52 protein-coding genes and 1 tRNA gene (1 of these 53 only partly in view) are annotated in these 55,480 nt (G+C 67.7%); 31 read left to right on the forward strand and 22 right to left on the reverse strand.

Features of this window, described 5'->3' with window-relative positions; translation table 11 throughout:
• From csaB to KBZ13_RS06005, 5 genes are all read left to right on the forward strand, one after another.
• A protein-coding gene (gene csaB, locus KBZ13_RS05985) for a polysaccharide pyruvyl transferase CsaB (protein ID WP_255007394.1) crosses the window boundary here: on the forward strand, positions 1–72 show its 3' end. 975 nt of this gene lie to the left of the window's left edge; the window shows 72 of its 1,047 coding nt (coding positions 976–1,047); the start codon falls outside the window, past its left edge; its stop codon occupies positions 70–72.
• A gap of 82 nt (positions 73–154) precedes the next feature.
• Complete coding sequence (locus KBZ13_RS05990) at positions 155–1,117, forward strand: fatty acid desaturase (RefSeq protein ID WP_255007395.1); 963 nt, start codon at positions 155–157, stop codon at positions 1,115–1,117.
• The gene (locus KBZ13_RS05995; RefSeq protein ID WP_255007396.1) at positions 1,114–2,133 is read left to right on the forward strand and encodes an alpha/beta fold hydrolase; all 1,020 of its coding nucleotides are present in this window, start codon (positions 1,114–1,116) and stop codon (positions 2,131–2,133) included. Before KBZ13_RS05990 ends, KBZ13_RS05995 begins: the two co-directional genes overlap by 4 nt.
• A gap of 39 nt (positions 2,134–2,172) precedes the next feature.
• Positions 2,173–3,471 carry a type III glutamate--ammonia ligase gene (gene glnT, locus KBZ13_RS06000; RefSeq protein WP_255007397.1) on the forward strand — a complete coding sequence of 433 codons (1,299 nt, stop codon included), beginning with the start codon at positions 2,173–2,175 and terminating at the stop codon, positions 3,469–3,471.
• The gene (locus KBZ13_RS06005) at positions 3,468–4,682 is read left to right on the forward strand and encodes a glycosyltransferase (protein WP_255007401.1); all 1,215 of its coding nucleotides are present in this window, start codon (positions 3,468–3,470) and stop codon (positions 4,680–4,682) included. The genes glnT and KBZ13_RS06005 overlap by 4 nt, the downstream gene beginning before the upstream one ends.
• A 12-nt stretch (positions 4,683–4,694) precedes the next feature.
• On the opposite strand, the gene KBZ13_RS06010 is transcribed toward KBZ13_RS06005, so the two are convergent.
• The 8 genes from KBZ13_RS06010 to KBZ13_RS06045 all read right to left on the reverse strand — a co-directional run bounded on the left by KBZ13_RS06010 (position 4,695) and on the right by KBZ13_RS06045 (position 11,435).
• A complete protein-coding gene (locus KBZ13_RS06010) occupies positions 4,695–5,621 on the reverse strand; it encodes a metallophosphoesterase (protein WP_255007402.1) in 927 nt (308 codons plus the stop codon).
• Positions 5,622–5,674: 53 nt separating this feature from the next.
• On the reverse strand, positions 5,675–6,235 hold the full coding sequence (locus KBZ13_RS06015) for a peroxiredoxin (protein WP_255007403.1): 561 nt from the start codon (positions 6,233–6,235) through the stop codon (positions 5,675–5,677).
• 42 nt (positions 6,236–6,277) lie between these two features.
• A complete protein-coding gene (gene rpmB, locus KBZ13_RS06020; protein ID WP_254939771.1) occupies positions 6,278–6,514 on the reverse strand; it encodes a 50S ribosomal protein L28 in 237 nt (78 codons plus the stop codon).
• A 100-nt stretch (positions 6,515–6,614) separates the two neighbouring features.
• Positions 6,615–8,600, reverse strand: coding sequence for a molecular chaperone HtpG (htpG, locus tag KBZ13_RS06025; RefSeq protein WP_255007404.1), 1,986 nt, complete (start codon positions 8,598–8,600; stop codon positions 6,615–6,617).
• A 123-nt stretch (positions 8,601–8,723) separates the two neighbouring features.
• Positions 8,724–8,948: an indolepyruvate ferredoxin oxidoreductase subunit alpha gene (locus tag KBZ13_RS06030; RefSeq protein ID WP_255007405.1), complete on the reverse strand. Its 225-nt coding sequence runs from the start codon at positions 8,946–8,948 to the stop codon at positions 8,724–8,726.
• Between the two features lie 25 nt (positions 8,949–8,973).
• A complete protein-coding gene (locus KBZ13_RS06035) occupies positions 8,974–10,146 on the reverse strand; it encodes an ATP phosphoribosyltransferase regulatory subunit (RefSeq protein WP_255007407.1) in 1,173 nt (390 codons plus the stop codon).
• Between the two features lie 33 nt (positions 10,147–10,179).
• Complete coding sequence (locus tag KBZ13_RS06040; RefSeq protein WP_255007409.1) at positions 10,180–11,055, reverse strand: inositol monophosphatase family protein; 876 nt, start codon at positions 11,053–11,055, stop codon at positions 10,180–10,182.
• Complete coding sequence (locus KBZ13_RS06045; protein WP_255007411.1) at positions 11,052–11,435, reverse strand: 2Fe-2S iron-sulfur cluster-binding protein; 384 nt, start codon at positions 11,433–11,435, stop codon at positions 11,052–11,054. The genes KBZ13_RS06040 and KBZ13_RS06045 overlap by 4 nt, the downstream gene beginning before the upstream one ends.
• 77 nt (positions 11,436–11,512) lie before the next feature.
• Here KBZ13_RS06045 and KBZ13_RS06050 point away from each other — a divergent pair.
• Positions 11,513–11,599: transfer RNA gene (locus KBZ13_RS06050), tRNA-Ser, on the forward strand.
• 292 nt (positions 11,600–11,891) lie between these two features.
• Here KBZ13_RS06050 and pstB read toward each other — a convergent pair.
• Genes pstB through pstC form a run of 3 tightly spaced genes read right to left on the reverse strand, consistent with a single transcriptional unit; the run spans position 11,892 to position 14,622 of the window.
• Positions 11,892–12,710 carry a phosphate ABC transporter ATP-binding protein PstB gene (pstB, locus tag KBZ13_RS06055; protein WP_255007412.1) on the reverse strand — a complete coding sequence of 273 codons (819 nt, stop codon included), beginning with the start codon at positions 12,708–12,710 and terminating at the stop codon, positions 11,892–11,894.
• A gap of 47 nt (positions 12,711–12,757) precedes the next feature.
• A complete protein-coding gene (gene pstA / locus KBZ13_RS06060; RefSeq protein WP_255007415.1) occupies positions 12,758–13,660 on the reverse strand; it encodes a phosphate ABC transporter permease PstA in 903 nt (300 codons plus the stop codon).
• An 8-nt stretch (positions 13,661–13,668) separates the two neighbouring features.
• On the reverse strand, positions 13,669–14,622 hold the full coding sequence (gene pstC, locus KBZ13_RS06065) for a phosphate ABC transporter permease subunit PstC (protein WP_255007417.1): 954 nt from the start codon (positions 14,620–14,622) through the stop codon (positions 13,669–13,671).
• A 141-nt stretch (positions 14,623–14,763) separates the two neighbouring features.
• Here pstC and dnaK point away from each other — a divergent pair, with 141 nt between their 5' ends.
• Genes dnaK through murQ form a run of 4 tightly spaced genes read left to right on the forward strand, consistent with a single transcriptional unit; the run spans position 14,764 to position 19,172 of the window.
• Positions 14,764–16,854 (forward strand): molecular chaperone DnaK, encoded by a 2,091-nt coding sequence (gene dnaK, locus KBZ13_RS06070; RefSeq protein WP_255007419.1) that lies wholly within the window; start codon positions 14,764–14,766, stop codon positions 16,852–16,854.
• 5 nt (positions 16,855–16,859) lie between these two features.
• On the forward strand, positions 16,860–17,792 hold the full coding sequence (locus KBZ13_RS06075) for a DnaJ domain-containing protein (protein ID WP_255007421.1): 933 nt from the start codon (positions 16,860–16,862) through the stop codon (positions 17,790–17,792).
• A 31-nt stretch (positions 17,793–17,823) separates the two neighbouring features.
• Complete coding sequence (locus tag KBZ13_RS06080) at positions 17,824–18,246, forward strand: DUF3110 domain-containing protein (protein WP_255007423.1); 423 nt, start codon at positions 17,824–17,826, stop codon at positions 18,244–18,246.
• A complete protein-coding gene (murQ, locus tag KBZ13_RS06085) occupies positions 18,243–19,172 on the forward strand; it encodes an N-acetylmuramic acid 6-phosphate etherase (protein ID WP_255007425.1) in 930 nt (309 codons plus the stop codon). Before KBZ13_RS06080 ends, murQ begins: the two co-directional genes overlap by 4 nt.
• Here the strand turns inward: murQ and mtnP are convergent.
• Positions 19,156–20,076 carry an S-methyl-5'-thioadenosine phosphorylase gene (gene mtnP, locus KBZ13_RS06090; protein ID WP_255007427.1) on the reverse strand — a complete coding sequence of 307 codons (921 nt, stop codon included), beginning with the start codon at positions 20,074–20,076 and terminating at the stop codon, positions 19,156–19,158. The genes murQ and mtnP overlap by 17 nt on opposite strands.
• Positions 20,077–20,145: 69 nt before the next feature.
• Here mtnP and KBZ13_RS06095 point away from each other — a divergent pair, with 69 nt between their 5' ends.
• A complete protein-coding gene (locus tag KBZ13_RS06095) occupies positions 20,146–20,586 on the forward strand; it encodes a peptidylprolyl isomerase (RefSeq protein ID WP_255007429.1) in 441 nt (146 codons plus the stop codon).
• A 53-nt stretch (positions 20,587–20,639) separates the two neighbouring features.
• Here the strand turns inward: KBZ13_RS06095 and ribBA are convergent, their stop codons facing one another.
• Positions 20,640–22,283 carry a bifunctional 3,4-dihydroxy-2-butanone-4-phosphate synthase/GTP cyclohydrolase II gene (ribBA, locus tag KBZ13_RS06100; protein WP_255007736.1) on the reverse strand — a complete coding sequence of 548 codons (1,644 nt, stop codon included), beginning with the start codon at positions 22,281–22,283 and terminating at the stop codon, positions 20,640–20,642.
• Between the two features lie 95 nt (positions 22,284–22,378).
• On the opposite strand from ribBA, the gene argC reads away from it, so the two are divergent.
• Entirely contained in the window at positions 22,379–23,473 is a 1,095-nt protein-coding gene (gene argC / locus KBZ13_RS06105; protein ID WP_255007431.1) for an N-acetyl-gamma-glutamyl-phosphate reductase, read from the forward strand.
• Here the strand turns inward: argC and purN are convergent.
• The gene (purN, locus tag KBZ13_RS06110; RefSeq protein WP_255007433.1) at positions 23,464–24,141 is read right to left on the reverse strand and encodes a phosphoribosylglycinamide formyltransferase; all 678 of its coding nucleotides are present in this window, start codon (positions 24,139–24,141) and stop codon (positions 23,464–23,466) included. The two genes, argC and purN, sit on opposite strands and share 10 nt — an antisense overlap.
• A gap of 7 nt (positions 24,142–24,148) precedes the next feature.
• Here purN and KBZ13_RS06115 point away from each other — a divergent pair, with 7 nt between their 5' ends.
• From KBZ13_RS06115 to KBZ13_RS06125, 3 genes are read left to right on the forward strand one after another with little or no spacing between them, the layout of a single operon-like run.
• Positions 24,149–24,493, forward strand: coding sequence for a DUF1257 domain-containing protein (locus tag KBZ13_RS06115; RefSeq protein WP_255007435.1), 345 nt, complete (start codon positions 24,149–24,151; stop codon positions 24,491–24,493).
• 26 nt (positions 24,494–24,519) lie between these two features.
• Positions 24,520–26,250 (forward strand): M61 family metallopeptidase, encoded by a 1,731-nt coding sequence (locus KBZ13_RS06120; RefSeq protein WP_255007436.1) that lies wholly within the window; start codon positions 24,520–24,522, stop codon positions 26,248–26,250.
• Positions 26,244–27,146, forward strand: a complete 903-nt coding sequence (locus KBZ13_RS06125) for an N-acetylmuramoyl-L-alanine amidase (protein WP_255007438.1) — start codon at positions 26,244–26,246, stop codon at positions 27,144–27,146. The genes KBZ13_RS06120 and KBZ13_RS06125 overlap by 7 nt, the downstream gene beginning before the upstream one ends.
• 7 nt (positions 27,147–27,153) lie before the next feature.
• On the opposite strand, the gene KBZ13_RS06130 is transcribed toward KBZ13_RS06125, so the two are convergent.
• The gene (locus KBZ13_RS06130) at positions 27,154–27,993 is read right to left on the reverse strand and encodes a helicase DnaB (protein ID WP_255007439.1); all 840 of its coding nucleotides are present in this window, start codon (positions 27,991–27,993) and stop codon (positions 27,154–27,156) included.
• Between the two features lie 219 nt (positions 27,994–28,212).
• On the opposite strand from KBZ13_RS06130, the gene KBZ13_RS06135 reads away from it, so the two are divergent.
• Both KBZ13_RS06135 and KBZ13_RS06140 read left to right on the forward strand, forming a co-directional pair.
• The gene (locus tag KBZ13_RS06135; protein ID WP_255007737.1) at positions 28,213–29,814 is read left to right on the forward strand and encodes a glucose-6-phosphate isomerase; all 1,602 of its coding nucleotides are present in this window, start codon (positions 28,213–28,215) and stop codon (positions 29,812–29,814) included.
• Positions 29,815–29,820: 6 nt separating this feature from the next.
• A complete protein-coding gene (locus tag KBZ13_RS06140) occupies positions 29,821–30,939 on the forward strand; it encodes an S-(hydroxymethyl)glutathione dehydrogenase/class III alcohol dehydrogenase (RefSeq protein ID WP_261358861.1) in 1,119 nt (372 codons plus the stop codon).
• Positions 30,940–30,961: 22 nt separating this feature from the next.
• Here the strand turns inward: KBZ13_RS06140 and leuS are convergent, their stop codons facing one another.
• Together leuS and KBZ13_RS06150 are read right to left on the reverse strand one after the other, a co-directional pair.
• Positions 30,962–33,580 (reverse strand): leucine--tRNA ligase, encoded by a 2,619-nt coding sequence (leuS, locus tag KBZ13_RS06145; RefSeq protein WP_255007442.1) that lies wholly within the window; start codon positions 33,578–33,580, stop codon positions 30,962–30,964.
• An 85-nt stretch (positions 33,581–33,665) separates the two neighbouring features.
• Positions 33,666–33,881, reverse strand: a complete 216-nt coding sequence (locus KBZ13_RS06150; protein WP_255007444.1) for an Hfq-related RNA-binding protein — start codon at positions 33,879–33,881, stop codon at positions 33,666–33,668.
• 58 nt (positions 33,882–33,939) lie between these two features.
• Here KBZ13_RS06150 and dapF point away from each other — a divergent pair, with 58 nt between their 5' ends.
• From dapF to dacB, 5 genes are all read left to right on the forward strand, one after another.
• Positions 33,940–35,130: a diaminopimelate epimerase gene (gene dapF, locus KBZ13_RS06155; protein ID WP_255007446.1), complete on the forward strand. Its 1,191-nt coding sequence runs from the start codon at positions 33,940–33,942 to the stop codon at positions 35,128–35,130.
• Positions 35,127–36,299, forward strand: coding sequence for a cysteine desulfurase family protein (locus KBZ13_RS06160; RefSeq protein WP_255007448.1), 1,173 nt, complete (start codon positions 35,127–35,129; stop codon positions 36,297–36,299). The genes dapF and KBZ13_RS06160 overlap by 4 nt, the downstream gene beginning before the upstream one ends.
• Positions 36,300–36,351: 52 nt before the next feature.
• Positions 36,352–37,068: a DUF1995 family protein gene (locus tag KBZ13_RS06165; protein WP_255007450.1), complete on the forward strand. Its 717-nt coding sequence runs from the start codon at positions 36,352–36,354 to the stop codon at positions 37,066–37,068.
• A 69-nt stretch (positions 37,069–37,137) separates the two neighbouring features.
• Complete coding sequence (locus KBZ13_RS06170) at positions 37,138–37,659, forward strand: DUF4330 domain-containing protein (protein WP_255007452.1); 522 nt, start codon at positions 37,138–37,140, stop codon at positions 37,657–37,659.
• 2 nt (positions 37,660–37,661) lie between these two features.
• Positions 37,662–38,945 carry a D-alanyl-D-alanine carboxypeptidase/D-alanyl-D-alanine-endopeptidase gene (gene dacB / locus KBZ13_RS06175; protein ID WP_409995617.1) on the forward strand — a complete coding sequence of 428 codons (1,284 nt, stop codon included), beginning with the start codon at positions 37,662–37,664 and terminating at the stop codon, positions 38,943–38,945.
• Here dacB and KBZ13_RS06180 read toward each other — a convergent pair.
• Positions 38,920–39,864, reverse strand: coding sequence for a hypothetical protein (locus KBZ13_RS06180; protein WP_255007453.1), 945 nt, complete (start codon positions 39,862–39,864; stop codon positions 38,920–38,922). The two genes, dacB and KBZ13_RS06180, sit on opposite strands and share 26 nt — an antisense overlap.
• Position 39,865: 1 nt before the next feature.
• Positions 39,866–40,357 carry a pantetheine-phosphate adenylyltransferase gene (coaD, locus tag KBZ13_RS06185; RefSeq protein ID WP_255007455.1) on the reverse strand — a complete coding sequence of 164 codons (492 nt, stop codon included), beginning with the start codon at positions 40,355–40,357 and terminating at the stop codon, positions 39,866–39,868.
• An 80-nt stretch (positions 40,358–40,437) separates the two neighbouring features.
• On the opposite strand from coaD, the gene KBZ13_RS06190 reads away from it, so the two are divergent.
• Positions 40,438–40,920, forward strand: a complete 483-nt coding sequence (locus KBZ13_RS06190; RefSeq protein WP_255007457.1) for a flavin reductase family protein — start codon at positions 40,438–40,440, stop codon at positions 40,918–40,920.
• Entirely contained in the window at positions 40,917–42,872 is a 1,956-nt protein-coding gene (uvrC, locus tag KBZ13_RS06195; RefSeq protein WP_409995618.1) for an excinuclease ABC subunit UvrC, read from the forward strand. Before KBZ13_RS06190 ends, uvrC begins: the two co-directional genes overlap by 4 nt.
• A gap of 9 nt (positions 42,873–42,881) precedes the next feature.
• On the opposite strand, the gene gorA is transcribed toward uvrC, so the two are convergent.
• On the reverse strand, positions 42,882–44,234 hold the full coding sequence (gene gorA, locus KBZ13_RS06200) for a glutathione-disulfide reductase (protein WP_255007743.1): 1,353 nt from the start codon (positions 44,232–44,234) through the stop codon (positions 42,882–42,884).
• Positions 44,235–44,350: 116 nt separating this feature from the next.
• Here gorA and KBZ13_RS06205 point away from each other — a divergent pair, with 116 nt between their 5' ends.
• Genes KBZ13_RS06205 through KBZ13_RS06220 form a run of 4 tightly spaced genes read left to right on the forward strand, consistent with a single transcriptional unit; the run spans position 44,351 to position 46,427 of the window.
• Complete coding sequence (locus KBZ13_RS06205) at positions 44,351–44,596, forward strand: DUF2811 domain-containing protein (protein WP_255007461.1); 246 nt, start codon at positions 44,351–44,353, stop codon at positions 44,594–44,596.
• Positions 44,597–44,598: 2 nt separating this feature from the next.
• Positions 44,599–45,186 (forward strand): protoporphyrinogen oxidase HemJ, encoded by a 588-nt coding sequence (hemJ, locus tag KBZ13_RS06210; RefSeq protein ID WP_255007462.1) that lies wholly within the window; start codon positions 44,599–44,601, stop codon positions 45,184–45,186.
• A 19-nt stretch (positions 45,187–45,205) separates the two neighbouring features.
• Entirely contained in the window at positions 45,206–45,877 is a 672-nt protein-coding gene (locus KBZ13_RS06215) for a PHP domain-containing protein (protein ID WP_255007464.1), read from the forward strand.
• 28 nt (positions 45,878–45,905) lie between these two features.
• The gene (locus KBZ13_RS06220) at positions 45,906–46,427 is read left to right on the forward strand and encodes a hypothetical protein (RefSeq protein WP_255007466.1); all 522 of its coding nucleotides are present in this window, start codon (positions 45,906–45,908) and stop codon (positions 46,425–46,427) included.
• A 30-nt stretch (positions 46,428–46,457) separates the two neighbouring features.
• Here KBZ13_RS06220 and cobN read toward each other — a convergent pair whose 3' ends face one another.
• The gene (gene cobN, locus KBZ13_RS06225; protein WP_255007468.1) at positions 46,458–50,105 is read right to left on the reverse strand and encodes a cobaltochelatase subunit CobN; all 3,648 of its coding nucleotides are present in this window, start codon (positions 50,103–50,105) and stop codon (positions 46,458–46,460) included.
• A gap of 77 nt (positions 50,106–50,182) precedes the next feature.
• Here cobN and KBZ13_RS06230 point away from each other — a divergent pair, with 77 nt between their 5' ends.
• The 3 genes from KBZ13_RS06230 (at position 50,183) to KBZ13_RS06240 (ending at position 55,148) form a co-directional block, all read left to right on the forward strand.
• Positions 50,183–51,100, forward strand: a complete 918-nt coding sequence (locus KBZ13_RS06230; protein WP_255007469.1) for a branched-chain amino acid transaminase — start codon at positions 50,183–50,185, stop codon at positions 51,098–51,100.
• Positions 51,101–51,141: 41 nt separating this feature from the next.
• Positions 51,142–54,771: a methionine synthase gene (gene metH, locus KBZ13_RS06235; protein ID WP_409995624.1), complete on the forward strand. Its 3,630-nt coding sequence runs from the start codon at positions 51,142–51,144 to the stop codon at positions 54,769–54,771.
• A gap of 104 nt (positions 54,772–54,875) precedes the next feature.
• The gene (locus tag KBZ13_RS06240) at positions 54,876–55,148 is read left to right on the forward strand and encodes a DUF4090 family protein (protein ID WP_255007473.1); all 273 of its coding nucleotides are present in this window, start codon (positions 54,876–54,878) and stop codon (positions 55,146–55,148) included.
• A gap of 34 nt (positions 55,149–55,182) precedes the next feature.
• Here the strand turns inward: KBZ13_RS06240 and KBZ13_RS06245 are convergent, their stop codons facing one another.
• Positions 55,183–55,410 (reverse strand): hypothetical protein, encoded by a 228-nt coding sequence (locus KBZ13_RS06245; RefSeq protein ID WP_255007474.1) that lies wholly within the window; start codon positions 55,408–55,410, stop codon positions 55,183–55,185.
• Positions 55,411–55,480 lie beyond the last annotated feature (70 nt).

Below are 55,480 nucleotides of genomic sequence, written 5' to 3' on the forward strand. Positions count from 1 at the left end.
GAGACCCTGCGCCAGGCCACTGCCGTGCACCAGCAGTTGCTCCTCGAGGGCCTGCCCCCATCGGCGCCCTGAGCCCCGCCCAGAGCCCAACCCATGGGCGCCATTGGTGATGATGCTTACCAAAGGCCCCCCGGCGCTCTGGTGAACTGTCCTCATGACGCGCACCGTTTCCGTACCTGAACCCCTGACCCCGGCCGGCTCCCTGCTGAACAAGGAGCAGCTGGCCCAACTCAACGTGGGCAGCAATGGCGCCGCCGCCGTGCGGGCCGCCAGCCATCTGGCCTTCATCGTTGTGGCGGGCCTGCTCTGGGGCCAGGTCGGCCTCCCCCTGCCCCTGCGTTTGATCGCTCTTGTGGCCCTGGGGGTGGGCCTGGCCACCTGCTTCGCGCCGATGCACGAATGCGGCCACCGCACCGCCTTCGCCGATCGTCGCCTCAACGACGGCGCCGCCTGGCTGGCGGGGCTGCTGAGCTTCTACAACGCCACCTTCTACCGCCGCTACCACCAGTGGCACCACCGCTACACCCACCTCCCTGGGCTCGACCCGGAGCTGGAGGATCCTGCGCCCACCAGCCTCTGGGGCTACGTGCTCGAGATCAGCGGCTGGAACTGGTGGACCGGCAAGCTCCGCAGCCACGGTCGCCAGTTGCTGGGGGCCGATCTCTCGGCCATGCCGTACCTGAGCCCTGAGGTGATCCCCCAGGTGCGCCGCTCGGTGCGCTGGCAGTTTGCCGTCTATGGCGCCCTGGCCCTGCTCTCGCTGCCGGGAGGCAATGGTTTTCTGCTCTGGTACTGGCTGCTGCCGCTGCTGGTGGGTCAGCCGTTCCTGCGGTTCCTGTTGCTGGCCGAGCACGGGGGCTGCAGCTTCGATCGCGACGGCACCACCAACACCCGCACCACACTCACCCTGGCGCCCGTGCGCTGGCTGATGTGGAACATGCCCTTCCATGCCGAGCACCACCTCTATCCCTCGCTGCCGTTCCACGCCCTGCCGGCGGCCCACGTACTCATCGGTCCCCACCTGAAACACCTGGACCGGGGCTATCTGGCGGTGCACCGCTGGTTACTCGGCCGTTTGCCCAGCCTCGGCTTGCCTGGATCGGGCGTCCAGGCGTGAGTGTCAGCTCCGGCAGCTTTGCCCTCGGTGACGTTGAGCTCCAGTGCGGCCGCACGATCCCGCAGGCCCAGCTGAGCTACTGCAGCTTCGGCACCCTGAACGGAGAACGCAGCAACGCCGTGCTGTATCCCACCTCCTACGGCGCCCATCCCGGTGACATCGATTGGGTGGTGGGGCCGGTGCTGAATCCGGATCGTCACTTCATTGTGATCGTCAACATGCTGGGCAACGGGCTGTCCAGCAGCCCAAGCGATGGGGTCATGGGCCTGGCGGAAACCGGATGGGTGGTCTCCCACCGCGACAATGTGAGCGCCCAACGGCGCCTGCTGAGGGAGCAGTTCGGGATTGAGCGGCTGGCGATGATCTACGGCTGGTCCATGGGGGCCCAGCAGGGCTACCAATGGGCGGTGGACCATCCCGAGGCGGTGGAGAGGCTCTGCTGCCTCTGCGGCACGGCCCGCACCTCCCCCCACAACCAGCTGTTCCTGCTCAGCCTGCGCCAGGCCCTCACCGCCGATCCCCACTGGACGGGTGAGGGCTTCGATGGCGAACCGCTCCAGGGGCTATGCACCTTTGCCCTGATCTATGCCAGCTGGGCCGCCAGCCAGCGTTTCTACGGCGAAGGCCATCACCTGGCGGAAGGTCCGATCAGCCTGGGCGACTACGTCGAGACCCGCTGGCTGCCCGCCTACCGGCGCCATGACCCCCGCAACCTGATCGCCATGCTCGACACCTGGCTCGCCCATGACGTGGCCGCTGGAGCGCCCCACCAGGGCGATCTGGCCGCCGCCCTGGGCTCAATCCGTGCCCGCACCGCCGTGGTGGCCGGCCGTCACGACCTCTATTTCACGGTGGATGACATGGCCACCGAGGCGGCCCTGATCCCCGGCGCCCAGTTCGAGGTGATCGAGTCGGTGCTGGGCCACCGGGCCGGCAACCCCCGCGACAGCCCGCCTGAGCAGGCCCAGCTGCGGGCGGCCGTGGAGCGGCTGTGGGCTCTGCCCTCACCGCTCTGAGCTTTTTCCCCTTTCCTTCATCTCCGCCGCTTTTCCGTCATGAGCCTTCAGGCCTACGCCCACACCAACGGCATCGCCCACTTCCTGGTGTCGTTCACCGATTTGTTCGGGGTGCAGCGGGCCAAGTTGGTGCCCGCCAGCGCCATGGCGGCGATGGAGCGCGGTGGGGCCGGTTTTGCGGGCTTCGCCGCCTGGCTGGATCTCTCCCCCGCCGATGGCGATGTGCTCGCCATCCCGGATCCCAGCAGCCTGATGCCCCTGCCCTGGCAGCCGGATGTGGCCTGGGTGGCGGGTGATCTGGCGCTCGATGGGGTGGCGATGGAGCAATCGCCGCGCCAGGTGCTCAAGCGACAGCTGGAGCGGGCCGAACGGCTGGGCTTCAGCCTCCGCAGTGGCGTGGAGGCTGAGTTCTTTCTGCTCGATTCCAGCGGCGAGGCCCTCCTCGATGCGGGCGATCGCCAGAGCAAGCCCTGCTACGACCAGCTGGCGCTGATGCGTCAGCTGCCTTTGGTGGCCGAATTACTGGGGTCGATGGAGACCCTCGGATGGGGGCCCTATCAGGCCGACCACGAGGATGCCAACGGCCAGTTCGAGCTGAACTGGACCTTCGACCACGGCCTGGTCACGGCCGATCGCCACGCCTTCTTCAAGGTGATGGTGAAGACCCTGGCGGAGCGCCATGGGGGCCGGGCGACGTTCATGCCCAAGCCCTTCGGTGGCCTCACCGGCAACGGCTGCCACTGCCACATCTCCCTTTGGGATGCCCAGGGCCGCAACCTGTTCCATGACCCGGCCGGTGAACTGGGGCTCTCGGCCCTGGCCTACCACTTCCTGGCGGGCCTGATGGATCATTCCCCCGCCCTCAGCTGTCTCACCAACCCCACGGTCAACAGTTACCGCCGCCTGGCGGCGCCCCCCACCAGCTCCGGCGCCACCTGGTCGCCGGGGGGCATCAGCTACAGCGGCAACAACCGCACCCACATGGTGCGCATCCCCGATGACCAGCGCCTGGAGCTGCGCCTGCCCGATGGGGCCGCCAACCCCTACCTGCTGCAGGCGGTGATCCTGGCGGCAGGCCTCGATGGCATCGAGCGCCAGCTGGATCCAGGCCCCCGCTCCGACAACGACAGCTACGCCGACCCCGGCGCCGGCCCCGTGCAGCGCCCCCTGCCCGGCAACCTCGGAGAAGCCCTGGCGGCCTTCGCCGCCGACGGCCGCCTGCGCCAGAGCCTCGGTGAACCCTTCTGCCGGGCCTACGAGCGTCTGCGGGGGCGCCAGTGGCAGCAGTTCAACAGTGAGGTCAGCTCCTTGGAGCGGGAGCACACCCTCGATTGTTGATTCAAATTCTTGAGCCTCTCGGTTGGTCGGCTGCCCTGGGGCTGGCCCTGCTTCTGCTTCTGCTGGAAATTCGCTTTGGCAACGCCCCACGCCTCCAGGCCCTGCCGGCCGAGGGCACCACTGAGCCGGCTGTGCAATGCGGAACCTTCCTGCGCGTCGTTGTACCGGTGTTCAACGAACGGGACAATGTCGTTGATTGCCTCGAAGCCATTCTTGCCAACCGGGATCCCGGTCTGCCCTGGGAGTTGGTGGTGATGGACGACGGTTCCAGCGATGGCACCGTTGATCTGGCCTCCGAAGCGATCCGCCTGCGTACGGAGCCTCTTCCCCTGGTGCGGATCCTTGAGGCTGGACCCCGTCCCCCAGGGGAGCGCTGGTGTGGCAAGAACTGGCCCGCCAGCAGGGCGGCGGCGTTGCCTTGGCCCCCCGGAGATCCCTCCGGCCAGTGGTTGCTGTTCCTGGACGCCGATGTGCGCCTGGATCCCGAGGCCCTGGCGGCTGCTCTCTTTGAGGCTTCAGGTTCAGCCGGAGCCCTGGGGGAGAGGTCGGGCGCCGATCTGCTCACCCTGGCACCTCGGCTCGTCTGTGGCTGCCTGGCCGAGTGGCTGGTGCAGCCGATTGTGGCCAGCCTGCTCGGTCTGGCATTTTCGTTGGAAGAGAGCAACGATCCCTCCGAGACCACCGCCTTCGCGGCTGGCCCCTTCATGCTGTTTCGTCGCAGGGCCTATGAGGCGATCGGTGGCCATGGCGCCGTGGCCGCAGAGGTGGTTGAAGACCTGGCCCTGGCCAGGGCGATCAAGACCAGCGGCCACCGGCTGCGCTATCTGATCGGTACCGAGCTGGTGGCGGTGCGGATGTACCGCAACCTGGCGGCCCTCTGGGAGGGCTGGACCAAGAACTGGTACCTGGGCCTTGATCGCAACCCCGCCGCAGCCCTTGGCAGTGCGGGACTGGTGCTGCTGTTGTACACGGTGCCCTGGGCGCTCCTTCCCCTGACCGTGATGGACCCTGCCCTGGCGGCACCCTGTGGCCTCGCGATCGCCCTGCAACTGTCCTTGCGCGTTTGGAGCCGGCTCCGTTTCGGCACACCGATCACCTACTGGTGGCTTGCCGCCCTGGGGGGGCTGCTGATCGCCCTGATTGTGCCGGCCTCGATCTGGAAGACGGTCACGGGTCGGGGCTGGACCTGGCGGGGCCGCTCCCTGGCCTGAACTCGGCGGAGCTCAGCCCACCAGCTGGCCGCTGCGATCGAGCACAGCCCGGTCGATCGAGCTGCCGCTGCTGTCCCAGGCCTGGATCTCGAGCTGGTTCCCACGGGCACTCAGCTCCGCGAAGCTGTGCACGCTGATCGCCCGGGCCGTGTTCCCATTGGGGTTCACATCGCGCAGGTAGGCCCCGCCGCCGCCGACCACCAGGTAGGTGGTGCCGGCGATCGGCTTGGTGCGCTCGTAGTTGTGGTCATGGCCGTTGATGTAGAGCTGCACGCCGTGGCGGCGGAACAGGGGGCCGAGTCGAGCCTGGGCCGCCCCGTCGTTGCCGTAGTAGCCCGAGGAATAGATCGGGTGGTGGCCGACCACCACTTTCCAGGGAGCGGCGCTGGCGGCCAGGGCCTGCTGGAGCCAGGGCAACTGGCGGCCCCAGTCGGCGTTGACATTGGTGTCGAGCATGAAGAACTCCACCGGCCCCCGGCGCAGGTTGTACCAGCGGCCCTTCATCCCGAAGGGCGGATAGGCCACCTGGGGATTGCCGTTGCCGGTGCGGATGTCGTGGTTGCCGAGCACCGCATGGAAGGGCACACCGGCCTCCAAAAGAGATTTGTAGGGGATGGTGAACATGTCCTTGATCTGGGCGATGTCACCGTTCGGGTAAATGTTGTCGCCGCCGAGCACCACCAGATCCACCGGCCGCTGGCGGTGCACCGCCGCCATCCGGGCCCCCACGGCCCGCTGCGCCGAGTTGCCGCCGCCGGTATCAGCCACGGCGAGCCAGCGCAGTTCAGCGGCGCTGGAGCTGGAGTCTGTGGGCGCACCAACCGGGATCGCCAGGGCGTCCTCGCTGCCGGCGCCTCGCCGCAGCAGCAGCCCAGCGGTCAGCCCGCCGCCCAGGAGCAGCCGCAAAAGGTTTCGGCGGCTGATGAGCCTGGGTTCCACGCGATGAGTGCAGGGGCCTCCACGCTATCGGTGTGGACTGGCGGGCGATCCGCTCAGCTATTGGCCTGCAGTTGCTGGAGGGCAGCGAGCACCTCCTGGCTGTGGCCGCTGGGCCGCACCGCCCGCCAGCTGGCCCGCAGCACCCCTTGGGGATCAATCAGAAAGGTGTGGCGCTGGGAGAAGGGGGCGATCCAGCTGCCGTAGGCCGAGCTCAGCGTTCCGCCAGGGTCGGACAGCAGGGGGTAGGCGAGCTTCTCACTGCCGCAGAAGGCGGCATGGGAGTCGGGGTCATCGGCGCTGACGCCCACCACCTCAGCGCCTGCGGCATGGAAGGCCGCCAGATCCCGCTGGAAACCACGGGCTTCGAGCGTGCAACCGGAGGTGAAATCCTTGGGGTAGAAGTAGAGAACCAGCCAGCGGCCGGCGAACTCCCCCAAGCTCCTGTGGGCCTCCACCGCCTCACCGGCCTCGGGCACCACTCCGGCCAGGTCAAAGTCGGGGGCTGGTTGATCCAGCTCCGGCCATAGGCCGCCAAGGGAAAGGGCCTGCGGCGGAAACGCCAGCAGGCCCAGGGTGGTGAGGCCGAGGCTGCCAAGCAGCTGACGACGGTTCATGGCGTTCAGATCAGGCGAGATGCCGATGGCAGCCGGCGCTGCTCAGATCTTGGCGAGGTTGATGCCCAGCTCCTTGGCGTAGGCACCCAGGCCCTTCTTCTGGATGGTGCGCAGGGTGCGGGTGGCAACCCGCAGCTTCACCCAACGGTTGCCCTCGGCCCACCAGAGGCGGCGTTCCTGCAGGTTCACCTGCTGGAGTTTCTTGGTGCGCACGTGGGAATGGCTGACAGCCATGCCGTTGTTGGCGCGCTTGCCGGTGAGCTGACAAACCCGGGACATGACTTCAACCGATACAACTGGACTGGGCAGAAAAACCCGAACTGGGATCTTAACAACTGACCGGCGGGGCCTCTGGGCCCGTCGTTGGGGCCAGGGGCGCTTAGAAGCCCCGTTCCATCAGCCGGCCCATCAGATCGGCGCTGCGTTGCTGGAAGCCCGCCAGTTGGTTGGGCTCCAGGCCCCCCACCGCCAGGCGGGCCAGTTCGTAGATGTGGCGGCCCAGGTCATCGGCCAGCTGCTGGCTGGGGGAGCTGCCGCCGCTGCCCGTGAGCACGGCGCCGCTGGAGAGCTTGAGCAGGCCGGCCACCAGCGGGTGACGGCGATTGACCACCAGCACGTGGTGCTCGGGCAGGCCAGGCAGACGCTGCTCCATCAGGGCGCCGATGTCGTTGAGGCGGCGCATCTGCTCCGGCAGCAGGATCAGGGCCGCCGGGGCCGTCTCGCCCTTGAGGGCCTGCACCTGGATGGTCACCTTGTCGTTGGCCAGGGCCGCTTTGAACAGATCGCGCAGCTTCTCGGAGCCCTCCTTGCCTTCGGCATCGGCCAGCTCGCTGTCCTGCTCCTGGATGCTGCTGTCGAGCTCGGCGTCCACCCGCTGGAACTTGAGCTCGTTGTGGCGGTCTTCCAGCCAGGGGATGAACTGGGCGTCAATCACCGTGTCCGCCAGGAGCACCTCGGCCCCCTGGCCCTTCCAGAGCGCCAGGGCACCGGCCTGGCCCGCCTCATCGGTGCAGTAAAGGATGCGCTGGGCGTTGGCCTCAGGGAGCCGGCTGCGGTAGCCGGCCAGGGTGGTGTAGGCCTTGCCGCGGCCGTCCGGGATCGGATCGATGGGCTGGTCCGCCTGATCGGCCCAGGCATCGCCTGTGCTGTCTGGGGCGCCTTCGGCGTCGCCGCTGGCCTCGGGCTGGGCGGGCTGTTCCTGCAGCGGAGCGGTGGTGCCGAACAGCACAAGATCCGCCACCTGCTCGGCGAATTTGTCGTCTTCCAGGGCGCCGATCTTGATGAACGGGGCCAGGCCCTCCCAGATCTCGGCGTAGCGCCTGGGATCATCGCGGTGCAGCTCCTTGAGCCGGTCACCCACCTTCTTGGCCACGAAACCGCCGATTGAGCGCACCCGGCGGTCGGTCTGCAGGGCGCTGCGGCTCACGTTGAGCGGGATGTCGGGGGAATCGATCACGCCGCGCAGGGGGAGCAGGTAGCGGGGCACCACCTCCTTGATCGAATCGCTGACGAACACCTGATTGCAATACAGACGGATCTCGCCCTTCTCCCAGTCACCGCGCCCGGTGAGTTTGGGGAAAAACAGGATGCCCTGCAGGGTGTAGGGGTAGTCGGTGTTCAGGTGCACCCAGAGCAGTGGGTCCCCCTGGAATGGGTAGAGGTAGCGGTAGAGCTCGATGTAGTCGTTGTCAGTGAGGTCGCGGGGGCTCTGGCGCCACGGAGCCAGGCGCTTGTTGACGGTTTCCCCCTCGAGCTGCACCTCCACGGGCATGAAGTCGCAGTAGGTGGTGATCAAGGCGCGGATCCGGGCCGGCTCGATGTACTCCAGCTCCTCCTCCTGCAGGTGCAGGATCACGTCGGTGCCCGCTGCGCTGCGCTCGCCCGCATCGAGGCTGAAGTTGGGGGAGCCGTCGCAGCTCCAGCGCACGGCCTCGGCGCCTGGTTTGGCGCTCAGGCTCACCAACTCCACCCGGGCGGCCACCATGAAACTGGAGTAGAAGCCCAGGCCGAAGTGGCCGATGATCGCGTCGTCTTCGCGCTTGTACTTCTCGAGGAACTCCTCGGCGCTGGAGAAAGCTACCTGGTTGATGTAACGCTTCACCTCATCGGCGCTCATGCCGATGCCGTTGTCGCTGATGGTGAGCGTCTTCGCCTCGCGATCGATGCTGATGGCGATGCGGCCCTCATCGCCCTCGCTGCAGTCGCCGGCCATGGCGGCCATGCGCCGCTTGCTGATCGCATCCATCCCGTTGCTCACCAGCTCCCGCAGGAACACCTCATGGCCCGAATAGACGGCCTTTTTGATGATCGGGAAGATGTTCTCGGTGTGGATCTGGATCTGACCCTGTTCCTGGAGAACGGCCATGGCTGCAGCGTTTCCGCTCTGTGGTGAGGCGACCTTACGGAGCGGCCGCGCTGGCGCTCAAGGGCGGCCAGGGACGGGTCACCGAACCACCCCCGTGACCACCCGCGGTCGGCCTCGGCCGCCTCAGCCCCGGCGCTGCAGCTGCGGTTGTTCCTCGGGCACGATCGCCCCCTCCACCGGACACACCTGCAAGCAGATGCCGCAGTCGATGCAGGTGTCGAAATCGATCCAGAAAAAGCCCGTCCCCTTGCGGTTGGCGCCACTGCCGGGGTGGATGCAGGCCACCGGGCAGGCGTCCACGCAGTCGGCCACACCCTCGCAGACATCGGTGAGGATCGTGTGGGCCATGAACAGACGGCAAAGGCCGTCGATCCTAGGCAGCCAGCCAGAGCGCTGAACGGGCCCCCCGGGAGGCCGCCAGCCGTTCGGCCTCCGCCTGGCTCGGGCAGGGTTCGCTCAGCAGTTCGGCCGCCGTGCCTTCGCTGTGAAGCTGCTGCAGCCGGTCGAGGGCGGCGCTCAGCAGGTCGGCATCGGCGTAGGCCACCAGCAGCGGGCCGCCGGCGCTGGGCTCAGGGCCATGGCCCGTCAGCAATTCGCGGATGTCCTCGATCTGGAAACTGAAGCCCACCCCCGCGGCCGGGCTGCCCCCGAAACGACTCACCAGGGCGTCGTAGCGGCCACCGCTGGCGATCGCCACCGGCGCTTCGGTGCCGCGGCAGACCAGCTGGAGCACCAGCCCGTCATAGAGATCGAACTGAGGCTGGAAGCTGGGGTCGAGCTGCAGGCACACCCCGAGCCGTTCCGCCATCGGAGCGATGCTGCCGATCACAGCGCCCAGATCCCTGAGCAGCGGACTGGGCCCCAGCAGTTGCTCCAGTTGGTAGAGCACCGCCGTGGGCTCCCCCCGCAGGCGCATGAGCTGCTGCAGGGCCTGGCGGTCGCTCGCCTCGAGCGGCAGGGCCGCCAGGGCGAGGGGATCGAAGCCGGTCAGGGCTTTGCGGGCGGCGGTGCGCTGCTCGGCTGGGACGCGCGCCAGCAGGGTCGTGAGCAGGCCATGGTGGCCCAGCAGCAGCCGGGATTGATGGCGCTCGTCAAGGCCCAGGGCTTCGATGCAGGCCAGCAGCAGCCTCAGCAGTTCGGCATCGGCGGCGGCGGCGGCAACCCCCAGCAGTTCCACGCCGCTCTGCAGCTGTTCCTGCACCCGCTGGCTGCCGGAATCGCCGATGAAGCTGCGGAAGGTGGCGCCGCTGGCCCAGAGGCGCAGGGGCCGGGGCCGGCCCGCCAGCCGAGTGGAGGCGGCACGGGCGATCGAGGCGGTCATCTCCGGACGCAGCCCCAGGGGCTCGTCGCTCACCAGCCGCACCACCTCCCGGCCATCGATGGCGCCGCCCGCCGCGAAGGTTTCGAGCCGCTCGATGCTGGGGGGGGCCACCTCCTGGTACCCCCACAAGCGGTAGACCGCCGCGAGCCGCTCGCGCAGGCGGCGGTTGCCATCCACCTCCCATGGGTTGAGATCCCTGGCTCCGGCGGCAGGTTGCAGGGCCATGGGACAAGGGGGAGGGGGGCTGTGTTGGCGATCCTATGGAGCGTCCAGTTCCGGGGCGCCGAAGCTGGCCCCGTCCAGGGGTCTGATGGCGGAAAGCCCCTCCACCAGGGCTCTATGGAGCCCTGGGGCGCAGGCGATCAGGCGGCCTTCGCCCAGCTCCAGGGGGCTGCCGTCGTAGCGGCTGACGATGCCGCCGGCCTGCTCCACCAGCGCCACTCCGGCGGCGAGGTCCCAGGGGGAGAGGCCGCGCTCCCAGTAGCCATCAAGACGCCCGGCGGCCACGTAGGCCAGATCGAGGGCGGCGGCACCGGCCCGGCGTACGCCGCGGCTGCGGTGGGTGAACCAGCAGAACTCGGCGTAGTTGTTGTCCAGCCGTGTGTGCCGGTCGTAGGCGAAGCCCGTGGCCAGCAGGGACGACCCCAGTTCTTCGCAACCGCTCACCGCCAGGCGGTTGTCGTTGCACCATGCCCCCAGGCCCGGGGCGGCCCAGAAGAACTGCTCCAGGGCCGGGGCCGCCAGGGCCCCCAACAGGGGCTGACCCCTCCAGGTGAGACCTACCGAGGTGGCGAAAAAGGGGAAGCCGTGGGCGAAGTTGGTGGTGCCATCGAGGGGATCAACGCACCACTGTAGATCGCTTTTCAACGCGCTTTGGCCGGTTTCTTCCGCGAGTACCCCCAGTTCAGGGGTCTGGGCGCTCAGTAACTCCAGAACGGCCGTCTCGGCGGCCTCATCGGCTTCGGTGACCAGATCCCCGGCCCGGCCCTTCTCACGGATGCGCTCCAGCCGGCCGAGGTGCTCCCGAAGGGCCAGCGAACCTGCCTGGGCGGCGGCGCGGGCCACCTCCGCCAGGCGCTCGATTTCCAGTGCCGTCAGTCCCGCCGCTGCAGCGGCCTGATCTGAAAGTCTCATTCGTCGTCGAGGGGCAGGCCGGCCCGCACCTTGCCCCGGCCGAAATGGCGCCCGAACTGGAGCTCGTAGACCTCGTCTTCGTCGGTGGTCTCCACCTCCAGGGGGCCCAGGGCCCTGGCCACGCAGAGCAGGCCGTAGCCCCTGTTGCGCAGCGCCTGGGAGATGCCGAGTGACTCCCGCTGGTCGATGCTGCCGCTGAGCACCCGCACCGCGCAGGCGGTGCAGCAGCCGTTACGGCAGCTGAAGGGCAGCGGTTCGCCCTGGGACTCGAAGCTGCGCAGGATGTACTCCCCTTCCGGCACCTCCAGCACAATCGTGCGCCCGGCCTGGCGGTGATGCACGGTGATCGGGAATCGCCGCACGGTCTGGACCTCGAACATGGGCTGGGAAGCGCCGATGGCGCCCGAGTGGTGAGAAGGCCTGCTGCTAGATTGCCTTCTGCCCCATTTAAGCCCCTGGAGAGGTGGCCGAGTGGTCGAAGGCGCAGCACTGGAAATGCTGTATAGGGGCAACTCTATCGAGGGTTCGAATCCCTCCCTCTCCGTTGAAAACCGGCCCAAGGGCCGGTTTTTTTTATGGCGATCACTGTTGGCATCCGGGCCAAGGGTGGAGCCTGTTGAAGGCTGGAACTTGGCCCCATGGGTATCAAGGAGAGCGGCGTCTTGTTGCGCCTTCATGATCACCGCAGCCCGATCATCAAGAGCCGTTGATGAATCGCGACTGTTGTGAGTGGCTTTAAGTTATTGATTGTGCCCTGGCCTCTGTCAGCTTCCCTGGATGGCCGATCAGCGCTCATCTCGCCTGCCTGGCCTGGTCATCGGTAGGACGCGGGGCCGTCAGCCGAAGCGGCCGCTGACGTAGTCCAGGGTGGCTTGCTGGGCGGGGGAGTTGAAGATCGCTTCCGTTTCGGCGAACTCCACCAGATAACCGATCTTGCCGCTGCCGCCTTCCACCGCTTCGGCGTTGAAGAAGGCCGTTTGATCCGACACACGCACGGCCTGCTGCATGTTGTGGGTCACGATCACAATCGTGTAGTTCTTCTTGAGCTCGTGCATCATCTCCTCGATCTTCAAGGTGGAAATCGGATCAAGGGCCGAGCAGGGTTCATCCATCAGAATCACTTCGGGCTCTACGGAAATCGCCCGGGCGATGCAGAGACGCTGTTGCTGGCCGCCGGAGAGGGAATAGCCACTCTCTTTGAGCTTGTCCTTGGTTTCATCCCAGATCGCCGCTTTGCGCAGGGAACGCTCCACCAGTTCGTCCATGTCGCCGCGGTAGCCATGGATGCGGGCGCCGAAGGCGATGTTTTCGTAGATCGATTTGGGGAAGGGGTTCGGACGCTGAAACACCATGCCGATGCGCCGCCGCACCTCGACGGGATCGACGTTGGGGGCATAGAGATCGTGGCCCTCGAACACCACTCGGCCCTTGAGGCTGCAACCCTCGATCAGATCATTCATGCGGTTGAGACCGCGCAGCACCGTCGATTTCCCGCAGCCTGAGGGCCCGATGAAGGCCGTCACCTGGCCCTTGGGGATCTCCATGAAGACGTTGCGCACGGCCTCGAAGCTGCCGTAACTGATCGAGACGTTCTCCAGGGACATGCAGATGTCCGAATTGGCCGTCGACTGGGGGCTGAGGGAGGTGGCGGTCATGACACAGAGGAATGGAAGTGTGGGGAGCGGTGAACGGGGAGCGGCCTTTAGGTTGAGGAGGCGAAGCGGCTCAACCAGCGGGCAAGCAGATTGGCCGCCAGGATCAGGACCACCAGCACGAAGGAAGCAGCCCAGGCCAGGGCGTTCTGGGCCTCGTAAGGCATGATCGCGAAGTTGAAGATCAGCACCGACATGGTGGCGATCGGCTTGAGCAGACCCTCAGCCCAGAAGGGAGAGAACAGGGCCGTGAAGATCAACGGAGCGGTTTCACCCGCCGCCCTGGCAATGCCCAGCACCACACCGGTGGCAATCGGGGTGAAGGCAGTGGGCAGGGTGATCCGGGTGATGGTGACGAACTTGGAAGCACCCACGCCGATGGCGCCCATGCGCAGCTCCTGGGGCACCAGCTTGAGGCCCTCGTCGGTGGTCTTGATCACCGTGGGCAGCATCAGTACCGAGAGAGCAATGCCTCCGGCCACAGCGCTGTAACTCTCGCCGAAGAGGATTCGGGTCGAGACGATCAGGCCGTAGATGAACACCCCGCAGATGATCGAGGGCACGCCAGCCAGCACGTTGGTGCCGAAACGCACGAAGCTCTGGAACCAGCCGCCCTTGGAGTACTCCGCCAGGTAGATCCCACCGCCGACGCCGACAGGAATGGCGATCAACGAGGCCACCAGGGTGACCAGGAAGGTGCCGAGGATGGCGTTGCCGATGCCGCCGCCCTCGGTGCCGGGGGCGGGAGGGAGCTGCGTGAGCAGACCAATGCTGATAAGTGAGCCGCCTTTGATCAGCACGTACAAAAGCACCAGCACCAGAGGCAAAACGGCGATCAGGGAGAACAGGCCGGTGAGAAAGGTGAAAAAGAGGTTCCAGCGGTTGCGCCCGAGTTCTGGCTGCTTGTGCAGCGACTGCCGGTCGAACAGCTTTTCGGTGGAGGCGTAGGCCATGGGTTGGTTCAGTACTTCAGGCTGAGGCGTTTGACGACCCACTGGGCAAAGATGTTCACCACCAAGGTGAGCACCATCAGCACCAGGGCCGCGTACATCAAGGAGGAGACCTGGGAACCGTCGGCTTCACCGAACTGGTTCGCCAACATTGAGGCGATTGTGTTGCCCGGAGCCAGCAACGAGACGCTGAAGTTGTTGGAATTGCCGATGATCATCGTCACCGCCATGGTTTCACCCATGGCCCGCCCGAGGGCCAGCATCACGCCACCGGTGATGCCCGACACCGCCGCTGGAAGGATCACCTGAAGAATCGCCCCCCAGCGGGTGGTGCCGATGCCGTAGGCCGCCTGACGCAGCTCAGGAGGCACCTGATTGAGAGAATCCCTGGAGATCGCCGTGATGATCGGCAGGATCATCACCACCAGAATCAGGACCGCCGGTGCCATGCCAGGGCCCTGGGGCTGGGTGCTGAAGATCGGTAGCCAACCAAGGGCGTCATAGAGCCAGGTCAGCAGGGGCCGCAGGAAGGGCTCCATCACGAAGATGGCCCAGAGGCCGAGCACCACCGATGGAATCGCCGCCAGCAACTCCACCATCAGCCCGATCAGGGTGCGGAGTTTGAGTGGAATCAGGTTCTCGGTGATGAAGATCGCCGTTCCCACCCCAAGGGGCACGGCAATCAGCAGCGAGAGCAGGGAGCTGACGATCGTGCCGTAGATGGCCGTGAACGCCCCGTATTCCTCCTTGACGGGGTTCCAGGCGGAGTTCACCAGAAAGCCGAGACCGAATTGCTTGATGGCTTCCTCGGAACCATGCATCACGGTGAGCAGGATTCCCAGCAGCACGATCGCCACCAGGGAAGCCAGCACGATCACCAGTTGGCGGAAGCCGAGATCGAGGAGTTTTTCGCTGGGGGGCCTGCGCTTCAGCGTGAACAGGTCCCCGTTCGAACTGATCGTCATGCAAACTCAGCTTTCAGCCGAAACCTAGGTGTGGCAGGCATCGCCCGTCACTAAGAATCGATTAAGGCCTCCCCTTGGGGGCGGCCGCTGGCCCCGTTACCTTGGGTGCTCCGTTGGCGGATTCCTGGGGCGGCGGGTTGTATGGGGCGAATCGTCGGCATCGACCTGGGCACCACCAATTCGGTGGTGGCGGTTCTTGAAGGTGGCCGGCCGCAGGTGATTGCCAATGCCGAGGGGGGGCGCACCACCCCCTCGGTGGTGGGCTTCAGCCGTGATCAGGACCTGCTGGTGGGCCAACTGGCCCGCCGCCAGATGGTGCTGAACCCCCGCAACACCTTTGCCAATCTGAAGCGGTTCGTGGGCCGCAACTGGAGCGAACTGGAGGAGGGCAGCCTATCGGTGCCCTACACCGTGCGGGCCAACGACCAGGGCAATGTGCGGGTGGTCTGCCCGGCCACCGAGCGGGAGTATGCCCCCGAGGAGCTGGTGGCCAGCGTGCTGCGCAAGCTCGTCGATGACGCCTCCACCTACCTCGGCGAGCCGGTGGAGGCGGCGGTGATCACCGTTCCGGCCTATTTCGACGACGCCCAGCGCCAGGCGACCCGCGATGCCGGCCGGCTGGCGGGGATCAGCGTCGAGCGCATCCTCAACGAGCCCACGGCCGCCGCCCTGGCCTATGGCTTCGACCGCAGCACGGTCAAACGGGTGCTGGTGTTCGACCTGGGGGGCGGCACCTTCGATGTCTCGGTGCTGCGGATCGCCAATGGCGTCTTTGATGTCAAGGCCACCAGCGGCGACACCCAGCTGGGGGGCAATGACTGGGACCGGCGCGTCGTCGACTGGCTGGCGGAGGCGTTTCTGGCCGAGCACAGCATCGATCTGCGCCGGGACCGCCAGGCCCTGCAGCGGCTCACCGAGGCGGCCGAAAAGGCCAAGCAGGAGCTCTCCGGCGTCACCAGCACCCCGATTTCCCTGCCCTTCATCACCACCGGCCCGGAGGGTCCGCTGCACATCGAGACCACCTTGGAGCGGCGGGTCTTCGAGGGGCTCTGCCCCGACCTGCTCGACCGCTTGCTGCGGCCCGTGCAACGCGCTCTGCGGGATTCAGCCCTGGCCGCTGAGGACATCGACGATGTGGTGCTGGTGGGGGGCAGCACGCGCATGCCGATGGTGCAGGAGATGGTGCGCACCTTGATCCCCCTGGAGCCCTGCCAGTCGGTGAACCCCGATGAGGTGGTGGCGATCGGCGCGGCCGTTCAGGCCGGCATCCTCACCGGCGAGCTCCGCGATCTGATGCTCAACGATGTCACCCCTCTCTCGCTTGGATTGGAGACCATCGGCGGGGTGATGAAGGTGCTGATTCCGCGCAACACCCCGATCCCGGTGCGGAAATCGGATCTGTTCAGCACCTCGGAGGCCAACCAGAGCTCCGTGGAGGTGCATGTGCTCCAGGGGGAGCGCCAGATGGCCGAGGGCAACAAGTCGCTCGGCCGATTCCGGCTGGCGGGCATCCCTCCGGCCCCTCGGGGCGTTCCCCAGGTGCAGGTCTCCTTCGACATCGACGCCAATGGTCTGCTGCAGGTGTCGGCCACCGATCGCACCACCGGCCGGCAGCAGAGCGTCTCGATTCAGGGGGGCTCCAACCTCAGCGAAGAGGAGATTGCCACCCTGCTTGAGGAGGCGGAGCGCAAGGCCGGGGAAGACCGCCGCAAGCGCGTGGAGATCGACCGCCGCAACCGGGCCCAGACCCTGGTGGCCCAGGCGGAGCGGCGGCTCCGGGACGCCGCCCTGGAGCTGGGGCCCTACGGCGCCGAACGTCAGCAGCGGGCGGTGGAGATGGCCCTGAGGGAGGTTCATGATCTGCTCGCTCCAGGCGATGCCGCTGACCTGCAGGACCTGGACCTGGCGGTGAGTCAGCTGCAGGAGGCGATCTATGGGCTCAATCGGCGCCTGAGCAACGAACGCAAGCAGGAATCCAATCCGCTGCAGGGCCTCAAGAACACACTGGGCTCTCTCAAGGACGAGCTGTTCTCCGACGACGAGTGGGATGACTGGGATCGCCCTGGCGGTTCCCCCCGCTATGGCCGCGACCCCTGGTTGGAGCCCTCCTACGGCCGGGAGCGCACACCGGCAGCGCCCCGCCGCTACGAACGCGACGCCCCCGCGCGCCGCACCAGTGCGCCCCTGCCCCTCAGCCGCTCCTATGACGACGACCCCTGGTCGGAGGTCTGAGCAGCGTGACCCGCAGCAGCACCACCGCCGGCTCGGATTACTGGGCGGTGCTGGGCCTGGAGCCCGGTGCCGATGGCCCCACCCTCAAACGCGCCTTCCGTCAGTTGGCCCGTCGCTGGCATCCGGATCTCAACGGCAACGATCCGGTGGCCGAGGAGCGTTTCAAGCTTCTCAATGAGGCCTATGCGGTGCTCACCGATCCGAAGCGGCGCCAGGCCTTTGAGCTGGGCTTCGATCCGGCCTCGGGCGCTGCCGCTGACCCCTTCGCCACGGGATTCCCCGACTTCGACACCTACCTGGACACCCTGTTTGGCCGCCGCCGCGAGCCGGAGCCTGAACCTCCCGCAACGGCGGCAGCGGCCTGGGAGCAGGGGGCCCCAGACCTGGAGCAGGCCGCCCCTGGCTCGGTCACCCCTTCCCCGGCGCCGCCAGCGCCGGTGCAGGCAGCCTCCGACCAGGAATCCCTGGTGGAGCTCACCCCGGAGCAGGCCCTGGCGGGCGAACGGATCGAACTGGTGCTCAGTGATGGCACCACCGTGGAGGTCTGGACGCCTCCGCTGGCGGGGGATGGCTGGCGCCTGCGGCTTGCGGGGGTGACCCCCGGGGGCGGTGATCATTTCCTGCAGCTCCGGGTGCGCACCGCCGAGGGCCTGCGCATCGACGGCCTGCGGGTGACCTTCCCCCTGGAGTTGATGCCGGCCGATGCCGCCCTGGGTTGTTCGGTGGTGGTGCCCACCCTGGCCGGGCCGGTGAAGCTGCGCGTGCCGCCCGGCTCCTCCAGTGGGCGTTTGCTGCGCCTGCGTGGCCGGGGCCTGGAGCTGGATCAGCAGCGGGGCGATCAACTGGTGGAGATCCGGATCATGGTGCCCGACGAGCTCAGCGAGGCCGAGGAAGCCCTCTACCGCAGGCTTCAGCAGCTCGGCCATGAACTGGAGTGAGAAACTGTCAGTCGCGCTTCATCTCCGCTCGATGCCGGTTCATGTGCTCCTCTTCGACGCCGGCAGCGAAAACGAGGGAATCCATTCCCTGGAGCTGAACGGCACCACGGTGGTGCTCCTGTTCGAGGATCGCGATGACGCCGAGCGTTACGCCGGCCTGCTGGAAGCCCAGGATTTCCCCACCCCCTCCGTCGAGGCCCTCGACCGTGAGGAGATGGAGCTGTTCTGCGCTGAATCGGGCTACCAGGCGCGGGTGGTGCCCAGCGGTTTTCTGCCCCAGTCGGCGGAGGATCGGCTGTTGATCGCCCCTCCTGAAGCCAACATGGATGTCTCGAGCTGGCAGGAGCAGGCCGATCGTTCAGGGGAAGGGGACCCTCGCTCCCCAGGGGAGTCGCTCAGTTCCGGCGATCCAGAACTCGAAAACTTCCGCCGCCGGCTGGAGGGCTTGCTGTGAGCGCCCTCACCAGCCCAGCGTCCGATCGCGGCGCCTTGCTCACCGAGCAGCCCAATCCCGCCAGCGCCGAACTCGATCAGCTGGCCACCGCTGCGCTGGTGCAGCTGTTCTGCGACGAGGACCGGCGGCCCCAGCAGGCGGTGGCCGCCGCTGCCCCCCAGCTGACCCAGGCGATCGATGCCATCAGCGCTCGCCTCGGCCATGGGGGCCGCTTGTTCTACCTCGGTGCCGGCACCTCGGGGCGCCTGGGGGTGCTGGATGCGGCCGAGTGTCCGCCCACGTTCTGCTCGCCGCCGGAGCTCGTGCAGGGGGTGCTGGCCGGGGGGGCAGCGGCCCTGCTGCGCAGCTCCGAGGGCCTCGAAGACCTGCGGGAGGCCGGCCGCGCCGATCTGCTTGAGCGCGGGTTTTCGGAAGCAGATGCCCTGGTGGGGATCGCTGCCGGGGGCACCACCCCCTACGTGCTCGGGGCCCTGGAGCTGGCGCAGGAGCTCGGCGCCCTGGCGATTGCCCTGGCCTGCGTCCCGGCCGACCAGGCACCGATGCCCTGCGACATCGACATCCGTCTCTTGACGGGCCCCGAGCTGCTCACCGGCTCCACCCGGCTCAAGGCCGGCACCGCCACAAAAATGGCGCTCAATATCCTCTCCACGGGAGTGATGGTGCGCCTGGGCAAGGTGCACGGCAACCGCATGGTCGATGTGGCCGTCACCAACAGCAAGCTGGAAGACCGGGCCCTGCGCATCCTGCGGGATCTGGCCGGAGTGGAGCGCCCAGAGGGCACCAGGTTGCTGGAGGAATCGGGGGGTTCGGTGAAGCGGGCGTTGCTGATGGCCCAGCGGGGGGTGTCGGCCACCGAGGCCGCTTCCCGACTGGAGCAATCGGGCGGCCGGTTGCGGGAGGCACTTCGGCTCAACGCTGCTCGGTAGCCACCGCTCCCCAGTAGGGGGTGGTGAACAGGTCGAGCTTGGCCCGCGTGCTGGCGGGCACCTGCTCCTTGGGGGTCATCAGGGCGTGGCGCAGGGCCTGGTGGGCGCTGCTCAGGGGGCGTTGGGCGGCGATGCGCTCGGCCGCCGTTTTGATGATGTCCTGGGCCAGGGCCGCATTGGCCCGGAGGTTGTCGATCACCATCTCCACGCTCACGGCGTCGTGATCGGCATGCCAGCAGTCGTAGTCGGTGGCCATGGCCAGGGTGGTGTAGGCGATCTCCGCCTCCCGCGCCAGGCGCGCTTCGGTGTGGTTGGTCATGCCGATCACCGCGCAGTCGAGGCTCTGATAAAAGCGCGATTCAGCCCGGGTGGAGAAGGCCGGGCCTTCCATGCACAGGTAGGTGCCGCCCCGGTGCAGACGGCGCCCTTCGGGCATCAGGCTGTCGGCCACATCGGCCAGCAGGCGGCTGAGGGCGGGGCAGAAGGGATCGGCAAAGCCCACGTGGGCCACGGCCCCCTCCCCGAAAAACGTCAGGGGCCGCTGGTGGGTGCGGTCGATGAATTGATCGGGCACCACCATGTCCAGGGGGCGCACCTCCTCGAGCAGCGAGCCCACGGCGGAGCAGGAGACGATCCAGCGCACCCCGAGCGAGCGCAGGGCCCAGATGTTGGCCCGGTAGGGCACCTCCGTGGGGGTGAAGGTGTGGTGGCGGCCATGGCGAGCCAGGAACACCACCTCCAGATCGCCGATCCGACCCAGGCGCAGGGCATCGGAGGGAGCGCCGAAGGGGGTCTCCACCTGCAGCTCCTGGATGTCTTCGAGCCCCTCCATGGCATAGAGACCGCTGCCGCCCAGCACGCCGAGACGGGCGGTGGCCAGATCGAGGCCGGTGGGGCTGCTCATTGCCATCGTGATCGTGCGCGACCGTTCTACCCGAGCGGATACAGTCCGCCTTTCCCTCCCCCCTTGCCCGTGACCAAAGCCCTGATGGACACCGATGCCGGCACCGTCGAACTGGAGCTGTTCGACGCCGACGCCCCCGGCACCGTGGCCAACTTCGTCAAGTTGGCCAACGACGGCTACTACGACGGCCTGGCCTTCCACCGGGTGATCGGTGGGTTCATGGCCCAGGGCGGCTGCCCCAACACCCGCGCCGGGGCCAAGGGCGCGCCGGGCACCGGCGGCCCCGGCTACACGATTCCCTGTGAGATCAACAGCCGCAAGCACCAGGCCGGCTCCCTCTCGATGGCCCACGCCGGCAAGAACACCGGCGGCAGTCAGTTCTTCCTCTGCCATGACGCCCAGCCCCACCTCGATGGGGTGCACACGGTGTTCGGCCAGGCGGCCAACGTGGATGTGGTGCTGGCGATTCAGAAGGGCACCAAGATCAACAAGGTGACGATCAGTGCCTGATCCGGCTGCTGTGACACCGCTGCGCTGACCCTCTGGCTCTGGCCCTCTGGGCCTCAGCTCCAGCGCAGCAGGGAGCCTGGCTGCAGCCGCAGCCTGGGATGGTCCTGCCGCAGTTCAACCAGGGGCCGCAGCTCGGCCTCCAGGGTGACGCTGGGGTGGGCACTGCGCTGGGCATCGGGTGCCAGCAGCAGGCTGACCGCCTGGGTACCGGGCCAGCGGGCCAGGGTCTGGAGGCCTTCACCCAGGCGCTCCAGGGGCAGGTCTCCAGCGGCGTCGATCGCTCCGTTCACTCCCTTGGCTTCCATCGAACCTGTCAGCGGTCCCAGCAGCACCGCGAGCTCGGGCTGGTCCAACAGGGCCAGCAGGCGCGGATGTTCCTCCAGTTGGATCCCCAGCTGGAGCTGCTGGGCCCACTGCTGCAAGCTCTGCCAGAGCTCGGTGCGCTGCGCTTCGGATCCCCGCCAGGCCAGCACCACCGAGGGGCCCCGGGGGGCGTCCAGCAGATGGCCCAGCTTGTCTTGCTTGGTCTGGAGGTAGCCGGCGTTGTATTCGCCCGCTTCGATCACCAGTGGCACCCGGTCTTCCACCTGCAGGCCGTAACCGCCCAGGCCGGCGATCTTGCGGGGGTTGTTGGTGATCAGGCGCAACCGCTGCACCCCCAGGTCGCTGAGGATCTGGGCGCCGATGCCGTAGTTGCGCAGGTCAGCGCCGAAGCCCAGGCGCTCGTTGGCTTCCACCGTGTCGAGGCCGCCGTCCTGGAGGCTGTAGGCGCGCAGCTTGTTGATCAGGCCGATGCCGCGGCCCTCCTGGCGGAGGTAGATCACCAGCCCCTCGCCGGCCGCTTCGATCATGCGCAGGGCCGCCTCCAGCTGGGGACGGCAGTCGCAGCGCAGGGAGCCGAAGGCATCGCCGGTGAGGCACTCGGAGTGCACGCGGACCAGCACCGGGCCGCTGGCGGTTTCGGGCTGGCCTTTGACGATGGCGATGTGCTCGCTGCCATCGAGTTCGTTGCGGAAGCCGATCGCCCGGAAGCTGCCGAAGCTGCTGGGTAGGCGAGCTTCCGCCAACCGTCTGACGAAGCGCTCGGTGTCGAGGCGGTAGCGGATCAGGTCGGCGATGCTGATCAGCCGCAGGCCGTGCTGGCGGGCATAGTCCGCCAGCTGGGGCAGGCGGGCCATGGACCCGTCGGGGTTCTGGATCTCGCAGATCACCCCGGAGGGATAGAGCCCCGCCAGGCGGGCCAGATCCACGGCCGCCTCGGTGTGGCCGGCGCGTTTGAGCACACCCCCCTGGCGGGCGCGCAGGGGAAAGACGTGTCCGGGCCGGCGCAGGTCGCCGGGGCGGCTGCCCGAGTGGATCGCCACCTGGATCGTGCGCGCCCGATCCTCCGCTGAGATGCCTGTGCTGACGCCGTTTTCAGGGCCGGCATCGACGCTGACGGTGAAGGCGGTCTGGTTGCTGTCGGTGTTGCGGTCCACCATCAGCGGCAGATCGAGGGCGTCGAGCCGCTCGCCCTCCATCGCCAGGCAGATCAGGCCGCGGGCTTCGGTGGCCATGAAATTGATCTGGGCTGGTGTCGCGAACTGGGCGGCACAGATCAGGTCGCCCTCGTTTTCCCGGTTCTCATCGTCGACGACCACGACCATGTCGCCGTTGCGGATGGCGGCAAGGCCATCGGCGATGGAATCGAAGCGGATCGCAGCGAGCTGGCTCAGGGCAGGTCAGGCCGATGGCCCTGGTTCAATCCACTTTTATAGAGCCCGGTACGATCTGGCGTTCCCGTTCCACTGGCATGGCGAGCCCATCCGCACCCGATCCCAGCGCGGCCGTGCGGGGTGTGGCGGTCATCGGGGCCACGGGGTATGGGGGCCTTCAGACCGTGCGGCTGCTCCAGGACCATCCCGCCCTGGCGGTGACGTTCCTGGGGGGCGAGCGCAGTTCGGGCAAGCGCTGGAGCGAGCTGGTGCCGTTCCTTCCCCTTGCCGAGGATCTGGTGATCCAGCGTCCCGATCCGGAGGCGATCGCCGCCGCCGCTGACCTGGCGGTGCTCAGCCTGCCCAATGGCCTGGCCTCCACGCTCGTGCCCGATCTGCTGGAGCGGGGCGTCAAGGTGGTCGACCTCTCCGCCGACTACCGCTACCGCTCCCTGGCCCAGTGGAAGGAGGTGTATGCCAGTGAGGCCCGCCAATTTCCACGCTCCGATGAGGCGCTCTGTCAGGAGGCCGCCTATGGGCTGGTGGAGTGGGAGGCCGAACGCATCGCCAAAGCCCGCCTGGTGGCCGCTCCCGGTTGCTTTCCCACCGCCAGCCTGCTGGCCCTGTTGCCCTTCCTGCAGCAAGGTCTGATCGAGGCCAGTGGCATCGTGATCGACGCCAAGACAGGCACCTCCGGCGGTGGCCGCGCCGCCAAGGAAAATCTGCTCCTGGCGGAGGCCTCCGAGGCCGTGGTTCCCTACGGCGTGCTGGGCCATCGCCACACCAGTGAGATTGAGCAGGCGGCCAGTCAGGCCCTGGGGCGTTCCATCCAGCTCCAGTTCACCCCCCACCTGATGCCGATGGTGCGTGGGCTCCTGGCCACGGTCTACGGCCGCCTGCGGGATCCTGGCCTCACGGCCGAAGACTGCACCACCTTGCTGAAGGCGGCTTACCGCCACAGCCCCTGCGTGGACGTGCTGCCGGTGGGCACCTATCCCTCCACCAAGTGGGTGCGCCAGACCAACCGCGCCCTGCTGTCGGTGCAGGTGGATTCCCGCAACGGTCAGTTGATCGTGATGAGCGCCATCGACAACCTGATCAAGGGCCAGGCGGGCCAGGGCGTGCAGTGCCTGAATCTGCTGGCGGGCCTGGGCGCCACCACCGGCCTGCCGCTGCTGCCCTTCTACCCCTGATCGAATCGGGCCGTCCGCTCCAGCCGCTGGGCGGCCAGGGCGACCGCCAGGGGCAGGATCCGGTGCTCCTGCCGTTGGATCCTGGCCGCCAGCCGCCCATGGTCGTCATCGCTGAGCACGGGCACGGCCGCCTGGGCCAGGATCGGCCCCGCATCCACCTCCGCCGTGACCAGGTGGGCGCTGCAGCCGCTCAGGGCGACCCCGGCCGCCAGGGCCTGGCCGACGGCATCCAGGCCGCGGAAGCTGGGCAGCAGGGAGGGGTGGATGTTCACCAGGCGCTGGGGGTAGGCGTCAATCAGGGCGGGCGTGACGATCCGCATCCAGCCGGCCATCACCACCAAATCCACGCGGGCACCTTCAAAGGCCTTGACGAGGGCCTGGTCCAGGTCGGCGCGGCTGCTGTGGAGGCGATGGTCGCGCAGTTGCCAGGGCACCTGCAGGCGCGTGGCGCGGTTCTGGGCGCCGCAACCGGGGTTGTTGACCACCAGCAGCTCCACGCTTGCGTCGAGGGGCCCCTGGCGAGTGGCGTTGACCAGGGCTTCGAAGTTGCTTCCCGCCCCCGAGGCCATCACCCCCAGCCGCAGGGGCGCCCTCAAACGGGGCCAGGCCTGTGGCAACGGCCACTGGATCCCCGGGATGGGCTCGCTAGGGTCGGCCGGAACGGGCATCGGATCCATGTCCCATCTCTCCATCCTGCCCACTGTGCTTCGGGACACCGATGTGCTGGCAGCGAGTCTGGCTGATCTGGGCTTGGAGCCCCGCTGGGGGGGGAAGCTTCCTGGATTTGCCGGTGAAGCCGAGCCGGTGGAGTTGCAGGTGCGGCTCTCCTCCGATCTGGCCCTGGGCTGGCGGCGTCAACCCAGCGGTGAACTGGCCCTGGTGGGTGACCTGCAGCGACTCAGCCGCAGCCATCAGGTGGCGCCGTTGCTGGGCCGCCTTACCCGCAGCTACGCCGCCCGCGCCGCGCTTCGGGATGCCGCCCTGCTGCTCCCGACGGGCAGCGTTCACCTCGATCGCTGAGCCCGGCGCCGGTGCCTGAGCTGACCTTGAATCTGACTGCTCCTCACCAGCCTCTGGTGCGGGCCACCCTCTCCCTGGCTGCCCCCAACCGGGTGCTGCGCTTTCGGTTGCCGGGCTGGACGCCGGGGTCGTACCTGATCCGCGACTACGTGCGCCATCTGGAGCGGCTGGAGGTGTGGCAGGGGGGGCAAGTCCTGCCGCTGCGCCAGCTGGCGCCGGCCGCCTGGGAAGTGGAGCCTTCAGGGCATCAGCCCATTGAGATCCGCACCGAGACGCTGGCCACCGACCTCAGTGTGCGCACCTGCCATCTCAATGGCCAGCACGGCTTTCTGGCCCTGGCGGCGCTCGCCCTGGAGGTGGAGGGCGAGCGCTGGAACCCCCACCGCCTGCGCCTGGAGCTGCCGGAAGGCTGGGAGGCCTTCGTGCCCCTGCCCCGGGAGGCGGATGGCAGCTGGATCGCTGCTGATTTCGATGCCCTCGTCGATGCGCCAGTGGAGGCGGGCCCCCACCGGGAGCACCGTTTCGAGGTGCACGGGGTGCCCCACCGCTGGGTCACCTGGGAGACGGGCCGTCCCCTGCTGGAGCTCCATTCCGAGCTGCTGGAGCAGGTGGCGGCGATCTGCCGCCGTTGTTGTCTGTTCATGGGTGAACCAGCCCCGGCAGCCGACAACTATCTGTTCGTCCTGCATCTGCTCGATGAGGGCTATGGCGGCTTGGAGCACGATGCCAGCACGGTGCTCCAGTTCGGTCGCAAGGCGCTGGGCCGGCCTGATGGCCTGCGCAAGTTGCTGCAGTTGGTGGGCCATGAATACCTGCACCAGTGGAACGTCCGCAGGCTGCGGCCCGCCGAACTCACGCCGATCGATTACCACCAGAGCGTCGTGGTGCCCAGCCTCTGGTTCGCCGAAGGGATCACCAGCTACGTCGATCAATTGCTGCCCTTCGCCGCAGGGCTCAGTGATGAGGCAGCGGCCCTGGAGGATCTCGGCGCCGATTTCAGCCGCTACCTGCTCACCCCTGGCCGACGGGTGCAGAGCCTGCGCCAGAGCAGCGAGCAGGCCTGGGTGAAGCTCTACAAACGCGATGCCTCAAGCGACGACAACCAGATCAGCTACTACCTGAAAGGGGCGCTGCTGGCCTTGGTGCTCGATCTGCACCTGCGACGGGCCGGATCGGCCCTGTTCGTGGTGGTGCGGGATCTCTGGCGGCGGCTGGGGCGGGTCGGGCGGGGCTATCGCGAGGCGGACCTGATCGCCGCCTTTGCCCGGCGCTCTTCTGACCTGGAGGCCTTGCTGCCCGCCTGGCTGGGCTCCACGGAGGATCCGCCCTTTGCGGCTTACCTCGCCGATATGGGTCTGGAGCTGGTGGCGGAACCCGCCAGCCACCCCGAGAGCGGCATCGTCTGCCAGATCGATCCCCACCAGGTCCTGGTGGTGCGCAAGCTGCCGCGCCATGGACCGGGGGAACGCTCGGGTCTCGAGCTGGGCGACGAGCTGTTGGCCCTCGATGGGGTGCGGCTGCGCCAGGCGGAGGATCTTCCTCCCTTGCTGCGGAAGGATCGCGGCCAGCGGTTGCTGCTGGCCCGGCGTGGCCAGGTGATGGAGCTGGCGTTCACCAGTTCAGCGCCCGCGATCGAGCGCTGGACGCTCAGGATCGATCCCCAGGCACCGGCTGATGCCGAGGAGCGGCGCCGACGTTGGCTGGCCCTGGAGCCGGAGCCCGCCCGGCTGCCGGACCCTGAGACGGTTCGATGTTGAGACCCCCGGAGCGACTTCTCTGGGCCCGAAGGCGGAGCTCCCGGCCCCTGGTGCTGGCGATCGGGTTGGGGGGGATGGCCTGCCTACTGGGGTTGGGCTGGCTGGCTCGGGCGATCGGCGAGCGCCCCCCTGAGCGTCGCGATTCCAGCCTGCTGAGCTTCCTGCGCGACGGGGTGCAGGGTTCCTCCACGAATGAGGGGCTTCCCCGCCGGGCCCCCACCCCGCCACCGGTCCAGGCCTGGAGCAGCCCCCTGCGCCGCCAGTGCCGCGGCACCGATGCGGCCCTCAAGCAGCGGTTGCAGCGGTTGAGTGCCGTGCTTCAGCAACGCACCTTCCATCTGGACACCGATCCCACCAACTACGGCGAGCGCTTCAACCAGGACGCCTTCGGCCAACCGGTCGATCCAACCCCTCGGCTGATCGTCCTGCATGAAACCGTTTATGGGTTGTCCTCGGCGATCAACACCTTCGTCACCCCCCATCCCAGCGATGAGGATCAGGTGAGCTACCACACGCTGATCGGGCTCCAGGGCGAGGTAGTCCAGGTGCTCGACCCCTCCCGGCGGGCCTTCGGGGCGGGCAACTCGGCCTTCAACGGCCAGTGGGTGGTCACCAACCCGAAGCTCAATGGCTCGGTCAACAACTTCGCTCTGCACCTCAGCCTGGAAACGCCCTTGGATGGCGAAAACGATGACTCCGAGCACAGCGGCTACACCGCCGCCCAGCTGGATGCGACCGCCGTGGTGCTGGCCGACTGGATGAAGCGCTTTCCCATTCCCCCCCAGTCGATCACCACCCACCGGGCGGTGGATCTCGGAGGGGAACGCCAGGATCCCCGCAGCTTCGATTGGAGCGCCCTTCAGATGCGCCTGGCGGCCCTGGGCCGACTCTGCTGAAAGCCGCTCAGATCAGGGTTGAGACCGGCGCCTTGCGGACGGAATAGATCAGGGCGTGCAGTTCAGGGTCCTGCATGTAACGCAGGATGCGGGTGGAGTAGTCGAGTTTGCCGTTGTGGAGGTAGGCCAACGTGGCGATGGCCTTGGCGTCCCGGGGGCGGGTGCTGGCATTGAGCGGGCGCTCGGTGGAGATGCCGAGCAGTTTCTTCTGGCGGGCCAGCTGCCCCACCAGCAACTGCACGTTGCGCCGGGGATCCAGGAGCTGATCGCGGGCGGCCTGAATCTCTGCCTGGCTGGCCTGAGGGCTCAGGAGCCCCTGCTTCACCATCTCGCTCAACCCCAGCTGGGCGGGCCCATGGGTGCTGAACAGGCCGGAATGGGCGGCCAGGGGCAGGTCTTCACCGGGCTTGGCGTGCTGCATCTCATCGAAGAGAATCGCCGCCACCAGCATCGGGTTGACGCCCCGGCGGCGGCTCTCGACCAGGATCGTGGGCCGCAGTTCCTCCAGTCGGGTCACCGTGATCGAGCGCAGGGGGGTGAGCTCATCAAGCCCCTTGGTGAACAGTTGCGCCAGAGGTGTTTGGGGGCCATGCACCCCGAAGCGGCGCTGGAGCTCCTGCAGCTCTTGGGGGCTGAAGGCCGTGGGATCGGGCCGCTGGCCCTCGTTGATCAGGGCCTGGCTGCGGCTGTTGTCGGTGCCGACGCTGGCGCTGAGACCCGGTTCGCTCACGATCACGGAGCTGGACCAACGATTGACCCGGGGAGCCACATCCAGGCCGATGGCCAGGCCGATGGCCAGGCTGAGGCCCACCAAAAACCGTCGCCGCACCAGCGGAGCAGGGTCCATGGGGAGTCGCTGGGTCAAAGGCGTATGAATTGCAAGGAAACTCTAGACAACTTTTGAAAAAGCTTGCTACCTGCGTCCCCGTTCCCTGTGCCTTTTCCTCGAGCCACCAGGGTGCCGGGGTCATGGGTCCAGTTCCAGCGGCTCTTGCTTGAGCCGTTCACGGGCGGGGTCCGTGGATAGGTTCAGGGGGTGCGCCGATCAGGACGTCGTTCCGTCGACATGACCTTGCCCCCGGATACCGCCTCCACGTCACCGCTGACGCCTTGGCACCGCTTCTGCTCCCTGCTCTGGCACCACGACGACCTGGGCCTCTGGCTCGATCCCAGCCGCATGGCCTTGGGGGAATCCGATCTTGGTGCCCTGGAGCCCGCCTTCGGCCGCGCCTTCGCAGCCCTGGCCGCCCTGGAGGCGGGTTCCATCGCCAACCCAGATGAAGGCCGCCAGGTGGGTCACTACTGGCTGCGCGCTCCCGCCCTGGCGCCCGACGCGGCCACGGCCGCCCAGATCACTGGCGAGATCGATCGCATCGAAGCCTTTGGCCAGGCCGTGCTTGAGGGCCGTCTCCAGGCCCCAGGCGGGGCCGCGTTCACCGACGTGCTCTGGATCGGCATCGGTGGCTCGGGCCTGGGGCCGCTGCTGATCCTCCGGGCGCTTCAACGCCAGGGGCGGGGGCTGCCGTTCCACTTCTTCGACAATGTCGATCCTGAGGGCTTCAGCCGCGTGCTCGCGGGCCTCGGGGAGAAGCTGCGCACCAGCCTGGTGATCGTGGTCAGCAAATCCGGCGGCACCCCCGAGCCCCGCATCGGCCAGGAACAGGCCCAGGCGCGGCTGGAGGCCCTCGGGGGCCAATGGGCCGCCCAGGCGGTGGCGGTGACCATGGCCGGCAGCGCCCTGGACCGCAAGGCGGTCGCCGAGGGCTGGCTGGAGCGCTTCGATCTGTTCGACTGGGTGGGTGGCCGCACCAGCATCACCAGCGTCGTGGGGCTGCTGCCAGCGGCCCTGATCGGCGCTGATCTGCGCGCCTTCCTGGAGGGTGCGGCCCGCATGGATGAGGCCACCCGGGTGCCCGACCTGCGCCGCAACCCCGCCGCCCTGCTGGCGGCCGCCTGGTACGCGGCCGGGGAGGGCCGGGGCCGCCGCGACATGGTGGTGCTGCCCTACCGCGACCGGCTGGAGGTGTTCAGTCGCTACCTGCAGCAGTTGGTGATGGAATCGCTGGGCAAGCGCCTCAACCGCCAGGGCGAGGTGGTGCACCAGGGGCTGGCGGTCTACGGCAACAAGGGCTCCACCGACCAGCACGCCTATGTGCAGCAGTTGCGTGATGGCCTCGACAACTTCTTTGTCACCTTCATCGAGGTGCTCGAAGATCCCGCCGACATCGCTCCGATCGGCGGCGAGCACCCGGGCGACTTCCTGGATGGCTTTTTCCAGGGGACCCGCGCCGCCCTGAGCGAAGGCGGTCGCCAGAGCCTCACCCTGACCCTGCGCCGCTTCGATGAACGCAGCCTGGGGGCCCTGATCGCCCTGTTCGAGCGGGCGGTCGGGCTCTACGGCGAACTGATCGATGTGAACGCCTACCACCAGCCCGGGGTGGAAGCCGGCAAGCAGGCCGCCGCCGAGGTGCTGGCGCTCCAGGCCCAGCTGGAAGAGCTGCTGGCCGATGGGGTGCCCCGCAACCTGGAGGCGATCGCGGCCAGCCTGGATCTGCACAGTCCGGAGCAGCCGTTCTGGATCCTGCGCCGTCTGAGCGCCGCCGGTCGGGGGTACGGCGCGACGGGTGATTGGTCCAATCCCACCACCTTGACCTTCCAACGGAACTGAGTCGCGATGATTCGATCCCGTGCCGCCGTGGCCTGGGCCCCGGGCCAGCCCCTGGAGATCACCGACATCGAGGTCGCCCCACCGGCGCCCGGTGAGGTGTTGCTGCGGGTGGTGGCCACGGGGGTCTGCCACACCGATGCCTTCACCCTCTCCGGCGCCGACCCCGAAGGAGTGTTTCCAGCGATCCTCGGCCACGAGGGCGGCGCCGTGGTGGAGGCGATCGGAGCCGAGGTGAGCTCGGTGGCGGTGGGCGACCACGTGATCCCCCTCTACACGCCGGAATGCCGGCGCTGCACGTTCTGCCTTTCGGGAAAAACCAATCTCTGTCAGGCGATCCGCACCACCCAGGGCCAAGGGCTGATGCCCGATGGCAGCAGCCGCTTCTCGAAGAACGGCCAGCCGATCTTCCATTACATGGGTACGTCCACCTTCTCCGAATACACGGTGGTGCCGGAGATTGCCGTGGCCAAGATCAATCCCCAGGCGCCCCTCGACCAGGTTTGTCTGCTCGGTTGTGGGGTCACCACCGGCATCGGCGCCGTGCGCAACACCGCCAAGGTGGAACCCGGCAGCACCGTGGCCGTGTTCGGCCTGGGGGGCATCGGGCTGGCGGTGGTGATCGGTGCGGTGATGGCCCAGGCCTCACGGATCATCGCCATCGACACCAACCCCGAGAAGTTCGCGATCGCCCGCCAGCTGGGGGCCACCGATTGCCTCAATCCCCGCGATTACGACGCTCCGATCCAGCAGGTGTTGATCGATCTCACCGATGGCGGTGTCGATTACTCGTTTGAGTGCATCGGCAGCGTCGAGGTGATGCGCGCCGCCTTGGAGAGCTGTCACAAGGGATGGGGCGAATCCACGATCATCGGCGTGGCCGGCGCCGGCCAGGAGATCTCCACGCGGCCGTTCCAGCTGGTGACGGGACGTGTCTGGCGCGGCTCGGCCTTCGGTGGGGTGCGTGGGCGCACGGAATTGCCGGGTTACGTGGAGATGGCCCAGCGGGGGGAGATCCCCCTGGAGCTGTTCATCACCCACACCCTGGGGCTGGGGGCGATCAATGAGGCCTTCGAGCTGATGCACTCCGGCCAGAGCATCCGCACGGTGATCCGCTACGACCTCTGAACCAGGAGACGTCCCTGGACCCTCAGGGCACCAGGTTCACGAGTTTGCCGGGCACCACGATCACCCGACGGGGGGGCTGGCCCTCCAGCCACTTGAGGGCCACGTCGCTGCCGAGGGCCAGCCGTTCCAGGGTGGCGGCATCGGCATCGGCCGGCACGGTGAGGCTGCCGCGCACCTTGCCCTTCACCTGAATCACCAGTTCAAGGCTGTCGCGCACCAGGGCGCTGCCATCGGCGCTGGGCCAGCGTTGCTGGTGCACGCTGCCGCCGCCCCCCAGCTTCAACCACAGCTCCTCGGCCAGGTGGGGGGCGAAGGGGGCCAGCAGCACCACCAGGGCGTGGAGGGCTTCCTGGGCCACGGGTTCACCCACGCTTTCCAGGCCCCCCGCCATGGCATTGCTGAGCTTCATCAGCTCCGAGACGGCGGTGTTCAGCTGGTAGGCGCCATCAGCCAGGTCGTGGTCGATGGCGGCAATGGCGGTGTGGACCGCCCGGCGGAGCTCCTGTTCCTGGGGGGTCAGATCGGCTGATCCGAGCAAGCCTGGACCCGACGGACGGGGTGCAGCCTCCAGGCTCAGGCCTCGTTCCACGGCCCCCTCCACCAACCGCCAGAGCCGTTGCAGAAAGCGGAACTGACCCTCCACGTCGGCGTCATCCCACTCCAGATCCTTCTCGGGAGGGGCTTTGAACAGAATGAACATGCGGGCCGTGTCGGCGCCGTAGCGGTCGATCACCACGGCTGGATCGACGCCGTTGTGCTTCGACTTCGACATCTTTTCGTAGAACACTTCCAGCACCTCGCCCGTGAGCGGGTCGCGGGGGTCGCTGGGGTCGGCCACCTCCGCCGGAGGGATGTACTTGCCGGTGTGGGGATTCTTGTAGGTGATCCCCTGCACCATGCCCTGGGTGAGCAGGCGCAGGAAGGGCTCGTCGAAGCCCAGCAGGCCCCGGTCCCGCAGCACCTTGGTGAAGAAGCGGGAATAGAGCAGGTGCAGGATGGCGTGCTCGATGCCGCCCACGTACTGATCCACGGGCAGCCAGCGGTCGGCGGCCTCACGCCCGAAGGGCAGGGACGTGTTGTGGGGGTCGCAGTAGCGCAGGTAGTACCAGGACGAGCAGATGAAGGTGTCCATGGTGTCGCTTTCGCGCCGGGCAGGGGCCCCACAGCTGGGGCAGGGCACCTCGGCCCAGTCCTTGAGCTGGGCCAGGGGTGAGGCGCCCTTGCCGCTGAAGGCGACGTTCCGCGGAAGCTCCACCGGCAGCTGCTCCTCGGGCACGGGCACCACACCGCAGTGGTCGCAGTGGATCACTGGGATCGGGCAGCCCCAGTAGCGCTGACGGGAGATCAGCCAGTCGCGCAGTCGGAACTGCACCCGGCCCTGGCCCCAGCCCTGCTGTTCCGCCAGGGCGATGATCCCGGCCTTGGCCTCCTTTGAGGGCACTCCATCGAAGGCACCGGAGTGGATCAGCACACCGGCTTCGGTCCAGGCACCGCCCTCGAAGGCGTGTTCATCCGCGCCGGCGGGCACGATCACCTGCCGCACCGGCAGCTCGTAGCGGCGGGAAAACACAAAATCCCGCTGGTCGTGGGCCGGCACTCCCATCACCGCCCCGGTGCCGTAGTCGGCGAGCACGTAGTCGGCGATCCAGAGGGGGATCGTCTCGCCGTTGAAGGGGTTGCGCACCGAGGTCCCCAGGGGGATCCCCTGTTTGGGCTTGTCCTCGGCGGTGCGCTCCTGTTCGCTCTGTCGGCTCACACGGTCTTGGAAGGCGGCCACGGCAGGCTCCTGTTCAGGGATGGTGAGTGCTGCCACCAGGGAATGCTCGGGCGCTAGCACCAGGTAGCTCACGCCAAACACCGTGTCGGGGCGGGTGGTGAACACCGTGATCGCCTCGCCGGTTTCGGCACCTTCCCCATCCAGTACGGGGAAACGCAGTTCGGCCCCCACGGAGCGGCCGATCCAGTTGGCCTGCATGGTGCGCACACGCTCCGGCCAGCCCTCCAGCAGTTTGAGGTCGTCGAGCAGGGCATCGGCGTAGTCGGTGATCTTCAAGAACCACTGGCGCAGCTTGCGTTTCTCCACCAGGGCACCGGAGCGCCAGGAGCGCCCCTCCCCGTCCACCTGCTCGTTGGCGAGCACGGTCTGATCGATCGGATCCCAGTTGACCGTGGCGTCCTTCTGGTAGGCCAGGCCCCCATCGAGGAACTGCAGGAACAGCCACTGGGTCCAGCGGTAGTACGTGCTGTGGCAGGTGGCCAGCTCCCGATCCCAGTCAATCGAGAGTCCCAGCCGCTGCAGCTGGCGGCGCATCTGGGCGATGTTGCTGTCGGTCCAATCCCCCGGGTCGATGCCCCGTTCGATCGCGGCGTTCTCCGCCGGCAGGCCGAAGGCATCCCAGCCCATCGGGTGGAGCACCTGGCGACCCCGCAGCCGCTGCACCCGGGCGATCACATCGGTGATCACGTAATTGCGCACATGGCCCATGTGCAGGTTCCCCGACGGGTAGGGAAACATCGAGAGGGCGTAGTACGGGCTCTCTCCCGGTTCCGGCGTGGCGTGCAGCCGCTGCTCCTGCCAGCGGGCCTGCCAGCGCTCCTCGATCGCCTGGGGCTGGTAGCGGGAAGGGTCGGTCACGGCCATCGCTCGGCCGAGGCCGCCAGGATTGGGCCACAGCTCACGCCCGTGATGGTGCCACAACCCGATGCGCCCCATGTTGGCCCTGGGATCAGCCCAAGGAACGGATCACGGTCACGGAGAGGCGCTGGATCAGCACCGGATCGCTGTCGTTGGGGAGGCGCAGGGCAAGAAATTCCACGTCCTGCCAATCCAGGAGGCCGTCGAGTTTGGTGCCGTCGTGGAGCTGCACCTGCACCGCCGTCTTGGCGCGAATCCAATTCTGCAGTTGCCTTACACCCGGTAGGGAGGTGTCCAGGAGGGCCAAGGCTGGTTCAATCGGCACCTTCCTAAGATGCCATCCCTTGGCAGAAAGGGCGAGTTCGGTGCTCCAGTTCAGCAAATACCAGGGATTGGGCAACGATTTTCTGCTGCTGGATGGCCGCACGGAAACCGATCCCGCCTTCTGCTTCGGCCTCACCCCTGAGTTGGTGCGGCAGCTCTGTGATCGCCGCTTCGGTGTTGGAGGCGATGGGATCATCCTGGCCTTGCCGCCCAGGGAGGGCGGCGAGCTGCGCATGCGCATCTTCAACGCCGATGGCACCGAGCCTGAGATGTGCGGCAACGGCATCCGCTGCCTGGCCCGGTTCCTGGCTGACAGCGACGGTGACGCCCCGGGGCGTACCTGGCAGGTGGAGACCCTGGCCGGTCGGATCGTGCCCGAGCTTCAGGGCGATGGCGGCGTGCGCGTCGACATGGGCGAGCCGTTCCTGGTGCCCTCGGAGGTGCCCACCCTGCTCTCGGTGGGAGCGGCCGGCCTGCCCCAGGGGGAATTTGAGCTGGAGGGTGAGCGGTTCGCGGCGGCGGCCGCCGGCATGGGCAATCCCCACGTGGTCGTGCCCGTGGCCGATGTGGCGGCCATCCCGCTGGAGCGTTTCGGTCCGCTGCTTGAGCACCATCCCAGTTTCCCGGCCCGCACCAACGTTCATTTCGTCCAGGTGCTGAGCCCCACCCACCTGCGCCTGCGGGTGTGGGAGCGGGGGGCGGGTCCCACCCTGGCCTGTGGCACCGGAGCCTGCGCCGCTCTCGTGGTGATGCATCGGCTCGGGCTGTGTGAGGCCGCCGCCCGTCTTGATCTGCCCGGCGGTCCATTGCAGATCTCCTGGGATCCCTCCAGCAACCACCTGTTCATGACCGGTCCGGCGGAGCTGGTCTTCGATGGCGTACTGGCCACCGAAGAGCACGAGATGCGGCCCCTGTGGGAAGCCCCAGCGATCTCTGAACTCCCGGAGCCCCCGTCGGTTGACTCTGCTGCTCCTTCTCCCGTCTCAGCCGCGGATGCTCCCTGCCAAGATCCGGCCTCGGTCGTTGCTCCACCCGACATTCAATGTGCCGTGGTCTGCGTGCAGGGCTGCGTCCGCCCGGAGGCCTGCGCCAGTGCCGAGGCCCGCTCGCGGGTGGCCGCCCTGCTGAGTGAGCGTTCCCTCGATGATCTGGTCGCCTTGGCCAGCAGCTCCCTGGAGTCCCGCAGCCGCTCCCGTCAGGGGCCCGGCGGGGCACCCCTTGAAGGCCCTTGAGCGCCCCCTTGGTTGATCGGGCCAGTGTCTATCTGGATGCCTGCGCCACGGCGCCACCGGCGGACTCGGTGCTGGAGGCGATCGCCAAGGCCCACCAGGAGGCCTGGGCGAATCCATCGAGCCTGCATGGTTTCGGTCTGGCGGCTGCCGATCGCCTGGAGCGCAGTCGGCTGGCCATCGCCACTGGGCTCGGCTGCGACCCAGCTGAGCTCACCTTCTGCTCCGGTGGCACCGAAGCGGCCCAGGCCGCCCTGCTGGGGGCAACGGCCCATCTGAACCCTGGGCGGCTGGTGATCTCGGCCGTGGAGCACCCCGCCGTTGCCGCCGCCGCCCGGCGGCTGGAGCGCCAGGGATGGGAGCTGGCGTTCTTGCCGGTGGATCGTTTCGGCCGGGTTGACCTGAGCGCCCTGGAAACCCTTCTGGAGCCCCCCACCCGGCTGGTGTCGGTGATCTGGGGTCAGAGCGAGGTGGGCACCCTGCAGCCGATCGAGGCCATCGGTGAGCGCTGCCGCGCGGCGGGCGTGTTGTTCCATACCGATGCGGTGCAGGTGGTGGGTCACCGGCCGATCAATCTCAAGACACTGCCGGTGGATCTGTTCAGTTTCACGGCCCACAAGTTCCAGGGCCCCCGGGGCATCGGCGCGCTCGTCGCTTCCCCTGGCCTGCGCTTCGCACCGCTCGTCGATGGCGGCAGACAGGAGGCCGGACGGCGCGGCGGCACCGAAGCCGTGGCCCTGGCGGCGGGCTTTGCCGAGGCGATGGCCCTGGCGAACGCTCGCCTGGCCAGCCATGGAGGTGATCCGATCCAACCGCTGCGGGATCGCCTGCTGGCGGAGCTGCTGGCGATCCCTGGCCTCGAGCTCTCCGGCTGCCCTAGCGAGCGGCTGCCCCATCACATCAGTCTGTTGGTGTCATTTCCAGGAGGCGAGCCACTGCCAGGTCGTCGCCTGGTGGAGGAGCTCTGGCGTGAGGGTTATGCGGTCAGCAGCGGCACCGCCTGCAGCAGTGGTCTGGCGAGCGCCAGCCCCGTGCTGATGGCCATGGGTGTGGAACCGGCCCGGGCCGCCTCGGCCCTGCGCATCAGCCTCGGGCCCTGGCTGCGGGACGAGGATCTGTCGGGTTTCGCGCTGGCCCTGGGGCGGGCCCAGGCGGCCGTGGCCGCTGGGTAAGGTCCCCGTCAGGGCATCGCCTTGGCGCCCCCATTCCGTCGAGCCTCGTTTCATGGTGCTTCCCGCCGATCTGCGCGCCGCCGAGGCCCAGGCCCTGGCCGCCCTGGTCCAGGCTCTGGGCGCCCGCGCCGGCGGTCGCTGGACCGTGGAACTGCGCTTCGAGGGACTGCGGCTGCTGCCCGTGGCTCTGCGGCTGCTGAATGCACTCAATAGGGTGGAACCCAGGGCCACCCTCGTGTTCACCGATGCCGGCGCCGCTGCCCTGGCCCGCCGGGATGCTCCGGATCAGGCCGATCGGCTGACCAGCCTCAGTGACCGCCAACGCCTGCAGAGGCGGGCCGCCGAGACCGGTGACGCAGCGGCTGACGATGGGGTGCTGGTGCTGGCGGCCCCATCCCAGGCCGAGTACAGCGAGGTGGAGGAGATCTGTCAGGCGCACCGTGGCGCCGTGGTGTTGCTCAACGGCCGTCTGGAGGATGCCGCCATCGGCATCGGCAGTGTGGCCCGGGAGCGCCGCCGTGGCTTCCTGGCCACGTGGGAGTCGGCCTACGCCCTGATCCCCCGCGGCGCCTCCGCCCTGCGGCGCAGCTTCCCGGACTCCTGGGAGCTCTACCGCCAGGACCCCGACGGGTTCCGGCTGGCCAGCCGATTCGAGACCAAACCCGACCCGGAGGAGATCGATCAGGCCCTGGCCGCGGAGGGTCAAGGCCTCGATGTGGCCGCCGGCCTGGGGGCCCTCGATCGTTTCATCGAGGGCCTGCGCAACTGAGCGGGGGCCATCTGGCCCCCTGGTGTGGTCGGGGGAGTCTCCGTACACTTCAGCGTCTGCTCAAGCGCCATGGCTGCCCAGCAATCGAACCGCCGTTCCATCGGTTTGGTGGACATCGGCGCTGCGCTCGCCGTGGTACTCGCCGCGGTGGGGGTGATCTGGAGCCCCAAACTCAGCGGTGCGGTCGCCAAGGCCACCGGAGCGCTCAAGCCGATCACGGTGACCGTCGATGTGCGGGGCATCCCAGCCGCCGACCCCGCCGCCTTGATCGCCGCCGCCAAGCAGAAGGGCAGCCTCAACATCGTGATTCGCAACCAGCCCCACGGCAGCGTCACGGTCAAGGATGTCACCCCCCTGCCCCGCCGCATTTCCACGATCACCCCGGCTGGTCGGGTGATCACGGTGGATGACCCCAACCAGAGGGTGTTCAGCACCCTTGATGCCCGTTTCCTGCTCCAGGGCCAGGGTCAGATCACCAAGGAGGGTGTGGAGTTCGGGGGGCAGGGCATCAAGGTGGGAACCCCGATCGAACTGGATGACAACCAGTTCCGGGTCTCCGGCACGGTGACCAGCCTGAAGGTGGGGTCCTGAAGATGGTGACCTCCCCTCGGCCGGCCCTGCTCGCGACCCTCGCCACGGCGCTGATCACCCTTCCTGCCCCCCCGATGCGGGCCCAGGACCAGGCCATTCCCCTGGCGTCACTGCCTCCCGCCCCACCGCCGGTGGGGCTTCCCCAGCTGCAGAGCCTGGCCAGTTGCCCGGGTCTCCAGCAGCGTCTTCTGGCCACCGTCGGCGGGGAGTCGTCGGTCTGGAGTGTGACCGTGGCCGATGGCGGCGGTCGCCTTCTGGCCGATCTCAACGGCCAGCGGCCGCGCATCCCCGCCTCCAATCAGAAACTGATCAGCACGGCCTATGCCCTCGATCGGCTGGGCCCCGATTTCCGCCTAAAGACCCAGCTCTGGCGCCTGGGCGATGGCACCCTGCGCCTCACGGGATCGGGCGACCCCGATCTCGGCCTCTCCCAGCTGCAGCGTTTTGCCAAACTTGCTCTCGGTTCTGGCGGTAGCTCCAGCCCGGCGCCTTCCCTGGTGCGGCTGCAGCTGGCTGAGGAGCCCACTCCCAACTGGTGGCCCCAGGGTTGGCAGATGGGTGATCGCGCCGAGGCCTACGGGGCGCCGATCACCCGCCTGGCCCTGACCAGCAATGCGATCGAGATGGCGATCCCGAATCCGGTCGGACGGCTGCAGCGCCTGCTGCAGCAGGAGATGGCCCGTCAGGGGGGCAAGGCCGTGCAGATTTCACTCGTGCCCGCCCAGGCCAGCGCCACGGGCGACATGGTGCTGCTGCACGAGGAGCCCTCGGCGCCCATGCACGATCTGCTCAGCCTGGCCAACACCGAAAGCCACAATTTCACGGCCGAAGTCCTGCTTCGTTCCGCCAGCGGCACCTGGAACCTGGCCACGGCCCGGCAGCTGGAGATGCAGTGGCTGTACCAGCAGGGTCTGCCCATGGCCGGTGTCTCCGTGGCCGATGGCAGCGGCCTCGACCGCGCCAACCGTGTCACCAGCCGGTTGCTGGCGGCCCTGCTGGTGCGCATGGCCCAGCACCCCTATGGCGCCAACTACCAGGCCTCGATGGCGATTGCCGGGCGCCGGGGGACCCTGCGTCACCTGTTCATCGGCACCCCGATCGAGGGCCGATTCCGTGGCAAGACCGGCACGATTTCAGGGGTGCGCTCCATCTCCGGTGTGCTCGACACCGTTGATGGACCCCGCTACGTGAGCATGATCTCCAACGGTGCCTCGGCGCCGAACACCACCATCGGGCGGATCCTCACCCAGGTGCAGAACGTCAGCCTCTGCCAGCCGCCTGCCTGAGACGCTCGGCGGCCCGGCGGGCCCGGCTGATCGGCACGGTGTTGCCCTTGGTGCCGCGCGGCTCGACCACGGGCTCGGAAACGGCGGCGGGATCGACGGACTGCAGCCGCACCAGTTCACGGCGGCCACCTGAAACCACCTTGCCGAGATCCTGGAGGCGTCCTTCCAGTTCCCCCAGCACCTGTTCGGCGTAGCGGTTGGCGCCCTCCTGCACCGCGGCGGCCTCCTGGCGGGAGCGGCTGATCAAGGCCTCGCACTGCTGCTGGCTCTGCTGACGGAATTGCAGGGCATCGGCGTGGAGGCGCTCCGCCTCCGCCTGGCTCTCACGCTGAACGCGCAGGCATTCCTGACGAACCTGGTCAAGTTCCTGCAGGCTCTGCTGGCGGGAGCGCTCGTGCTGTTCCACCAGCTGGCGCTTGATTTCGACGTAATCCTGGTCAAGTTGCTGACGCCGCTGCAGCGACTCCTGTTCCAGCTGCTGACGCCGGGCACTGAACAGCTGCTCCATCTGGGCGAGCCGGGCCTGGTGTTCCTGTTCGGCCTGGGCCACCTGCTGGCGGGTCTGGAGCAGCAACTGTTCGCATTGCTGGCGGGCCTGCTCCCGCAGCTCACCCACCTGGCGCTCGGCTTCCTGGCGCACGGAGGCCGCACTGATCAGCTGCTCCCGCTGCAGCCGTGCCTGGCTGAGGATCTCTTCGGCCTGCTGGCGGGCCTGACTGATGAACGTGTCCCGCTGGCGGATCAGCTCATTGGCCTGGGTGAGCTGCACCGGCAGCGCTTCCCGCAGGGCATCGATCACCTCGATCGCCTCCTGCTCGTTCACCAGTCGCCCTCCACTGAAGGGGATCCGGTTGCCATCAAGCACCACCTCTTCGAGCTGATCAAGCTGATCCAGCACGGTCAACCTGGTCTCGGTCATCTCAGGCGCTCGGGGTTGTTCGATTAAAGAGCCTGGCGAGATCATCCGCCACTCCCGCCGGCACCATGTGGCGCACGTTGCCACCGAAACGCGCCACCTCCTTGACCACCGAGCTGCTCAGGAAGCTGTGCTGGGCTGAGGTGGCCATGAACAGGGTTTCCACCTCCGGGGCGAGGCTGTGGTTGGTGTGGGCGATCTGAAGCTCGAACTCGAAGTCGCTCAGCGCCCGCAGGCCCCGCAAAATCACCATGGCGTCGCAGCGGCGGGCGAACTCCACGGTGAGGCCATCGAAGCTGCTCACCTCCACCCCCCGCAGGTGGGCGGTGGCCAGGCGGATCTGCCCCAGCCGCTGGTCGAGGGGGAAGCTTGGGGTCTTGCCGGGGTTCTGGAGCACCGCCACCACCACGCCACCAAACAGACGCACGGAGCGCTCGATCAGATCGAGGTGCCCCAGGGTGAGCGGATCGAAACTTCCGGGATAGAGCACCTTCATGGCGCTGATCCTATGGAGCCCCGGCAGACAGGCCGCAGGGGTCTTCTGCCTAGAGTTGAGGGAGATCTGCTGCCGCAGCCATGGCCCTTGATGCCGCCGCCAAGAAAACCCTGCTGCGCAAGATTCCCCACGGGCTGTTCATCTGCGGCGTCGCCGAAGGGGAGCAGGTCAACGGCTTCACCGCCAGCTGGGTGACCCAGGGCTCCTTCGAGCCGCCGCTGGTGGTGGTGGCCGTGCGTTCCGACTCCACCAGCAACGGCATCATCCAGCGCACCGGCCGCTTTTCCTTGAATGTGCTGGCGGCCGATCAGAAGGACCTGGCGGCTGTGTTCTTCAAGCCCCAGCAGGGCATCGGCGGCCGCTTCGAGGCGGCCCCGTTCCAACTGGGGGAGCTGGGGATGCCAATCCTCGATGACGCCCTCGGCGCCGTGGAATGCGAGCTGGTGGGTCAGGTGGCCCACGGTGATCACACGGTGTTCGTGGGCGAGGTGAAAAGCGCCCTGTTGCACCGCGAGGGCGAGGCCCTGGAGCTGTCGGCCACGGGCTGGTCCTACGGCGGTTGAGTGTGGCCGGCACGCTGCGGCCGCTGCTCCAGCACCCCGAGCGGCTGGAGCTGAGGCTCAAGGAGTTGCCGGCTGAACCCGGTTGCTATCTGATGCGCGATGGCGACGACCGCATCCTTTACATCGGTAAATCGAAGAGCCTGCGCAGCCGCGTGCGCAGCTACTTCCGCGACTCCCACGATCTCAGCCCGCGCATCGCTCTGATGGTGCGGCAGGTGGTGGAGATCGAGTTCATCGTCACCGACAGCGAGGCGGAAGCGCTGGCCCTGGAGTCGAATCTGATCAAGGCCCATCAGCCCCACTTCAACGTGCTGCTGAAGGACGACAAAAAGTACCCCTACCTCTGCATCACCTGGAGCGAGCCCTACCCCCGCATCTTCATCACCCGCCAGCGGCGTTTCCGCAAGCCCCTGGACCGTTTCTATGGACCCTATGTGGATGTGGGTCTGCTGCGCCGCACCCTGGCCCTGGTCAAGCGTGTGTTTCCGATGCGCCAGCGACCCCAGCCCCTCTACCGGGAGCGCACCTGCCTCAACTACGACATCGGCCGTTGCCCGGGGGTCTGCCAGCAGAAGATCAGCCCCGACGACTATCAGCGTCTGCTGCGCAAGGTGGCGATGATCTTCCAGGGCCGCAACGATGAGTTGCTGGAGCTGCTCACGGCCCAGATGGAGCGCTACGCCGAGCGCCTTGACTTCGAGCAGGCGGCCATGGTGCGTGACCAGCTGCAGGGCCTTGAAAACCTCACGGCCGACCAGAAGATGAGCCTGGGAGATAGTTCCGTCTCACGGGATGTGATTGCCCTGGCCTCCGATGAGCGCGTGGCGGCTGTGCAGCTGTTTCAGATGCGCGCCGGCAAGTTGGTGGGCCGGCTGGGCTACACCGCCGACGCCAGCATCGCCACGGTTGGGGAGATCCTGCAGCGGGTGATCGAGGAGCACTACGGCCAGGTGGAGCCGGTGGAGATTCCGCCCGAGGTGCTGGTGCAGCATGCCCTCCCCCAGCACCAGCTGATCGCTGACTGGCTCGGGGAACGGCGCGGCCGCAAGGTGAGCCTGCAGCACCCCAAACGCCAGCAGAAGGCCGACCTGGTGGAGCTGGTGGAGCGCAACGCCGGCTTCGAGCTGGCCCGGGCCCAGCGCACGGCCGAGCAGCATCAGCTGGCCACGGAAGATCTGGCGCAGTTGCTGGAGTTGCCCGTGCCGCCCCGGCGCATCGAGGGCTACGACATCAGCCACATCCAGGGCAGCGATGCGGTTGCGTCACAGGTGGTGTTCATCGATGGGCTGCCGGCCCGCCAGCACTACCGCAAGTACAAGATCCAGAGCACCAGCATCACGGCCGGCCACAGCGACGACTTCATGGCCATGGCCGAGATCATGCGGCGCCGCTTCCGCCGCTGGGCCCAGGCCAAGGCCGAGGGAGCCAACCTGGCGGAACTGCGGCGATCCAGCCAGAGCGCCCTCCACACCGGCGGCCTCAATGACTGGCCCGATCTGGTGATGATCGACGGCGGCAAGGGTCAGCTCTCCGCCGTGATGGAGGCCCTGCGCGAGCTTGACCTCCACGAGGAGCTGGTGGTCTGCTCGCTGGCCAAACAGCGGGAAGAGGTGTTCCTGCCCGGGGCCAGCCAGCCCCTGGAGAGCGAAGCCGAACAGCTGGGGGTGCTGCTGCTGCGTCGTCTGCGCGATGAGGCCCACCGCTTCGCGGTCAGCTATCACCGTCAGCAGCGCGGTGAGCGCATGAAGCGCTCGCGGTTGAGCGAGATCCCGGGGCTCGGTCCACGGCGGGTCAAGGACCTGCTGGCCCACTTCCGCTCGATCGATGCGATTCAGCTCGCCAGCCTCGAGCAGATCGCCGCCGCACCTGGAGTGGGGCCGGCCCTGGCCCTTCAGATCCGGGGCTACTTCCACCCCGAAGAGGAGGCGGGGCAGGAGGCCGAGGCCAGCTAGTGCAGGGAGTCAGCCCATGGTCACGAATTCCTCGGCCACGCTCGGGTGCAGGCCCATGGTGCGATCGAAATCGGCCTTGGTGGCCCCCATTCCCAGGGCGATCGCCGCCATCTGGATGATCTCGGCGCTGTGCTCCCCGACCATGTGGGCCCCCAGCACGCGGTCGCTGGCGGCCTCCACCACTAACTTGAGCAGGCAGCGGGGGCCGCGCTTGGGCAGGGCCAGGGCCAGGCTGCGAAACCGCGCCCGGTGCACGCGTATCGCGCTCTCCCCGTGGAGCCGCTTGGCCTCCTCCTCGCTCAGGCCAACGCTGGCCAGTTCCGGCTGCGAGAACACGGCGCTGGCCACCAGGCGGTGGTCGGTGCGCCGGGGCTTGCCACCGAAGACGGAATCAGCGAAGGCGCGCCCCTCATCGATCGCCACCGGAGTGAGATTGATGCGGTCGGTCACATCCCCCACCGCATAGATGTGGGGCACGTTGGTGCGCTGGTCGGCGTCGACGGGGATGCGGGCCCCTTCCTGGTGAACGCCAGCGACCTGCAGCTGCAGGCTTTGGGTGTTGGGGTCGCGGCCGGTGGCCATCAACACGGCGGCGGCCGGATGGGAACCACCGGCGGAGTCGACCACGGTCAGGTCGCCCGGCTGGCCGTCGATCCTCATGGGCTCCAGTCCAAAGAGCAGCTCCACCCCCAGTTCCTCCATGCCCTCCCGCACGGCATCACTGAGCTCCCGATCGAAGCCCGCCAGCAGGTGGTCCCGGCGCACCAGCTGGGTCACCTGGACCCCGAGACCCACAAGGATGCAGGCGAATTCGCAGGCGATGAAGCCGGCGCCCACGATCAGCACCGAGGCTGGCAGGTCCTCCTGCAGAAACAGGTCGTCGCTGACCCAGGCCAGCTCCGCCCCCGGAATCAGCGGCCGCCGTGGCCGCCCGCCGACGGCGATCAGGATCCGCTCGGCCTCGATGCGCTGCTCTCCGCCAGCGCCCGCCACCAGCAGGTGATGGGGGTCTTCGAAGTGGGCAAAGCCGCGCATCAGTTCCACCCCGGCCTTCTCCAGAAAACCCACATGCAGGGCATCGAGGCGGTCCACCTCGGCGCGCACGCTGGCCAGCAGCTTGGCGGGGTGGCAGCGCACCTCCCTCAATTCCCAGCCGAAGCTGGCGGCATTGGCCAGGGTCTCGCGGTAGGCCGATCCGTACACCAGCAGCTTCTTGGGGACGCAGCCACGGATCACGCAGGTGCCGCCAACGCGGTCGCCTTCGATCAGGGCCACCCGGGCCCCATGGGCCGCCGCCCGCTTGCTGGCGGCCAGCCCCCCGGAGCCCGCCCCGATCACGACCAGATCCCAGTGTTCGGCCATGGCGGCAGCCTCCGTCTCTGGGCCGAGCATGTCACGGCTCAACAAGGGGAGTGGCCCCCTTGACAGGACGCCTTCTCGGCTGGATCTTTGGCCTCCTTCCACCAGATGTCCAGGCCATGGCCTCCCCTGCCACCACGGGTAGTGCTGATCGTGCCAATGGCCGCGCCGGCGGGGAGTGGGGGCTGGTGCTGGATCTCCCCGCCGATCTGCTCGCCGCCATGGAGGGGTTCCTGCACAGGCGACCTGGCCTTGACACCAATCAGCTGCTTCAGACCGCCCTGGCCCAGTTCCTGGTGCAGCAGGGCGCAGCCCAGCCCGTGGTGCGGGAGCTTTACCTTGATGGCCTGTTCAACATGCCCTGACCATGCCGCTGGCCCTCCCCCCCGAGGCCTACCTGTGGTTCAAAACGCTCCACATCGTTGGCGTGGTGGTCTGGTTTGCGGGGCTGTTCTACCTGGTGCGACTGTTCATCTATCACGTCGAGGCCGAGGAGCTGCAGGACCCTGTGAGGGGTGCGTTCAAGGCCCAGTACGCCCTGATGGAGCGGCGGCTGGCCAACATCATCACCACCCCGGGCATGGTGGTGGCCGTGGCGATGGCGGTGGGGTTGCTGGTGGTGCAGCCGGCCTGGCTGCACCAGAGCTGGATGCACGCCAAGCTTGCGTTGGTGGTGGCCTTGCTGGCCTATCACGCCTTCTGTTATCGCCTTATGGGCCAGCTCAGGGCCGGGACCTGCCGCTGGGGGGGCAAGCAACTGCGCGCCCTCAACGAGCTGCCCACCTTGATGCTGGTGCTGGTGGTGATGCTGGTGGTGTTCAAGGGCCAGTTCCCCACGGGCGCGGCCACCTGGTTCCTGGTGGCGTTGGTGCTGGCGATGGCCGCCTCGATCCAGTTCTATGCCCGCTGGCGGCGCCTGAGGGCCGAGCGGGAAACCCTGGCCGCCGGTGGTTGAGCCCCGCCCCACGGTTGCGTTGAGTGGCCCCCGGCGCCCGGGCGCTCCCCATCCCCTGGCGGCAGTGCTCGAGCAGGTCACGGCCGAGAGTTGCCCGGCGCGGTTCAACTTCCACTGCCACACCACCTGCAGTGACGGCAGCCTGCGACCCGAAGCCCTGGCGCGCCAGGCGATCGACCGTGGGCTGGAGCATTTCGCCGTCACCGACCACCACAGCCTTGGGGCCCATGGCCCGATTCAGCGTCAGTTGGAGCAGCATCGGCAGTCCGGTCAGGCGGTGCCGGTGCTGTGGACGGGGGTGGAGATCAGCTGTCTGTTGGAGGGTTGTCTCGTGCACGTGCTCGCCCTGGGTTTCGAGGCGGGCCACGGCGCGCTGGAGCCCTACCTCCAGGGGACGGCCGTGGTGGGCCAGGCCCTTAGGGCTGAGGCCGTGCGCGAAGCGATCACCGCCGCCGGCGGCCTGGCCCTTCTGGCCCACCCAGCCCGCTATCGGCTGCCCCACCAGCGCCTGATCGCCGCTGCCGCCGCCCTCGGATTCGATGGGGCGGAGGCCTGGTACGACTACGGCATGGAGGGCCGCTGGTCGCCCACGCCCGTGGTCTGCAACGCCATCGATCGTCAGTTGGCTGATCTCGGACTTTTGCGTAGTTGCGGTACCGATACCCATGGATCGGCCCTCGACGGCCGCTAGGGTTTGATCACGCTTTCCTGACCAATCGATGGGACTCTTCGACCGTTTGCTGGGCAACCGTTCCTGGAGCAAGAGCAGCGAAGAGAAGACCAAGAAGGAAACAACCTCCTACTACCTCGACCCTGACTCCTCCAGCAGCCTCGGCAACGTGGAGTTCATGCGCAAACCGAACACCATCCGCCGCACCTTTCCCGGCAATGCCGACAACCCCGGCGGCAAGGAATTCATCCAGGAGGTCGACTCCATGGCTGCTCGGGTGGAGATGGCCAGTGATGGTCTGCCCGGGACCGCCAGGGCCGATGTCAACATCGACCTCACCGGTGGCATTCCCAAGCCGGTCAAGAAAACCTTCGCCGAGCGACTGAGCGCTTCCGAGCTCGCCAAGCGAATGAAGGGATCGGCCGTCACCGGCACGAACCAGGTGGGCGCTCCCCCTCCCCGCCGGGCCACGAGGGAGGGTCAGGAGATCCAGCCCTCCAGCTCCGCGCCCACGTCCAAGCCCGGCTCCACCGATGACTGGCTGAACGCGGCCAGGGATCTCAACCTCTGATCCCCCTGAGGGTCTCGGCAACCCGACGGCTCAGCCTTCCACCATCCGTTCGCTGCTGAGCACCAGTTCCCGCAGGTGCGCCAGTTGCCCCAAGCTGGCGCCCTCCCATAGCCTCCGGTTGTGGGACTCCAGCAGGCGCTCGGCCATGTCCCGCAGAGCCCAGGGGTTGGAGTTGCGCAGAAACTCCAGCACGGTTTCGTCGCTCAACCACTGGTCGCAGATGGCGCCATAGCTCCAATCCGGCACCCGGCCGGTGCTGGCGTCGTAGGCAAAGAGATAATCGAGGCTGGCGGCCAGCTCGAAGCCCCCCTTGTAGCCATGGCGGGTCATGCCCTCGATCCAGCGCGGGTTCAGCACCCGGGAGCGCAGCACCTTGTCCAGTTCCTTTTCCAGCCGGTGTACGCGCGGCCGCTGGGACCTGGAATGGTCGGCGAACCAAAGGGCGGGGGCGCTGCCGCGCACCGCTTCAGTGGCGGCGCTCAGGCCCCCCTGGAACTGGTAGTAGTCGTCGGAATCGAGCAGGTCGTGCTCACGGTTGTCCTGGTTGTGAAGTACCACCTGAACGCTGCGCAGCCGCTGCTCCAGCCCCGCCCGGTCCGCCACCGCTTCGGTGCCCGCTGAATCGGTCCCCCCGTAGCGCCAGCCGCTCCAGTTCAGATAGGCCTCGCCCAGATCGCTGCGGTTCTCCCACTGGCCGCTGTCGATCAGCCCCTGGAGCCCCGCTCCGTAGGCCCCGGGCGCTGAGCCATAGACCCGGGCGGCCTGGCCCTCCAAGCGGGCCGCCGCCGCCAGGGGGTTGTCCGACTCAGATTCATCCAGGGAGGCCACCAGCTCCGTGGCCCGGTTGAACCAGGTGACCAGCTGGGGGAAGGCATCACGGAACAGACCGGAGATGCGCAGGGTCACATCCACCCGGGGGCGCCCCAGCAGGGTGAGCGGAATCAGCTCCAGGTCCACCAGGCGGCGCGTGGGACCATCCCACACCGGCCGGACCCCCATCAAGGCCAGGGCCTGGGCGATGTCCTCGCCGCCGTTGCGCATGGTGGCCGTGCCCCAGACCGAAAGAGCGAGCTGACGCAGGTCGTCGCCCTCCTCCTGCAGATGCAGCTCGATCAGCAATTCGGCGCTGCGGCGTCCCAGGTCCCAGGCGGCCTCGGTGGGCAGCCCGCGCAGATCCACGCTGTAGAAGTTGCGGCCCGTGGGCAGCAGGTCGGGGCGGCCGCGGGTGGGCGCTCCTGAGGGTCCGGCGGCGATGCGCTCCCCGGCCAGGGCCTCCAGGAAGGCACTGCGTTCGGCCTCGCCGCAGGCGAGCAGGTTGGGCAGTAAGCCGTCGCGCACCCTCTCCAGCACGGCTGTGGTGGCCTCTCCGGCGCTGGGAAGAGGACCCTCGCGCCGATCAAGCAATTTCTCCATCAGTTCGAGCGCCTGCTGCTCCAACAGCGCCACCCCATCCCCCACCCGGCGCGGGCCGCCTCCCAGGCGCGTTTGGTCAGAGTCGCTGAGCAGCTTCTCTTCCTGATCGGCCCAGGGATCGAACTCCAGGCGCTGGTCCCGGGCCAGCGCCTGGGTGAGGCCTTCCCCCCCGGGGACGGGCGGCCTGGCCATGGCCAGCAGCAGCTCCGCCAGGGGGGCCGCCGCCGGCAGTTCCCCGAAGATGTGCAGGCCCGTGCGGATCTGAGCTTCCTTGAGTTCACAGAGGTAGCCGTCGGCGATCTCCAGATCCAGGGGCAGGTGGAGCGCCTGGAGGCAACGCTCCAGGCGCTCCCGCAGACCCACCAGCCGCGCGCTGCCCAGTTGGCGGGCCTCCCAGTGCTCATCCAGCAGGGCTTCGAGTTCCAGCAGCGGCCCGTGGAGCCCCGCCCGAGCCAGGGGAGGGGTGAGGTGGTCGAGGATCACCGCCTGGGCGCGACGCTTGGCCTGGGAGCCTTCCCCCGGATCGTTGACGATGAACGGATAGACGTGGGGCATCGGCCCCAGGGCCCACTCGGGGAAGCAGGAGGCTGAGAGGCCCAGGCCTTTGCCCGGCAGCCACTCCAGGTTGCCGTGCTTGCCCACGTGCACCACCACCTGGCAGCGGGCCTGCTGGCGCAGCCAGAGGTATTGGGCCAGGTAGGCGTGGGGGGGCGGCAGGTCGGGGGCGTGGTAGCTGAGGCTGGGGTCACGGTCGTAGCCGCGTTCCGGCTGCACCAGCACCACCACTTCGCCGAAACGCAGCCCCCGGATCGGAAAGCCGCCCGGCTCCAGTGACGGGTCCGCCTCCGGCGGCCCCCAGCGCGCCTCCAGCAGCTGCCGTCCCTGCTCCGGCAGCGTGTTGTACCAGCGCCGGTAGAGCTCCAGATCGAGATGGCTCAGGGGCGGCCGGTGGCCGCTCTCCGGATCGTTGGTGCGCCCCTCCAGCAACCGGTGGATCAGGGCATCACCATCGGCCGGCAGGGGAGCCGTGCCCAGGTCGTGGCCACTGGCGCGCAGCCAGCCCAGCATGCGGGCGCAACTGGTCGGGGTGTCGAGGCCCACGCCGTTGGCGAGGCGGCCGTTGCGGGTGGGGTAATTGGCCAGAACGAGCGCCAGGCGCCGTTCATGGGTGGGGGTCTGCCGCAGATCGGTCCAGCCCTTCACCAGTCGGCTCACCCAGTCGAGCCGTTCGAGGTCGGGGACGTAGTGCATCGCGGCGCTGGCCAGACGTCCATCGGCTCGTGCCAGCTCCTTGAAGGCCCCCACCCGGGTGGTGAGGCGGCCATCGAGCTCTGGTAGGGCCACCTGGAGGCTGAGGTCGAGGGGACCCAGGCCAATGCTGCTGGCCTGCCAGCGGGCCCGGCTCTGGGTGCTGCAGAGCAGCTGCAGCACCGGCACCGCCAGGGCCTCCCACAGCGGTGCCCCCAGTCCGGCCTCTTCGAACTGAACCGAGGCAAACGAGGTGGTGCAGACCACCGCCTGCACCTGCTCACGCCCCAGCAGATCGGCCACCCCCCGCTGCACCGCCAGCTCCCGCAGGCCACTCACCCACAGAGCCCTCGGACAGAGCCCCTGGCCCCGTAGAGCAGTGAGCAGGGCCTCCGCCAGGGCCAGGTCGTCCGCCTGCAGCAGGGCGCGGTAGAGCACCACCCCTACCCGCGCACCGGTGTCGTCGCGCCAGTCATGGGCGAGGGGGTCCGGCAGGGGAACGGGTTCGGGGGGGCTGGGCCGCACACCTGAGAGCAGGCTGCGCAGGCTGAGCAGCATCGATCGCCAGTTGGCGCTTCCCCCTTCCCGCAGGCACTGGCCCAGGGCGATCGTCAGGGCTGGATCGACGTTGCCCAGGGCGGCCAGCTCCTCGGCCTGGTCGGCGGTGCCGGCCACCACGATCAGCTGGTGATTCGGCTCGGCCGACCACAGCTGCAGCTGCTCAAGGCCGTAGCTCCAGTGCCCTCGCCCCCCCAGCAGCCGCACCAGCACCAGCCGCGCCGGACGCAGGGTTCGGGCGATGTAGTGGTCGATCACCGCCGGGTGTTCCAGGGCCGCCAGGTTGAGACCGCGCAGCTCATCCCCCAGCAGATCCGGCTCCTGCTCCAGCAGCGCGGCGAGGGTCGCCAGATCGGTGTCGGCGCTGCTGAGCACCACCACCGGGGCCGGCGGCTGCTCCACGTAGGCGGGGCCGCCGGAGCTGTCGTCAAGGCCTGGGACCGCCGCGAGCCGATGCATCACCCCATCCTGGGGCCTGACAGTGAGAAGATCGGGGCACGTCGAGCCCCCGGGCCGCCGCCCCGCACCGCCACCCGATGCATCAGTTCCTTCCCTTCGCCTGGTTCGGCGGTCAGATCGTTCCCTTTCCGGAAGCGACCCTGTCGGTGGCCACCCATGCCCTGCACTACGGCACCGGGGCCTTCGGGGGCATGCGTGCCCTGCCCAATCCGGCCGATGCGAACGAGATCCTGCTGTTCCGCGCCGACCGCCACGCCAGGCGCCTGAGCCAGAGCGCCCGGCTGCTGCTCACCGAGCTCAGTGAGCAACGCATTCATGAGTCGATCCGCCTGTTTCTTCAGGCCAACCGCCCCACCACACCGGTGTACCTGCGGCCCTTCGTCTACACCAGCGATCTGGGCATCGCCCCCCGCCTCCACGACATCCAGACCGATTTCCTGATCTATGGGATTGAACTGGGGGATTACCTCTCCCCCGACGGGGTGAGCTGTCGCATCAGCAGCTGGACCCGTCAGGAGGACCGCTCTCTGCCCCTGCGGGGCAAGATCAGTGGTGCCTACATCACCAGTTCCCTGGCCAAGACCGAAGCCTTCAAGAGTGGTTTCGACGAAGCGCTGCTGCTCAACAGCCGCGGCAAGGTGAGCGAGGCCAGCGGCATGAACCTGTTCATGGTGCGCGACGGGGTGCTGATCACACCGGGCGTTGATCAGGACATCCTCGAGGGCATCACCCGCGCCAGCGTGTTGGAGTTGGCGAGGGATCTGGGCATTCCCACCCTGGAGCGGGCCGTCGACAAGACCGAGCTGTTCGTGGCCGACGAGGTGTTCCTCACCGGCACGGCCGCCCGCGTCACCCCCGTGCGCCGCATCGAAAGCACCGATCTGGCCACCGATCGGCCGGTGATGGAGCGCCTGCGAGATCGTCTCACCGCGATCACGGAGGGTCGCGATTCCGCCTATGACCACTGGGTCACCCGTGTGCGCCTGAGCGATTGATGGTTGAAGCGAGCGTGGGTGTGGCCCCCGCCACGGGGCGGATGGGCTTCCTGGAGCGGCTGCACAGCCCCGAGCACCCGGTGCTGGTGTTCGATGGCGCCACGGGCACCTCGCTCCAGCAGATGAATCTCAGCGCCGAGGATTTCGGTGGTCCGGCCCTGGAGGGTTGCAACGAGAACCTGGTTTTCACCCGTCCGGATGTGGTCCAGGCGGTGCACCGCCAGTTCCTGGAGGTGGGATGCGATGTGATCGAGACCGACACCTTCGGCGCCGCCTCGATCGTGCTGGCGGAGTACGACCTGCAGGATCAGGCCTTCGCCATGAACAAACGGGCGGCCGAACTGGCCCGGGAGGTGGCGGCGGAGTACAGCACCCCCGATCAGCCGCGTTTCGTGGCCGGTTCCATGGGCCCCACCACCAAGTTGCCCACCCTGGGCCACATCGACTTCGACACGATGAAGGCGTCCTACCGGGAGCAGGCCGAAGGGCTGATCGCCGGTGATGTCGATCTGTTCATCGTCGAGACCTGCCAGGACGTGCTCCAGATCAAGGCGGCCCTGCAGGGGATCGAGGAGGCCTTCACGTCCACCGGTGTCCGTCGGCCGCTGATGGTCTCGGTGACGATGGAGACAACGGGCACCATGCTCGTTGGCTCCGACATCGCCGCCGTGGTGGCGATTCTCGAGCCGTTCCCGATCGATGTGCTCGGTCTCAACTGCGCTACGGGCCCAGAGCAGATGAAGGAGCACGTGCGCTACCTGAGCGAGCACTGTCCGTTTGTGATCAGCTGCATTCCCAACGCCGGTCTGCCGGAGAACGTGGGTGGCGTGGCCCATTACCGCCTCACCCCCCTGGAGTTGCGCCTGCAGCTGCTGCATTTCGTCGAGGATCTGGGGGTGCAGGTGATCGGTGGCTGCTGCGGCACCACCCCGGCCCACATCGGGGCCCTCTCGGAGTTGGCGAAGGGCTTGAAACCCCATCCCCGGCGCGTGCGTACCCCTGACCAGCAGCAGCAGCGGCCTCCCCTGGCCTATGAACCGGCCGTGGCTTCGATCTACGGCGTCACCCCTTATCTACAGGACAACTCCTTTTTGATCATCGGTGAGCGGCTGAATGCGAGCGGCTCCAAGAAGGTGCGCGAGCTGCTCAACGCCGAAGACTGGGATGGCCTGGTGGCGGTGGCCCGGGGCCAGGTGAAGGAGAACGCCCATGTGCTCGATGTGAATGTCGACTACGTGGGTCGTGATGGCGAGCGTGACATGCACGAGTTGGTGAGCCGCCTGGTCACCAATGTGAACCTGCCACTGATGCTCGATTCAACTGAGTGGCAGAAGATGGAGGTCGGTCTGAAGGTGGCCGGTGGGAAATGTCTGCTCAATTCCACCAACTACGAAGACGGCGACGAGCGCTACTTCAAGGTTCTCGAACTGGCCAAGGCCTACGGCGCCGGGGTGGTGGTGGGCACCATCGATGAGGAAGGGATGGCACGCACGGCGGAGCGCAAGTTCGCCATCGCCCAGCGGGCCTACAGGGATGCCCTGGAATATGGCATTCCCGCCCACGAACTCTTCTATGACCCCCTGGCCCTACCCATTTCGACGGGCATCGAGGAAGACCGCAAGAACGCCTCGGCCACGATCGAGGCCATCCGACTGATCCGTGAGCGCTTGCCTGGTGTTCATGTGGTGCTGGGGGTGAGCAATGTGAGTTTCGGGCTTTCGCCGGCCGCCCGAATCGTGCTTAATTCGGTGTTCCTCAGCGATTGTTGTGCCGCCGGGATGGATGCGGCGATCATCAGCCCGGCGAAGATCCTGCCCCTGGCCAAGATCAGCCCCGAGCACCAGCAGGTCTGCCGCGATCTGATCAACGACGCCCGCCGTTTCGAGGGGGGTGTGTGCGTCTATGACCCGCTCACCGAGCTGACGAAGCTGTTCGAAGGTGTCAGTGCCCGGGAGGCCCGCGCCTCAGGACCCAGCCTGGCTGATCTGCCGGTGGAGGAGCGCCTCAAGCAACACATCATCGATGGGGAGCGCATCGGCCTGGAGGTTGCCCTCCAGGAGGGGTTGCTGAGCTACGAACCGCTTCACATCATCAACACCTTTCTGCTGGATGGCATGAAGGTGGTCGGGGAACTGTTCGGCTCCGGTCAGATGCAGCTGCCCTTCGTGCTCCAGAGCGCCGAGACGATGAAGTCGGCGGTGGCCTTCCTCGAGCCGCTGATGGATCGCATCGAGGGAGCGGATGGCTCCAGCCAACGCCGGGCCAAGGCCAAATTCCTGATCGCCACGGTCAAGGGTGATGTCCATGACATCGGCAAGAACCTGGTGGACATCATCCTCACCAACAACGGCTATGAAGTGATCAATCTTGGCATCAAACAGCCGGTGGAAGTGATCATCGAAGCCCAGAAGACTCATCAGGCTGATTGCATTGCCATGAGTGGCCTGTTGGTCAAATCCACAGCCTTCATGAAGGACAATCTGAAGGCGTTCAATGAGGCCGGCATCGATGTGCCGGTGATCCTGGGGGGTGCCGCCCTCACACCCAAATTCGTCAACAAGGATTGCCGTTCGGTGTACCACGGCCAGGTGATCTACGGCCGAGACGCGTTCGCCGACCTGCGCTTCATGGAGGCCTACGTTGAGGCCCGCGAGGCCGGCCAGTGGGAGGCGAAGAGCGGATTTCTGGCTGGGGCCCCCACCGGTCTGGGGCTCGAGGCCGCCGCCAGCGACGAGTCCGATGCCAACGGGGATGGCGGCGATGCCTCCAGCTCATCCACGGCCGCGCTCAGTGACCCTGACGAAGCGTTCGAGGCCCACCCGTTGCCGACGCAGGATCGATCCGCGGTGGTCCCCGAAGAGCCGGCCCTGACACCCCCGTTCTGGGGCAGCCAGGTGCTTCAGGAGCAGGAGATTCCCCTGGAGGAGGTCTTTGCCTACCTCGATCGCCAAGCCCTGTTCGCCGGCCAGTGGCAGCTGCGCAAGGCCAAGGACCAGAGCCGTGAGGACTACGAGGCCCTGCTGGCGGAGAAGGCTGAGCCGGTGCTGGCGGAATGGACCCAGCGCTGCCTGGAGGAGGAACTGCTGACCCCGCGGGTGGCCTACGGCTATTTCCCCGCTGGCCGCGCCGGCAACGCCCTGCGGGTGTTCGATCCCGCTGACCCCACCCAGGCCCTTGGCCACTTCGATCTACCCCGGCAGCGGGGCGGCAACCGTTACTGCATCGCTGATTTTTACCGGGATCTGGTGGATGGCCAGCCCGTCGACGTGCTGCCGATGCAGGCGGTCACCATGGGCGAAAAGGCCACGGCCCTCGCCCGCGACCTGTTCGCGGCCGATCGCTACAGCGATTACCTCTACTTCCATGGCCTGGGGGTGCAGCTGGCGGAAGCCCTGGCCGAGTGGACCCACGCCCGCATCCGCCGGGAGCTCGGCTTCGGGGCCGAAGAGCCCGTGGCCCTGCGGGATGTGCTGGCCCAGCGCTACCGCGGCAGCCGCTATTCCTTCGGCTATCCCGCCTGCCCCAACGTGGCTGATTCGCGCCAGCAGCTGGCTTGGCTGGGGGCTGAGCGTGTCGGCCTGCGGATGGACGAGAGCGATCAGCTGGAGCCCGAGCAGAGCACCACGGCCTTGGTGGCGCTCCACAGCCGTGCCCGTTACTTCAGCGTCTGAGCGCCTGAGCGGCTCAGCTTCGGGCGTGGGCCAGGCCTCCATGCTTCCTGAGAGCCCAGAGCGCTCGGATGGCAGGCTTGTTCGGTGTTTGTCTGAACCCTCCCATGGCCATCGCAGGACCCGCCGGAGTTGATGAGGCGATTGCCTCCGGCCTTGATCTCGATGGCACGCCCTTGCCTGCCGCGATGCTGGAGCTCTACAACGAGGTGATGGCGCTGGAGGCCCAGCGGGCCCGCAGCGGTGTGCGCAAGTCGATGCGCAACCGGATCGTGCGTACCGGTGCCAAACACCTCGATCAGGCCAGCCTGGACGCAAGGCTGCTGGCAGCGGGCTGGGAGGGCCTGAAAGCCAAGGAGATCGCCTTCTTCTACGGCTGAGGCCGTCACAGCGTCTCTGAGGGGGGGGGCTGGCCTAGCTGCAGAGATCTTCGAGGGTGTCGATCACCCCCTGCTGGAAGTCCTCCAGATCGCTCGAATCGCTCAGGTCGAGGCCCTCTCCGGCGGCATTCTGGGTGAGTTCCTGGAAATGGAACGCCCCCTCCCCAGTGGCCAGGAACTCAATCGCGGAGCTTTCACCGCTCTCCTTGAAGGCATCGCAAAGTGCCAAAAAGGCCGCGTCTTCCGTGAAGTCCCAGCTCATGAAGGGGCAACTGCTGAATGACCTCTAACGCCTGCCCCCCCGAATCCGTCAACCTCTTGGCACGAATTTG

This window comes from Cyanobium sp. ATX 6F1, assembly GCF_024346315.1.
Taxonomy (GTDB): domain Bacteria; phylum Cyanobacteriota; class Cyanobacteriia; order PCC-6307; family Cyanobiaceae; genus ATX-6F1.

Coding starts and splice junctions, on each gene's coding strand:
- KBZ13_RS06205 (WP_255007461.1), top strand. CDS start 44,351: ATGGCCTCCCCTGCCACCACGGGTAGTGCTGATCGTGCCAATGGCCGC.
- purN (WP_255007433.1), bottom strand. CDS start 24,141: ATGCCCGTTCCGGCCGACCCTAGCGAGCCCATCCCGGGGATCCAGTGG.
- metH (WP_409995624.1), top strand. CDS start 51,142: ATGGGCTTCCTGGAGCGGCTGCACAGCCCCGAGCACCCGGTGCTGGTG.
- KBZ13_RS06130 (WP_255007439.1), bottom strand. CDS start 27,993: ATGGACCCTGCTCCGCTGGTGCGGCGACGGTTTTTGGTGGGCCTCAGC.
- KBZ13_RS06045 (WP_255007411.1), bottom strand. CDS start 11,435: ATGTTCGAGGTCCAGACCGTGCGGCGATTCCCGATCACCGTGCATCAC.
- KBZ13_RS06230 (WP_255007469.1), top strand. CDS start 50,183: ATGCATCAGTTCCTTCCCTTCGCCTGGTTCGGCGGTCAGATCGTTCCC.
- KBZ13_RS06140 (WP_261358861.1), top strand. CDS start 29,821: ATGATTCGATCCCGTGCCGCCGTGGCCTGGGCCCCGGGCCAGCCCCTG.
- KBZ13_RS06240 (WP_255007473.1), top strand. CDS start 54,876: ATGGCCATCGCAGGACCCGCCGGAGTTGATGAGGCGATTGCCTCCGGC.
- hemJ (WP_255007462.1), top strand. CDS start 44,599: ATGCCGCTGGCCCTCCCCCCCGAGGCCTACCTGTGGTTCAAAACGCTC.
- leuS (WP_255007442.1), bottom strand. CDS start 33,580: ATGGCCGTGACCGACCCTTCCCGCTACCAGCCCCAGGCGATCGAGGAG.
- KBZ13_RS06125 (WP_255007438.1), top strand. CDS start 26,244: ATGTTGAGACCCCCGGAGCGACTTCTCTGGGCCCGAAGGCGGAGCTCC.
- KBZ13_RS06170 (WP_255007452.1), top strand. CDS start 37,138: ATGGCTGCCCAGCAATCGAACCGCCGTTCCATCGGTTTGGTGGACATC.
- pstC (WP_255007417.1), bottom strand. CDS start 14,622: ATGACGATCAGTTCGAACGGGGACCTGTTCACGCTGAAGCGCAGGCCC.
- glnT (WP_255007397.1), top strand. CDS start 2,173: ATGAGCCTTCAGGCCTACGCCCACACCAACGGCATCGCCCACTTCCTG.
- rpmB (WP_254939771.1), bottom strand. CDS start 6,514: ATGTCCCGGGTTTGTCAGCTCACCGGCAAGCGCGCCAACAACGGCATG.
- gorA (WP_255007743.1), bottom strand. CDS start 44,234: ATGGCCGAACACTGGGATCTGGTCGTGATCGGGGCGGGCTCCGGGGGG.
- KBZ13_RS06245 (WP_255007474.1), bottom strand. CDS start 55,410: ATGAGCTGGGACTTCACGGAAGACGCGGCCTTTTTGGCACTTTGCGAT.
- KBZ13_RS06180 (WP_255007453.1), bottom strand. CDS start 39,864: ATGACCGAGACCAGGTTGACCGTGCTGGATCAGCTTGATCAGCTCGAA.
- dacB (WP_409995617.1), top strand. CDS start 37,662: ATGGTGACCTCCCCTCGGCCGGCCCTGCTCGCGACCCTCGCCACGGCG.
- KBZ13_RS06035 (WP_255007407.1), bottom strand. CDS start 10,146: ATGGCCCTGCAACCTGCCGCCGGAGCCAGGGATCTCAACCCATGGGAG.
- KBZ13_RS05990 (WP_255007395.1), top strand. CDS start 155: ATGACGCGCACCGTTTCCGTACCTGAACCCCTGACCCCGGCCGGCTCC.
- pstB (WP_255007412.1), bottom strand. CDS start 12,710: ATGACCGCCACCTCCCTCAGCCCCCAGTCGACGGCCAATTCGGACATC.
- mtnP (WP_255007427.1), bottom strand. CDS start 20,076: ATGAGCAGCCCCACCGGCCTCGATCTGGCCACCGCCCGTCTCGGCGTG.
- KBZ13_RS06040 (WP_255007409.1), bottom strand. CDS start 11,055: ATGAGACTTTCAGATCAGGCCGCTGCAGCGGCGGGACTGACGGCACTG.
- htpG (WP_255007404.1), bottom strand. CDS start 8,600: ATGGCCGTTCTCCAGGAACAGGGTCAGATCCAGATCCACACCGAGAAC.
- argC (WP_255007431.1), top strand. CDS start 22,379: ATGGCGAGCCCATCCGCACCCGATCCCAGCGCGGCCGTGCGGGGTGTG.
- dnaK (WP_255007419.1), top strand. CDS start 14,764: ATGGGGCGAATCGTCGGCATCGACCTGGGCACCACCAATTCGGTGGTG.
- pstA (WP_255007415.1), bottom strand. CDS start 13,660: ATGGCCTACGCCTCCACCGAAAAGCTGTTCGACCGGCAGTCGCTGCAC.
- KBZ13_RS06115 (WP_255007435.1), top strand. CDS start 24,149: ATGTCCCATCTCTCCATCCTGCCCACTGTGCTTCGGGACACCGATGTG.
- KBZ13_RS06135 (WP_255007737.1), top strand. CDS start 28,213: ATGACCTTGCCCCCGGATACCGCCTCCACGTCACCGCTGACGCCTTGG.
- KBZ13_RS06220 (WP_255007466.1), top strand. CDS start 45,906: ATGGGACTCTTCGACCGTTTGCTGGGCAACCGTTCCTGGAGCAAGAGC.
- KBZ13_RS06030 (WP_255007405.1), bottom strand. CDS start 8,948: ATGGCCCACACGATCCTCACCGATGTCTGCGAGGGTGTGGCCGACTGC.
- KBZ13_RS06165 (WP_255007450.1), top strand. CDS start 36,352: ATGGTGCTTCCCGCCGATCTGCGCGCCGCCGAGGCCCAGGCCCTGGCC.
- KBZ13_RS06190 (WP_255007457.1), top strand. CDS start 40,438: ATGGCCCTTGATGCCGCCGCCAAGAAAACCCTGCTGCGCAAGATTCCC.
- coaD (WP_255007455.1), bottom strand. CDS start 40,357: ATGAAGGTGCTCTATCCCGGAAGTTTCGATCCGCTCACCCTGGGGCAC.
- cobN (WP_255007468.1), bottom strand. CDS start 50,105: ATGCATCGGCTCGCGGCGGTCCCAGGCCTTGACGACAGCTCCGGCGGC.
- KBZ13_RS06080 (WP_255007423.1), top strand. CDS start 17,824: ATGCCGGTTCATGTGCTCCTCTTCGACGCCGGCAGCGAAAACGAGGGA.
- KBZ13_RS06015 (WP_255007403.1), bottom strand. CDS start 6,235: ATGAACCGTCGTCAGCTGCTTGGCAGCCTCGGCCTCACCACCCTGGGC.